The sequence below is a fragment of the Rheinheimera sp. genome (assembly GCF_036782235.1).
Classification (GTDB): domain Bacteria; phylum Pseudomonadota; class Gammaproteobacteria; order Enterobacterales; family Alteromonadaceae; genus Pararheinheimera.
The window spans coordinates 1-57,671 of record NZ_DAIPZL010000017.1 but is presented as its reverse complement, the minus strand read 5'-3'; the positions used below and the strand labels follow the sequence as shown (position 1 = coordinate 57,671).

Below are 57,671 nucleotides of genomic sequence, written 5' to 3'. Positions count from 1 at the left end.
CTCAAGCGCCGGTACCTTTACCGAAAACGGTAACGTGGCAGGTTCAGACGGCACACCGCCAGGCGCTGCCGGTGTCAGTCTGCGTGGTTTAGGCTCCAGTTCTACGCTGGTGTTAGTCAACGGCCGCCGTGTTGCGGTGGATTCTTTCTCCAACGGTTTTGACTCTTTTGTAAACGTAAATGCGATTCCGATGTCGGCCATTGAGCGGGTGGAAGTGCTGACCGACGGCGCTTCTTCAGTGTACGGTTCAGACGCTATTGCCGGCGTGATTAACTTTATCCTGCGCAAAGATTTTGAAGGTCATGAATTGTCGGCTATGTATGGCGACGACACCAAAAGTAGTGATTTTGGCCGCACTAACCTGACTTATGCCGGCGGTTTTACCACCGAAAACAGCAACACCACGCTGGTGATTGATTATTTTGACCGTGAAAAACTGATGAACAGTGACAGGCCTATCGATGTGACATTTTTATCGTCAACCCGTGTCACTATTGACGGCAAAGATTACGCCGAACCCTGGTGTGGCAAAAATACCAGCAACGGTGGCACGCGCTGTAAATACAATTACGTGATTGAACGTGCCATTCAGCCAGACAGCAAAAACATTGGCGCCACCCTGAATCACAACTACCGTTTTGGCGATAACAAAGAGTTCTTTGCTGAAGTGATGTATCAGGACAACAGCGGTGGCGCTTATGACTCAGCCGGCTCGTTTGACTACACCCTGTCGGGCGCACTGCCGACTATTCCGGTCTGGGCAAAAACCATCGACGCACAAAACGGCAGCGTGAATAACATCCGGGTCCGGTCACGTTTTCCTGAAGCCCGCTCCCAACAATATGACACCACCAGCTATCGTTTATTGGCGGGCCTGCGCGGTGAGCTGCAAGACTGGAACTGGGAAACAGCCGCTATTTTAGGCAAATCAGAAAACGAAGTGATCCACAGTACTGGTTATTTTAGTGTGGCGCGGATGCGTGCAGCAGCACTCAATGGCACTTTTAACCCCTTTAACTTAGGCCGCGACACCGACCCATCAGTGATTGCCAGCTTACGTGAAGCAGCACCACGCCTGGGTGAGTCTGAAGTGATGTCGTGGGATTTTAATATCACAGGCGATCTGTTCCAGTTGTCAAATGGTGCAGTTAAAGCAGTGTTTGGTGGTGAAGTCCGCAGTGAAGACATTTTTGACCGTCCATCAGAGCTTGCCAAAACCGGCGGCGTGACCACCTTAGGTGCCAGTGATGCGGCAGCAGATCGGAGCCAATATGCTGTTTATGGTGAATTTAATGTTCCGCTGACCGAACAGCTGGATGCTATTGCCGCCCTGCGTTACGACCACTACAGCGATTTTGGTGGTGATGTCAATCCAAAACTGTCATTGCGTTACAGAGCTACTGACGATCTGATCCTGCGCGCCAGCTGGTCCACCGGTTTTAGAGCGCCGTCTTTATCGCAGCTGGGTGCCGGTACTTCATTAGGCTCAAACTATATCGACTGTGGCGCAGGCTCGCCTTATACCCCACTTTGTGGCGCATTTGGCGTGCCAACAGGAGAGCTGGAATATGATCAGGAAACGATCGGCAATAAAGGCCTGGATGCAGAGAGCTCAGAAGCGATGAACCTGGGGCTGTCCTGGAACCTGACTGATGAGCTGAATCTGACCGTTGATTATTGGCGTTATCAGCATAGTGATATTGTCGATGTGGATGCCAACACTACATTAAAAGCCTGTATCGCCGGTACCGCGCCAAAAGTCAGCTCAGAAGCTGCACTGGGTGATGCTTTTGGTTGTGTGATGGATGCCGGCAATGATCTTGTGTTTTTACGCACCGGTTTCTTTAACGTGGGTGCCCAGGACACCGACGGTATTGATATGAAACTGGACTACAAACTGAGCACTGCGGCCGGTGATTTTAAACCTTATTTTGCTGCAACCCGCACCTTAAGTTATGAGCGTCAGCTGACCAAAGACGATGCACCGGAAGATTTACTCGGCAAATTAAGTGGCGCCAGTGAAATTGCCCGTCCGGATTTTGTTGCTGATGCCGGAGTGGACTGGACTCTGAACGACTGGAACGCAAGCCTGTCAGGCCATTACACCAGCGATCTCGGCGACGGCGACTTTAAGTTTGATAATGACACAGTCGACAGCTGGCTGGTATTAAGTGCCAGCCTGGGTTACCAGGTCACTGATGCAAGTAAGTTGCAGCTGACTGTGCGTAACCTGACCGATAAAGAACCACCTTACGCCTCGTCACCAACCAATGGTTACGCCAGTTCTGTACATGACTGGTTAGGCCGGGTCTGGACGTTACGTTACACTGTGAAATTCTAAGCTTTTATTCTGCCTGGTGTTTTTGGGGGCGCTTTGCGCCCTCTTTTTTTGCTTCTATTACCGCTTTATCGGGGCTGAAACAAAACCTTTTGTTACGGCACAACATGCCATCAAAATTGGCTTTATGACATCATTCAGTCGTTAGCAGGCAAAAGCAAGGCTGGCGCTTAAACCACCAAATCTGCAAAACACCAGCAGCACGGCGGCACAACAGCATAGAAATATTGGTGATGGTTGATCCATTTTTCAGACAGCTGAGGCATAATAAGAATTATTCTTATTACCCACCCAAACAGTGGGTGCAGTTTACAAGGGTTGTGCTATGGCAAAAGTGGTGATGTTTCTTCTGTTCAGTTTGTTTAGCAGTTATTGTTTTGCATCCGATAAATTAATTCAGCTGATTGAATATATTGGCGCCGATTATTCGGCCGCCGTACAGGATGGTAAAGTGGTGAGCGAAGGTGAATATGGTGAAATGACCGAATTTGCCGCGTTAATCGCCGAAGACGTAAAGCACAGCAATAATGCGCAATTACGCCAACAGGCCGACAAGCTGAATCAGTTGATCCTGGCAAAAGCAGATCTGAACGAAGTGAAAAGCCTGACAGCCCGCATGCGACAATCGGTGCTGTCATCAATAGCAACATTGCCACTGCCCAAAACAGCACCGGATTTGCAGCGTGGTGCCAGCCTTTACGCCCAAAACTGTGTGGCTTGTCATGGTGAAACAGGTTTAGGTGATGGCGCTGCCGGCGCTCAGATGGACCCTGCGCCTACCAACTTTTATGATCTTGAACGTCACAACGCGCGCAGCCTGTTTGGTCTTTTTACCACCATCAGCATTGGCGTTGCCGACACCGGCATGACTTCTTTTGCTGGCCTTGATGAACAAAGCCGATGGGATTTAGCATTTTATGTCGGTCATTTGGCCAGTAAAGACGTTCCAACAGAAGTTGCACCTAAAGCACTGATTGCGGCTGACCAAATTCAGTACCTGCTGACCACAACCCCTGCCGAGCTGACAGCGCAGTATCAACAAAGTGGCACAGCACTCATGGCCTTATTCCGCCAGCATCCGGAACAGTTTTTCCGGGCGGACAAACAAGATCCATGGTTAGTTGCCAGCAATAATCTGACGCTGGCCAAATCTTTGTTGTCCAGCAATCCACAGAGCAGTTATGACCTGACGGTGGCGGCTTATCTGGATGGTTTTGAACTGGTAGAAGCTCAGCTTGACGCCATCGACAAAACAAAACGCGATGCGATTGAAAAAAATATGATGCAGGTGCGCACCCTGGTGAAAAACCAGCCACAACAGCCTGCCACAGCAGCGGCCATAGATGCGGTAATACTGCAACTGAATGAAGCCAAAACTTTGGTTTCTTCGGCAAACTTAACAGGGGAAAGTGTCTGGTTATTGGCACTATTGATTCTACTGCGTGAAGGTCTGGAAGCTTTATTGGTGGTGGCTGCTATTTATGCTGTGGCGGTAAAAACCGGCCGCCATGAGCTCAAACGTACAGTGCATGCCGGCTGGTTGTCCGCATTGGCGCTTGGCGCTGTCACCTGGGTACTGTCGAGTTTTGTGATTGAAATATCCGGTGCATCCCGTGAGCTAACTGAAGGTTACACAGCGCTGATTGCCGCTGCTATTTTGTTTTATATGGGCTTTTGGATGCACAGCAAAACCAGCGCCTCAGAATGGCAGCAGTTTATTCAGACCAAGGTACAAAGTGCGCTGAGCGGGGGTGCCCACTGGACTCTGGCGCTGGTAGTGTTTCTGGCGGTTTATCGTGAAGTCTTTGAAACTATTCTGTTTTACCAATCATTATGGTTACAGGGTGGCCAGGTGCATCAGGCAGCCTTTATTGCAGGTATCGCCACCGGCCTGTTGGCACTGGCGCTTCTTGCTATTGCCGTGATGAAGTTTGCCGTGAAGTTACCGCTGAAAAGCTTTTTTGGCAGCACAGCCCTGCTGATGTTACTGCTCTCTTTTGTGATGGCCGGCAAAGGCATAGCTGCGTTACAGGAAGCAGGTCAGTTGTCTGCCGCAGCCTTAAGCTTCCCGGCCATTAGCTGGCTTGGGATTTATCCAACCTGGCAAGGTGTCAGTTTACAAGCGGCATTGTTGCTGGTGGCAACCCTGTACTTTATCCGTGCCAGCCGTAAATAACAGCGCGCTGGCGCAATGACTAGTTCCGGGATTTTTACAAACAAAAAAACGGCGACCTATGTCGCCGTTTTGTTAACTGCCTTCCCCCCTAACTCTGTGACACAAGGGCTCAGTGACACAGGAGCTCAGTGACACAAGGGTTCAGTGAGATAAGCTTTGCTTATGCAGACAACCTTATTCCGCCACCAGTACAGCTTTGTCTAATTCAGCCATTGGCAGTGGATCATTGGTGTTCACCGTTAACACCGACGTGCTGAGTGTGGTTCCGCCGCTGATAAAACGCATCCCGGCCAGATAACGTTTACGCAGGGCCAAACCGGACCAACTCAGATTCACTGTTGGTGTACCACCCACCACTGCTGTGCCTGGCATACTCAGACGGAAGCTGCCGCCTTTATCGGCAGTACTGACCGCCCATGTTGACAGGTTAAAGTCAGATGAACTGTTGTTCGCCAGCTGATAGCCTCCCAGGCAGACTTTGTACGTGCCTGCTGCTGGATTTAACAGCTGAACCTGTTCGTCCGAGCCTGCTTTTAAACTGGTGGCCACCACAGTATTTGCCGGATTTAACAGGATCATATCTATATCATCCCCGGCCGGGCTGCTGTGTCCGCTGGTTTCAACATTAAAGGTTGCAGCGCGTAGTACCACAGTATTGGCCGGCACGACCAAATCACGCATCACAGTGCCTTTGGCATTAGCACGGCAGGCCGCCGATAACTGAGTGGAACTTTCAATCGAACCCGTTGCTGCCTGGCCAATGGTCAGCGCTGTCACTGTTGCAGCTTTTAAACCACCTACGGCTGAGCTCATCGCACCGGCAAAACCAGTACCTATGGGGAACATCAGACGGCCAGTGGCCTGCTCGCTGGTCAGTTCGGCTACAGAGCCAAATAACACAGATTTTAACGAGACCGGACTTCTCACTTCATTCACGCCGTCCGACCACACCAGGCCACCAAAGGCCCAGCTACCAATAGCAGCTGAGGTGCGGGTTGTAGTGACGTTAAAAGTCGCCGACTGATTTGGCGCCAGCGTCAGACTGGACGGTGACACCGTTACCTGATAACCCGGAACCACAGCAGTTGCGGTATAAGTGGCGGTCGAATCCCCAACATGAGTGACAGTACGCTGTACTGTGGTTGAACCCAGGTTATTGGCGATAGTGATAGAGGGCAGATTCAGATTGTAATCAGCCACTCGGCCAACACTGGTGCAAAGGCTTGCACTAACTGAAGGCGCATTAATACCACAAAGGAAACGTACATAATCCACAGGCTTAATGTCATAGACCAGGCCAGGTGCCACTGCTTTATTCGGCACCACATGACCTGCGCCCTGTCCCCATGGCAAGGTGCCATTTTGCGCTCCGGCTAAGCCGTCGTTTAACGTCATACTGCCCGTTGTCATCAGCGCCGATTTGATCATCGCCGGTGACCAGTCCGGATGTTGTTGTTTTAATAAAGCGGCTAAACCGGCAACATGCGGACTTGACATCGATGTGCCCTGCAGGAAATCCCAGGCCGGCACTGCAGCTGCACCATTGGCAATATCATTACGCTCGGCTTCAGTGGTTGCCGGCACATAACCTGCCAGAATATCCACACCTGGCGCTGTTAAATCCGGCTTGAGCATATTGGCATAACCACGGTTTGGCCCGCGTGAAGAAAAGCCTGCCATTATAGGTGCGCCTGTTGGCCCTTTTACTGCGGCAAATCTGGTCATTGCTGCTGTAGCAGCGTTATTTGCCAATAGATGATTTTTTACCGCAGCAACATCAGCCTGATTTAAATGCACTGTTGGGATCACATGGGCAAAAGCCGAAATGGTGGTTGAACCGCCCGCAACGTTACCGATAATAGTGCCCGCACCACCGGCCTGACTCACCGCCAGACTTTTATTCACCAGATTGGTGGTGCCGCGATCACAGATCACCACTTTGCCGGCCACTTTGGCCGGATCAAGCACTACCGCACCATCGCTGCTGCCATAACACAAAGCGGCCTGCGACAGACTGGCACCAGGCAGCGCCGCGTCACGACCAGTAATCAGCTGAGTTGCCGGTAAAGCGGCCTGATTTAACGAGCCCCCCTGATAACTGGCACCATTATCCAGCACTACATTGGCCGCATTTAATCTGTCATGAGTCGATGCACCCACTGTGGTTAACCATGGGCCTAAATGCGCCACCGCGTTGCCAGGGCCACTGTTGCCGGCAGAAGCCGCAACAAATACACCGGCATTGGCGGCCCCTAAAAACGCCAGTTCCACCGCGTCATTCACTGTCGTCTGGCTGCCGCTGATGGAATAGTTAATCACATCAACACCATCTGCTACGGCTTTTTCGATAGCTGCGACGTTGTCACCGGTAAAACAGGAGTTTTTGGGAAGCTGTGGGTTGGCCGGATCTTTATAACTCCAGCACACTTTGTAAGCGGCAATACGCGCACGTGGTGCTATACCGGACGCATGCCCCATAGCCACACCAGCAACATTGGCGTCAACTTTTGCATTCCCCCCTGCAGTAGACGCAGTGTGGGTTCCATGACCGCCGTTATCACGTGGCGACACATAGTCACTCCAGTGTGGCGAATAAAGTCCCTGCGCTACCAGACTGCGGTAAGTGGCGTCAAAATACTGAGCACCGATCAGTTTGTTATTACAATTGCTCAGACTAAAACCTTCACCAGCCTGACAACTTCCTTTCCATTTGGCTGGTGCCGGGCCATAAACTTCACTGCCTTCACTGGCAAAGGTTGCCACACCATGTTCATCAACACGGTCAGCAAAAGCCGGGTTTTCCGGCCATACACCACTGTCAATAACACCAATGATCACATCTTCACCGGCAGCGCCCTGACCACCGGCTTTTGCCCAAATACCGTCAGGGATATCCAGTTTCAGAAATCCCGGTGTGTAGTTGGTGGTAGGTTCGTGCGGCTGATCAACACGGATAGCAGCAACTGCAGTGTTTTTCTTTAATGAGCGCACTTCGGCGTCGGTTAACATCGCCGAAAAACCGTTAAACACCAGACTGTATTGATGCGAGGGCTGAACATCTGGCAGCAGTTCCAACACTTGTTGCTGCTGTTCGGCAAGATAAGACTGATAGGTTTGAACCTGAGCTTGCTCCAGGTTCAGACGTTGTCCGGCTGCCGGTTTTGTCGCTTTTAAACCAGCAATACCACCAGTATATGAAGCCACAGGCGCGGCGGAAAGCTGCACTATATAAGGACGACGAACTTCATTGCTCTGTGCTGCAAGCGCAGCATTGCTTGCCAGCAGCGTCAGTATCGCCAGCGAAATTTGTGATAATTTCATAAAAATGCCCCTGTTATGATACTTGTTGTTGACGACGACGACTTAAAACCAAGCCCGCCAGTGCAAACCCAAAAACCGCAATACCAGCTGGTTCAGGCACATCAACACTCAAGTTATCAATGGCAAAACTGCCTTTTTTCGCTGCTTCACGGACACAGTCACCATTCAAATCATATAAACAGGCATTCAAGCTGATCGCGCTGAAACGTTCACCCCCAAGCAGCGTGTCAATATCGTCCCAGCGGGCAAATTGATGCTCACCTTGTGCATCACGCAGCGGGAAATCTTTCATCAATTGCACAAAGGAACCATCAAAACGACTGGCGGTTAACACCATTTTACCGGCAGCATAACTGCCAAGGCCGGCTAATGTTTCGACAAAACCAAAATCCATACCCAATAAGCGGATACCGTGCAAATTGGCCGGGTCACGTTGGCTGATGGTCAGCCAACCATCATTGACACCAGCGTAATAACTGCTGCCATTGTTCACAGGACATTTCATGCCATAACAGTTGTAGGGATCAGAACCATCCACGATCGACCCGACAGAACCTGTATCCAGACTGCTAAAAGAGAACAACAGGTCTTTATAAACCAGTAAATCGCCGGCTTCATACAGAGCGTCCCCATAAGAACTGCCGTATAACCACTGCAGCTCTTCAAAATCGACATTCATGACACCAGCCTGCGCCTGACCGGCACACAACATGGCGGCGCCGCATAAAGACAGGGCTAATTTTTTCAGCGACGGCTTGGCGGACCTGGAGCTGTCCAATGCGCCTGTTATGTATGAGTTATTTTTGTTCATAGTTAACCTGGATTATTTTGAGTTATAAGCGAATACAGTTTGATCATTGCCCGGGGAACAACACAGTTACCTTTGTTGCGAGGCGGTTACCAAAAGCAATATACCTGCCAACATTTTATTTACCAGAGATTCAATATTTCTCTAGCCGCCAGCCAGCGTCAGACGTTGCACAAGAGTTTTGCGTAAAAAAATCTGACAAAACCTGTTTTAATTTGTAAATACCTAAACTGGGTGCACAAAGCAAAAAATAGAAAATATATCCGTTATAATTCAATGCCATAAGAATTCAACCCTAAAAAACCCCTGGTTAACAACCCTACAAGCAACCTACAATTCAGAAGAATAATAATTACAAACTTATTACATGCCGCATATTTTGCTGACAGTAACCGTAAAGTTTTTCAAATGACAGATCTGTGACAACCAGGTACTGAAGCAGCTCAACTGTTGTATCAGGTTGTTTTCAGCGTGCAGTTGATAAAGCGCTGGTGGCGCACAAGGCTTTGGTTTAAAATACGCGCCCATTTTCCCGAAGGTAGTTTTGTTATGTCACAACCTAAAGTTGGCTTTGTTAGCCTTGGCTGTCCGAAAAATCTGGTCGATTCCGAGCGGATCCTGACACAACTGAAAGTTGAGGGTTATAACATAGTGCCATCTTACGACGACGCCGAGCTGGTGATTGTCAACACCTGTGGTTTTATCGACAGTGCGGTACAGGAATCCCTAGACACTATCGGCGAAGCTTTGGCTGAAAACGGCAAAGTCATTGTCACCGGCTGCCTCGGCGCCCGCGAAGATGAAATCCGCCAGGTGCACCCCAATGTACTGGGTATCACTGGCCCGCACGCTTATGAAAACGTGCTGGATCAGGTGCATCAATTTGTACCAAAACCAAAATATGACCCGTTTTTGCAACTGGTGCCGGATACAGGCGTGAAATTAACGCCAAAACACTACGCTTATTTAAAAATTTCGGAAGGTTGTAACCACCGTTGTACCTTCTGCATTATTCCGTCGATGCGTGGTGATTTAGTCAGCCGCCCTATTGGCGAAGTGCTGGACGAAGCGGCCCGTTTACAAAAAGCCGGCGTGAAAGAACTCTTGGTGATTTCACAAGACACCAGCGCTTATGGTGTTGATGTTAAACACCGTACCGGCTTCTGGAATGGCCAGCCGGTCAAAACCTCAATGCAGGCTTTGTGTGAAGCGCTGGCAGAACTTGGCATCTGGGTACGTTTACACTATGTCTACCCTTACCCACATGTGGATGATGTGATCCCATTAATGGCCGAAGGTAAGTTATTGCCATATCTGGATATTCCTTTCCAGCATGCCAGCCCGCGCATTCTGAAATTAATGAAACGACCAGGTCAGGCCGAGCGCACCTTAGAGCGTATTAAAAAATGGCGCTCTATTTGCCCGGATTTAACCATCCGCTCTACTTTTATTGTGGGTTTCCCGGGTGAAACCGAAGAAGAATTTCAGGAATTATTAAACTTCCTGGAAGAAGCGCAGCTGGACCGTGTTGGCTGTTTTAAATACAGCCCGGTTGAAGGTGCCAAAGCCAATGAATTACCGGATCCGGTGCCGGAAGACATCAAAGAAGAACGGTATCACCGTTTTATGGCCACTCAGCAAAAAATCAGTGCTGCACGATTACAAGGCAAAGTGGGCCGTGTGATTGATGTGCTGATTGATGAAGTGGACGATGAAGGCGCCATTGGCCGCAGTTTTGCCGACGCACCGGAAATTGACGGTGCTGTGTACCTCAATGGTCTGATGGATGTGAAACCCGGTGATGTGATTAAAGCCGTGGTGGAAGAAGCTGACGAATACGATTTATGGGCCAGCCGTGTAAACTAAAGCACCAGCTGCTGCATAAAAAACACCGCCTTGTGCGGTGTTTTTTTGCTCAGGGCCAAACACAATGGAGCAGCCCTCAGCCTTAGTCTTGCCGGTGATTGTCAGCAGCTGTGGACTGCATCTGACTTAACAACTCTGCAATATCGTTTTCATCCAGCGCAACTTTTTGAAAATGTTCGACTAATGCGTCAATGCCATAACCTTGTTGCTGATAACGACGTGCAGTTTCCAGGTGAACTTGTTTTACAAAATCTGAAGTCATCATAAGTCCCCGCTCTGTTGGCTGGTTGGTGAAAATTCAAACAGTAGCCTCTGGTAATTTTAGTTAATTTACAAGCACCATTCACCGCAAATGTTTTAAGTGAATGTTTTTACGACAGATCTATTTTTGGAACTTCATCACCCGCTAATGCGGGCAAAAAAATCTCATAGTCAGCAGCAGACTTCATATAACCCTGGACCTGATGAGCCACTAATTGCGGCTGACAAACGGCAGATTTTAGAATTAACTTATTGTATAAACTGGCGTTTTCATCCTTTAAATAAGTTTCAACATCAAACCAGCGCACTTCAGCGATTTCATTGGCGGCCGGAGTTAATGCTGTGGTTGTGGCAAATAACTGACAAACAATATAAAGGTTGGATGCCCCAAACTGCCCCTGATGGTGATGGCGCATGCCAAGCACAGAATGAAAGCTGGCGACAACACCGGTTTCTTCCAGCACTTCACGCACTACAGCACGAGCCAGATGCTCTTTTGGCTCCACCATGCCACCAGGAAGCTTAAAATAACCTGGTTTTTGCCCGGCCAAAGGAAGTTCTTTGACCATCAGTACCTGACCTGATGGCGACCAAACCAGCGCACCAACACCAATACTGTGAGTGGCCGCCAAAGGTAGATAACTGTCGTTTTTGAGTTTTTTCACCAGCATCAGGCTGTCCCCCTGACAGTGATGGTAAGAAAACCCTTGGGCTAAAGCTTCGGCAATCAAAGTGGCGCAAGCGGCGTTTAGCTCAAGCCAAATCAACTGATATTGCGACTGCCAGTTGCCAATACTGTCGGCCAGCCTGCTGCGAAATACTGCAAGCGGCAAAGGCTCGCCTGCCAGCAACAACTGCTCAGGCCCGATGGAACAACCACCGTATGGATTCACCACAGCTTTAAACATCACAAGCTCCTTGTAATTCAGTGGCAATAGTATTGTGTTGCTTGCTCTGCGCCGCACCAAACCGAAACACAATACCGGCAAACAAAGTGCGCAGCAAAAGGACGCCCTCAGATAAAAAGAAGGCCAAAACCCGCAAGTTTTGGCCATGCTTTTATCGGTACATCAGTACTGTAACGAGGTGCTTAACGAAACAGCACTTTCTCTTTTTGGAACCAGGACACACAAAAAGCGATAGCGGCCGCTGCTATCAACAAGGTTGACCCCAGCACAGCAGCTAACAACAAATAATCAATGGTGCCTTTGACCAGCTCTTTAATAGATAAAGCAACATTCAGTACAGGTACCATGGCAGTTTTCCAGTTCAGCTCCACACCGGGCAAAATTGCCACCACCAGCGGCATAAACACCACCATAGTGACAGGGCCTATGTAGTTTTGCGCTTCTTTATAACTGCGGGCATAAATTGACAGGCTGAGTAATAACGCAGCAAAAATGGCCGATAACGGCAATAACAGCGCCAGAATCAATGTTAAATCAATAAAACCTAAGGTTTCCATGGTTTTGGCAACCACATCCACACCGGCCATAGAGCCTATCAGATAACCCCAGCCGCCAAAACTAATGACGGTGAGCGCCGCCGACACTAATCCAGTGGTCAAGACTGTGAAAAACTTACCCAGCACTATAGCGCTGCGGCTGATCGGGCAAATTAACAAAGTTTCTAAAGTGCCCCGCTCTTTTTCACCGGCACCAATATCCATGGCTGGATAAGACGCGCCTGCCAGCACCAGCGGCACCAGTAAATATGCGATAAAACCACCGATCTTTTCACCGATGTTTTCCCGGCTCTCGGCGGTATTAATTCGCTCTACAGTGACAGGCTCCAGCACAGCTGCCACTTTATCAGAGCTCACCCCTAAACCCGCCAGTTTGTCCTGCTGCAGCTTTTTACTGAAGGTTTTCAGCAAATCATTAAAGTGTTTAGAAATCATATCCAACTGTGACGAACTATTGTGAATAAGCTGCCATTTGCTTTGATTTAAATTCTCTGCACTGACATCAAAATCAGCAGGGATCACAATGGCGACATCAAACTTGTCGTCGCGGATGGCCTGTTTTAAATCTTCAGCTGCTGTAAGATCGGTTTCTACTTTTTTAAAGTTTTTATGGTAAAACAACGCGTCCGCAAAAGCTGGCGCCCGCTCAGCGTTGATAATCACATATCTGTGCTCTTCAGCTTCAGCCTGACGGCTGACGTTGCTCATCACCAGCCCCATCAAACCAAACAGCAAAGGGAAAATCAGCAGCGGCAATAACACCACAAACATCAGTGTTTTTTTATCACGCATCAGCTCTAATAATTCTTTTTGATACACCTGCCACATTTACGCGACCTCCTTGTTAATCACCTGCAAAAAAGCATCCCGTAAATCACCGTCAGGTGCCAGCAGCCGGAATTCTTCCAGACTGCCGTTAAAGGCACTGATACCGGCGTTAATGACGACAACTTTGTCACAAAGCGCCGCCACTTCATCTAGATGGTGGGTAGAAAATATGACTGGGGTACCCTGTTGTTTTAACGAACGGATAAAATCCAGTACCGTCTGCACCGTCATAATATCCAGGCCAGTGGTAGGTTCATCCAGCACCACCACTTTAGGGGAATGCACGACAGCACGGGCGATGGCGGTTTTTTGTTTCATACCGGTCGACATATTGTCGGCCCTTCTGTTGGCAAACTCGTGCATTTGTAGAAGTGTAAACAGCTCATCAATGCGATGGTTCAGCTCGTTTTCGCTCATACCGTGTAAACGACCAAAATAAGCCACGTTTTCCCGCGCCGTTAACCGGCCATACAAGCCAGTGCTACTGGATAAAAAGCCAATACGTTTGCGCGCCTGAACCGGCTTTTTAATCACGTCCTGACCTTCAATCAGCACTGAACCGCTGTCTGGCTGTAATGCGGTTGATAACAAACGCAAAGTGGTGGTTTTACCGGCACCATTTGGCCCGAGCAGCGCCAGAACTTCACCAGCGGCACAGGAAAAACTGACATCCCGCACCGAATGAAACCTGTCTCCCCCATACCGCACATCATTTTTTTCACTATCCGACAACTTATTGTTTTTGCTAATCGCAAAGGCCTTGGCTAGCTGATTAATTTGTATCATTTGCATTCCCTGAACATGACTTGGATTATGTTGTTATCGTTCTTTTGGGCCGAAAATAACTGACATCCTGATAAAACTCAGGTGCCTGATTGGCCGCATACCAGTGTGGAATACCGAGCAGCGGCAGCGGTGTCAGCTGATGATGTTGTTGTAAAATATCGTTGTTAGCAATTTGTTGCTCTAGTGCAGTATCTATGAAATCAATACGTTGGCGCAACGACCATTGAAAATAATTTTCACTGACTTCAATGGCCAGCATTTTTCCGGTTAAACCAATAAAAGGCCGGGTCGCCATTTCATAATTGGCATGGCCAAATATCATCGCCGAGAGCGCAGCTTGGGTTGTCGTCGCCGGCAACGGGCTAAATGTGTTGCTCTGCCATAATGCACGTTGCTCAACAAAAGCATACTGCCATTGATGCTGGCGCAAAGCCGCTATCACATCTTCGGCGCTTTTGTGATACAACACCAGCACACCACACTCATCAAATAACGTCAGTTTATTGCGAAGCTTGCTGCGCTCTTTTAGACCATACTCGCTAATTTCTGCCATATGCAGCTGATTTAACAGGGTTTTGGTCTTAGGGAATAAACACCAGATCAAAGCACCAAAAAAATCATGCCAGTTGTGAAGCCGGGTCGGGACCTGCCGGCGTTTAAAAATAAATTCTTCGTAATAACAACCGGCCTGCTCCAAAAGCACTGTATCAACAAAAGTCACAGCAGCAGCGTCAGGCAATAGCTCAGTGAGCATTTCAGGTGACGGAAAGTCCGTCAGGTTTTGCAATTGAAAAAGCTGCGTTAAATCGGCAAAAATCGGGTTCTGCAGCCATAACAGACTGTCCCAGCAAAGTGGCGGGGAAAATCTCTGGGTTTTATCCAGCGGCAAAGCCTTAGCTCTTGGGTTTGTTGTGCTGATATCTCCACTCATCAGCAGGCTCCAGGCCGCTTTGTCATATAATTAACCACCTGCTTTTGAGTGAAAGCCTGAAAACTTCCGGCAGCTGTTACCTGGAAAATTTGACAAAAAGCGCTTGCAATTTTTCTGGTAGCTGGCACAGTCAGGTGAGTACGTCTTGACGTACATACTGCCAAATGAAATGTAATTTTTCGGATTAAATCTAACGGAGTTTTTATCATGTGTTCGATATTCGGGGTGCTTGACATCAAGACTGATGTTAAAGCCTTGCGTCAGCAGGCGCTACAGTTATCTAAGTTGTTACGTCATCGTGGTCCGGACTGGTCTGGAGTATGGAATGACAATAATGCCATCCTCGTACACGAGCGTCTGGCCATTGTAGATACTGAAAATGGCGCGCAACCTCTGATTAATCCGCATCGAAATCACATTCTGGCAGTGAATGGTGAGATTTATAATCACAAAAACTTAGAGAAAAATTTAACGGTCGACTACGAGTTTCAGACCAAATCTGACTGTGAAGTGATTTTGCCTTTATACCTGGAGCACGGTGCCGGTTTTATCGACCAGCTGCAGGGCATGTTTGCCTTTATTCTGTACGACGCTGAGCAGCAACGTTATTTAATTGCCCGTGACCATATCGGTATTATCCCGCTGTATTACGGTTATGACGAACATGGTCAGTTGTATGTCGCATCAGAATTAAAAGCTTTGGTGCCTGTGTGTAAACAAATGCAGGAATTCCCGCCAGGGCATTATTTCGACAGCAAAATTGGCAAGTTAGAAAAATATTACGCCCGCGACTGGCAAAGTTATGACGCTGTGAAAAACAACCCGGCTGATTTGGCTGAATTACGTGCCGCTTTAGAGCAGTCGGTCAAAAGCCATTTAATGTCAGACGTCCCTTATGGTGTGTTGTTATCCGGCGGTCTGGACTCTTCGTTGATTTCGGCTATTACGCAGCAGTTTGCGCGTAATCGCGTAGAAGATGACGGCAAATCTGAAGCCTGGTGGCCACGCCTGCACTCTTTTGCTGTGGGTCTTGCCGGTTCACCGGACTTAAAAGCAGCCCGCACTGTGGCCGACGCTATTGGCACAGTGCACCATGAAGTACATTTTACCGTGCAGGAAGGCATCGATGCTTTGCGTGACGTGGTGTATTTCCTGGAAACTTATGATGTGACCACCATCCGCGCCTCAACCCCCATGTACTTAATGGCCCGTAAAATTAAAGCTATGGGTATTAAAATGGTGCTGTCGGGTGAAGGTTCAGATGAGCTCTTTGGTGGTTATTTATATTTCCATAAAGCGCCTAATGCCAAAGAGTTCCACGAAGAAACCTTACGTAAACTCGACCGGCTGCACATGTTTGACTGCAACAGAGCCAACAAAGCCATGTCGGCCTGGGGTATTGAAGCCCGGGTACCATTTTTGGACAAACACTTTATGGATGTGGCTATGCGCCTGAATCCGGAAGCCAAAATGTGTGGCAAAGGCAAAATGGAAAAACACATTCTGCGTCAGGCCTTTGATGGTTTATTGCCCCACGAAATTTTATGGCGGCAAAAAGAGCAGTTCTCCGACGGTGTAGGTTACAGCTGGATTGACAGCTTAAAAGCCTTTGCCGAAAAAGAAGTGACAGATCAACAAATGGCCACAGCCAACTTCCGCTTCCCGGTCAATACACCGGACAGTAAAGAAGGTTATTTGTACCGCACTATTTTTGAAGAGCATTTCCCACACAGCGGCGCTATATCCTGTGTGCCTGGCGGTAAATCCGTGGCCTGCTCTACCCCTGAAGCCCTGGCCTGGGATGCCAAAATGGCCGAAATGACCGATCCTTCAGGCCGTGCTGTGCGTGATGTGCATGAACAAGGGTATTAATCTGCCTGCTTAACAACGCAAAGCCCGCTTACTGCGGGCTTTTTTGTCGCTGGATTTTGGTAATCTGCCGTTGTCACGCACTCAAACTTCAACAACAAAAACAGCATCAGGCCCGAGCGACAAGCCGAAAAACCTGAATCGGCAATTGATGTTATCACTTTGACTATTGCGCGCCGCGGGTATGCCGTTTACGCTTTTTCTGGTAGATTAGCGCCTTAGGTTCCGACATCATCATAATCTACGTCGAAGTAGCTAAGGCTTGCGAAAACAAGATGAAACTGAATATTTGTTGTTGGTTGCTGGCATCTTCTATGCTGGCTCCTGTGGCTGCCGTTGCAGAACAAGCATTAACCGGACAATGGATCCGCGATATGCAGCAGCAAGCATTAACAGATCCACAAACATCCGGCCTGACCTGGCGCCATGACGAACTGATTAGCTTAGGTGATCAAAGTGCCAATCCGGCTTACCGGATGAAGTTGTTCCGCATCAATCCCAAAACTGCCGCTTTTAATCACGAGCCTGTACCTATCACTATCTCAGATCAAGTGCGCAGCAGCTGTTTTGGCGATTATCTGGTGAATTCACCTGACCTAGAAGCGCTAACCTGGGACAGAATTGACGACAAAACCCTGATCACTGTGACTGAAGATGCCAGCCGCGCGCAATTAAGCCCGGCCTGCAGTCGTAAATATGCCCAGACCAATTCTACTTCTTACCCTACTTTGTTGCTGAAAATCAGCCTGAATGACGATTTCACCAAGGCGGAAGTCACCGCTGTCCGACCGGTGCAATTTCCACAGGAAGCGCAGGTCGGCAATTTACCCAATGACGGTATTGAAGGCCTGGCGGTCGATGATCATCAGAATTTATATCTGGCATTGGAAAAAAACAGCACCACTAAACCTGCCATCTTTAAAACCCGGTTAACCGCGGATTTTTGGGCCAAAGATAATTTTGTCAAAGTGATTGACGCCAATCTGACACTGCCCCCGCTGGACAACAAAGGCCATCCTATTAATGGCATCGACTTTTTACCAAGTCCGGTACCCGGCCATCCGGGTTATCTGGTGGCAGTGGCGCGTAATGATGATCAACTGTGGATCTTTGATTTAACCAACAGAGTCATGCCTTATGTGCAGCCACTGAGTTTTTATGTTGCCACCGATCACTCAGGCCTTTGCCCTGTGTATGAAAAAATGGTGCAAACGGCGCTTGAGGGTGTTGCCGTCAAAGACGGCCGGGTGTATCTGGTGAACGACCCCTGGAAACAGCATTATCCGGACAATATTCAGTGTGATGTGAATGCCGCTTATTTCCAGAATATGTCACCTTTGTTGTTCCAGCTGGAGGTAGACCCACGTTGGTTTACGCTGGCCAGGCCAAAACAACAAACCGCAGTACCAGGCATCAGCGCCATGGCACAAATTGATGCCGACCGTTATTTATTGGTGCAGGATAAAAAAATTGACCAAAGCGGCGACCGGCTGGGTGTGCTGCAATTATCCGCCACAGGCCAGCCATCATATCAGTCGGTTTTTGTCACCGGCTGGCCCAATAACCAGCCAGCCAGCGATTTGGAATCTGCCTGTGCCCTGCCCGGCCGACCCAATGAATTTTTAATAGGTGAAAGTGGCAGCTGGCACGGTGAGTTTGGCCGGTTGTTTCATATCCGTTTATATCAGGGGTATGCCAGTGTGCTGGCTTCTTTCCCCTTGCCGATAGAGCAGGACAATAATGCTGATCAGGCTGGTGATAACTTTGAAGGTCTGGTTTGTGTCAGCAAAGCGCCAAACCGTTATTTGTTATTGCTGGGTGAGCGCGGTGGAAAAGGCAAGGCCGGCAGTTTAGTCTGGGGTGAATTTGATTTGGCGGCAGGCGCCATTCACTGGCAACCAGGCCGTATTGCGGTGCAGGCGCCACAACCGGAAAAGGCCGAGCCACAACAGAGGGACATCGCCGATTTATATCTGGAGTCCAATGTACTGTGGGCCAGTGCAGTAAGGGAAGTCGGTAATGGCGGGCCTTTTAGCTCTTTTATCTACCAGGTGGCACTGATTGACCCACAAGCGGCCAACCCGGTGAAGCTGATTGGCAGCAGCAAAATTTATTGGCAGGTCGATGGTTTTAAAGTGGAAGGTCTGGCAGCACCAAGCCCGTTGTTGCCCGGTTCCAGCCTGGCTATAGGCACAGAGGATGAATGGCTGCAGGGTCAATGGCGTGCGTTATTCCCACCCGTCGGTCAGTCAGCGGCTATCCCTTCACAACCCCCTGCAGCATCAACAGCAGTGAATACTGCGCAGCCCAACCAGGCACCAGTGGCGGATAAACCAAAATGATGACTACAACAACTAACAATTCCGCACAGACGCAAGCCGCTGCAACTGCAACTGCAACTGCAGCTGCAGAAACCGCGACCACAGCAGCTAGCGCAACAAAAACTACGCAGCCAAAAAATCCGTTACATGGTTTTACCCTGGAGCAAATCTTAAATTTGTTACTGGCGCATTATGGCGGTTATCCGGGTTTGGCCCGTCACATCAAGCTGAAATGTTTCAGCGAAAACCCCAGTTTAAAATCCAGTTTGAATTTTTTACGTAAAACTCCCTGGGCTCGTACTGAAGTGGAGCAGTTATTTATCCGGTTAGGCTTGTATCAACAAAAGCCGTAACAGACTGCCCACTGTATTTCTGCTATACAAAATTCGCCCAGCTGCCAACAACAAGGACATTGCAATGCAAATGATTAAAACCCGCGCCGCCGTTGCCTGGGGACCAGGCCAGCCACTGAAAATTGAAGAAGTGGATTTAATGCCACCCCAAAAAGGGGAAGTGCTCGTCAAACTGGTCGCCACTGGGGTGTGCCATACCGACGCTTATACCCTGTCTGGCGCCGACTCTGAAGGCAAGTTCCCTTGTATTCTGGGTCACGAAGGTGCTGGTGTGGTAGAAGCAGTAGGTGAAGGTGTGACCAGCGTGCAGGTTGGCGATCATGTGATCCCACTTTATACCCCGGAGTGTGGCAAATGTAAGTTTTGTTTAAGCGGCAAAACCAATTTATGCCAGGCCATTCGTGCCACTCAGGGTCAGGGTTTAATGCCGGATGGCACCACCCGCTTCTCCAAAGACGGCCAGCCCATTTATCACTATATGGGCACCTCCACTTTTAGTGAATATACGGTGCTGCCGGAAATAGCACTGGCCAAAATTAATAAAGAAGCCCCTTTGGAAAAAGTCTGTTTATTAGGTTGTGGCGTCACTACTGGCATGGGCGCTGTGATGAATACCGCTAAAGTCAAAGCTGGTGACACAGTGGCCGTATTTGGCCTGGGTGGCATTGGTTTATCGGCTATTATCGGCGCTGTAATGGCCAAAGCCAGCCGTATTATTGCCATTGATATTAACGAAGCCAAATTTGATATCGCACTGAAACTCGGCGCCACAGATGTGATTAACCCACAAAAATTCGACAAGCCAATTCAGGATGTCATTGTGGAAATGACCGACGGTGGTGTCGACTTTAGCTTTGAATGTATTGGCAATGTCAATGTCATGCGCTCAGCTTTAGAGTGCTGTCATAAAGGCTGGGGTGAATCGGTGATTATTGGGGTAGCCCCAAGTGGCGCCGAAATCTCAACCCGCCCTTTCCAGCTGGTGACAGGCCGGGTCTGGCGCGGTACTGCTTTTGGTGGCGTGAAGGGCCGCACTGAACTGCCGGATTATGTGGAGCGTTATTTAAAAGGTGAGTTTGAACTCGATACCTTTATTACCCACACCATGCCGCTGGAGCAAATTAACGAGGCATTTGATTTAATGCACGAAGGTAAATCGATTCGTACTGTGATCCATTATTAATTATCACTGCGCGAGCTTAGCAGTATTGGTAATGGTTACAGAATAAAAATGCCAAAAGGCCAGTTTAGCTGGCCTTTTTTATCGATAAGAGCCCCAAAAGCCTGCTTTTGCAACGGCATTTACAAAGCGGATTTTTAGCAAAAACACAAAACGGAGCAAAAAATGAATTTACAACTGGTCTCCAGTCAACGTTGTTTTGGCGGTTTACAACAGCGTTATAGCCACGTCTCCAAAGTGCTTAATTGCACCATGCAATTTTCGGTATTTTTACCACCACAGGCCGCACAACATAAAGTACCGGCTTTGTATTGGTTGTCGGGTCTCACCTGCACCGATGAAAATTTTTCCAGTAAAGCCGGCGCTCAGCGTATCGCCGCCGAACTTGGTATGGCGCTGATTATTCCAGACACCAGCCCAAGAGGCGCAGATGTTGCCGATTCACCGGATGGGGCTTACGACTTAGGTTTAGGCGCAGGTTTTTATGTCAATGCAACCCAAGAGCCATGGGCCAGCCATTACCGGATGGATGATTATATTCAGCAGGAATTACCGGCGCTGATTGAAGCTAACCTGCCTGTTACCGCCAAAAAAGCTATTAGTGGCCATTCTATGGGGGGCCACGGCGCCTTGGTGCTGGCACTGCGGGCGCCGCAAAATTATCTGTCGGTATCGGCTTTTGCCCCTATCTGTAACCCAACCCGGTGTGACTGGGGCCAAAAAGCTTTTACTGCCTATTTAGGCGCTGATGAAAGCAGCTGGGCTCAATATGACGCCAGTATGCTTTTGGCCAAAACCGGCAGCCGCCTGCCGATATTGGTTAGCCAGGGTGGTGACGATCAATTTTTGACCAATCAGCTTAAACCCGAGTCACTACAACAAGCAGCTGCGGCCAGCAATACAAAGCTGATTTATGAGTTACAGCCAGGCTACGACCATAGTTATTATTTTATTGCGACTTTTATTGAACAACATGTAAGGTTTCATGCCCGGTTTTTATTGGGCTAAGCCAAAAATTTTCGCCACTGTCTGGCATGCATCAGAACCTGTGCTGATGCAGCCTTATATGTTAAACAAACGCCACTCATCCTGCTCATAACGGATAATAGGTCTGGCACTTTGCAACTTTATAAAAGTTTCTAGCTTATTAGGCACTGATAAATTTTTTTAGTTGAAGTGCACAAGCAAACGCAATGATGCCGACGCAATAAGCTGCATGTTATCCAGGTATCTGAATTTAACGGGCATAGAACCTAAATTTTCCTAAAGATGAAAAATCAGTATTTTATGTTCTAGCTGATTGCAAAACTTGTTTACTTTTGAAACACTAATTTTAGAACTCTCTGACTGAAATGGACTTTTTAGTATGCAGGATGCAACTCTATTACTAATGCTGAACACTATCGGAGCCGCTTGTACCGCACTGCTGGCTTTTAGTTTGTTTCAAATTCCACAACCTGGTTCTTCCGGCGCGAAAGGAGCTCTACGTTATTTACGTTTTGCCGTCGTGACCTGGGCTTTTGCTTTTTCGGCAGGCTCTATTCAGGTACTGACTCAAGAGTTACCTGAACTTCGCCTGCTGTCGGTTTTACTTGCCAATCTAGGTTATGCCAGTAGCTATTTTTTTATCTGTGTGGCTATAAGCAGGCGATATAGTAGCTACGTGCTTCGAATCAGATCATGGCAATTCATCCTTTTACTTACAGTAACAGCAGTAACTGCACTGCTGCTAATTGATCAGTTTATGTTGCGCAATCTTGTCATGCCCCAGCTTCATACGCTGCTTTTAGTCACCGCTTTATTGATGATGAATCGCAGCCAGAAGTCATTTCATCAGGGCGATCGCTATTTAAAAATTTGCTTGTATGTGCTGCTGGCCAACTCACTGATCACAAACACCGCACTGGTAAATCTGACAATTCCGGGCATTACGACATCATTACGAGTTTTGCTGTTTATTCTGTTAAATGGCATCGTTCTGACTACGGCTGTGTACGCCCTTTTCCTGAATGACATTATTGAGCAGACCAAAAATGATGGGCAAATCGACCCTCTGTCCGGAGCCTATAACAGGAGATTGTTTTCTGAGCTCACTGCAAAGCCCGAAGCTTTGAACTTTGGCTGTGTTGTGATGTGTGACATTGATAACTTTAAACGCATCAATGACCTTTACGGTCACGGTATTGGTGACCAAGTGATCAGAAAGTTTTGCCATTTACTGCAATCGGCTCTGCGACCTGACGATTTGGTGATACGACTGGGTGGTGAAGAGTTTTTGCTGGTGCTTCGCCAAACGGACCTGATACAAGCGAATATGGTTGCCAACCGGATTTGTCATCAAACATCAAAGCAGGTCATTGAGCTCTCCACTCAATCACTTTGCTTCACTGCCAGTTTTGGTGTCACTCAAATCGACGATGAAGGCTTAGAAAAAGCTGTTCAGCGCGCTGATGTATTACTTTACCAAGCCAAAAACAAAGGTAAAAACCAGGTCATGGCTGACCTTAGTGCACCAATCACGTTTTCTTCTCATTTTGCCTAACAAAGCGAGAGACTCAGTCAATCATGGGTTAGTGACGAGCGGGCAGCGACCTGTATCAACTAAAAAGATGTTGACGCTTACAACTGACGGCAAACAGGTTGCTGTGCTGTCATAACCCCGACCGCACCAACACTTCAAACTCAGCGGCCGGTAAGGGTTTGCTGCAATAATATCCCTGATAAAAATCACAACCATGGGCGCGCAAAAAGGCCAGCTGTTCCGCCTCTTCAACACCTTCGGCCAGGGTTTTAAGTTTGAGCACCCGCGCCATCGAAATAATAGCGCTGACAATTTCATTGCTGTCGTTATCAAGTGGCACATCATCAATAAAACTTTTATCAATTTTAAGCACGTCCAGCTGGTATTTTTTTAAATAGGAAAAGGATGAGTAACCTGTACCAAAATCGTCGATGGCAAGGGCGATGCCCAGCTGGTGTAAGGTATTTAAGGTGTCAAAAGCGCTGCTTTCATTGGCCATAATGGCGCTTTCAGTCAACTCCAGCTCCAGCAGATGCGGCGGGAAACCGGTTTCGTCGAGAATTTGTTTGACCGTTGCCGCAATATCACCGTGGGAAAACTGATGCGACGATAGATTGACCGCCAGTTTAAGCTCTGGCAGGCCGGCAGCTAACCAGGCAGCGCCCTGAGCACAGGTTTGTTTGAGCACCACTTCACCAATAGCGCCAATCAGGCCTGTGTCTTCGGCAATAGGAATAAAGACACCAGGTGGCACCAATGTTGGCCCTTGACCTGAGCCACTGTCGGGGTCTAACCAACGCACCAAAGCTTCGGCCCCCACTATAGCGCCACTTTGTACGTCGGTTTGCGGCTGGAAGTACACCACAAACTGCTGCTCAGCCAGGGCATTACGTAGTTTGGATTCCATTTCAATGCGGGTGCGGGCGTATTGGGTTAAATCGTCAGAATAATAAGCAAAACGTCCGCGGCCCTGCTCTTTAGCGCGGTACAGCGCCGCATCGGCGTTTTGCAATAACATGGCACCTTCTGCACCATGCTGAGGAAATAGCGCAATGCCAACGCTGATACCAATGCGCACTTCGGTATTATTCGATAACAACAACGGTTGATTCAGCTCATGGATAATGTCGCTGGCCAGACGACCTGCGTCTTCTTCGTGCTCCAGCACCGGCAGTAAAATCATAAATTCATCGCCGCCAAAGCGCGCCAGTGTATCTTCCGGCCTTAACTTACCGCCAAGGCGCTCAGCCACCAGTTTTAACAACTCATCTCCGGCCGGATGGCCAAAACTGTCGTTGACGTATTTAAACCTGTCTAAATCCAGCATTAACAGCGCAAAACCCTGCTGGTGCCGGGTGGCGGCGTCTATGGCGCCATCCAGCCGGCTTAACATCATCAGCCGGTTGGGCAAGCCGGTCAGTACATCGTGGTGCGCCAGATACTCCAGCTCCTGTTGTGAGGCTTTGAGCTGGGTAATGTCGGCAAATACCGCCACGTAGTTTTTAATCTGCTGCTGATGGTCGTAAATAGCGCTGATGCTCAAAAGCTCCGGATAAATTTCGCCATTTTTGCGCCTGTTCCAGATCTCGCCCTGCCAGTGACCATGCTTTTGCAGTTCCTGCCACATCTCCAGATAAAAACTGCTGTCATGACGCCCGGACGCAAACATGGCCGGGGTTTGGCCCAGCACTTCATCCTGCTCGTAACCCAGCATATCAAGCAGACTCTGGTTCACCTGCACTATTTTGTTGTTGGCGTCGGTCACCATAATGCCTTCGCGGGTGCTGTCAAATACTGCCGCAGCCTGTTGCAGCGAGTTTTCAAACTGCTGTCTCTTAATGGCGTTGCCAATGGTGTCAGACAATAACTTCAGCGTATCCAGTTCACTCTGGCTCCACTGGTAATCGGCCTGATGGCTGGTAAAACCAATAAAACCCCACCACAACTCACCGGACATCACCGGAAGAATGGCCAGCCCTTGCACACCATTCTGACTTAACAACTGTTGTACCTCCGGGCCAAATTCCCCCACGGGGCCTGCGAGGATTTCGCCTTTCGCCAGTACAGATTTGATATCAATCTGCGCCAGCATGGCTTCGTCCAGATGCACCAAATCATGTTTCACCTGATGCTGATGTGCCCGCCAAATCGCCAGCCGCCAGGCTTCGGTGCCACTTTGATGATGCTGACACTGATACAAAAATACCGTACCGACCTGCAGATGTTCAGCCAGCGCCGGTAAGTTCTGCCGAAACACCGCCAACCAGTCGCTGTGCTGTAAGAACTGTTGGCTGAGAGTGGCCAAAGTGGCCATCAGCTGCGCGCGTCGGCGTAAATGCTGTTTATACTGCGAGCGTTCGGTAATGTCTTCGATACTGAGCAATAACACAGGCTCAGCCTCGCTGTCAGGAGCCAGCGCATAAATGGATAATTCAACCAACAAAGGTGCTGTGGCGGGCCTGATTAGATTTGCCTGCCAGGTCAGATGAAAATGATCACGGGGTAAATCATGCAGGGCTTTGGCAAAAGCCTGCCAGTTATCCAGCTGCAGTATCTGTTTGAGCGGTAGTTCAGTTAGTTCCCGCTCAGTTTTCAGACTCATTTGTTGTAACCGCAAATTACTTTGCTGCAGTGTCAGATCGGCAAAACGCACTATGGCCATACCGACAAAAGGCGAGCTGAAAAAGGCCTTTTGCACACTGTCGCGTTCCTGCGCCCTGGCTTGTAAGGTCACCATATACCCCAGCATTTGCTGGCGCCAGTACAATAATAAACTGACCGACAAGATGGTAAAAAGCACCAGGCTCACCATAGAAACCCAGGTGACCAGGGTACGTACCGGCGCCAGCACTGCATCCTCATTGATCCGAGCCTGCAATACCAGCTCCTGCCATAAACGCTGTTCCAGCAACATTGGCCGAAGGTGCCCGGGCTGCCCCTGGGTTGGCTGTAGTAAAACACTGACCTGCACCGAAGGATCCGGCCAGTTTAACAATTCAGGTCGTACAAAATCGTCCAGTCGGCTTTGCAAACGCAGTTGTACATCGGGTAACTGCGGCCAGTACAACTGCCACATCAAACGACAATCACGAAAACTGACCCTGTCGGCGCACCAAAGCGCCGGCAGCTCGCTGTGTGCCCATTTAGGCATAGTGCTGTTTTGCCCCACACTCAACAGTGCTTTGCCGCCGGCATAAAACTCAATCTGGCTAAAGGCATGGTTTGCGACCAGTGGTGATAAACGGGCGCGGATCTGAGCCGAAGCAGCACTTATTGCATTGGGCTGCGTTTGCGACTCCTGGACGACCGGTTTCTGTTTTGCCAGCACAGCCAGCTGCTGCGCCAGTGCTAAATCATGGCGCAGGCTGTTGATATCAAACTGCCGTTCTTGCAGCCAGCGTTGAAAAAACTGCTGTTTTTGTGCCAGCACGCGCTGGCTGCTGTCGCGGCTCGCATTCAGGACCTGTTCGCCATATAAATTTTTGACAAGCAAAGACAACACCGGAGACGACAGTAAAATTAACAATAACAACCATAAAATGCGGGAATGATTTACTTTAGAAAATTTAAGCGCTGGCAGCTCAACCGCTTTGTCCAGGCTGCGCTGCACCAGAAAATATAACAACAGGGAACTTAGGACTATATAGACCAGCCCCTTGGCTACAGAGAACCAGAATATCTGTTGGGGCGGCAAACCGGCACTGTCCAGCAAATAATCTGACAGCAGGATCCAACACAGGGTAAAAACCACATAACTGGCAATAATGGTGAGCACCGAACGGCGTCGGTTTTGTGGTGAGGTTTGTTGCTGTGAAGCGGAACTCATCAACAAAAAGTTATCCTGTTAGCACTACGGTGAATACCCCAACTTGCAAAGGGTTAGTAAAATGTAAATCTGAGGCTAATTAACGCCGGTGTTGTGTTTTATCACCACAACAGCCGGCTAAATCATAACGCAGTTTCGAACATTTAACATCTAAGTGTATGAAATTCTTAAAATCTTAAACGTCGTGTTCGCCAACCCCAAACCTTTTTATACTTTAAACTGACCCACAGTAGTGCCAAGTTCATTGGCAAGACCCAATAAGCTACGAGTACTTTGCGCCACTTCACTGATAGCGCTGCTGTTCTCTTCAGCTGCAGCACTGAGGCAACTGATACCACGGGCCAACGTGGTGCTGACACTACTTTGTTCTTCTGCAGCAGTGGCGGTTTGTGCCATCAGCTGTTTTAACTGTAATAACCGCCGCTCTATATCATCCACCTGCTGCTGCATCTCACCGGCCTGGGTTTTGGTGTGCTCTGCTATTTGCACACAATCCACACTGTTTTGACTCAGATCCTTTGAAAGCTGGACTACCCCACCTATGACTGCGCTGATATCTTTGGTGGCAAGCTGCACCTTGGCAGCAAGCTGGCGCACTTCATCCGCCACCACGGCAAAACCCCGACCTTGTTCACCAGCTCTTGCGGCTTCTATGGCCGCATTTAGCGCCAGCAAATTGGTTTGTTCGGCAATAGCGGTGATCACACCAACAACAGCCGCAATCTGCTGACTGTCTTTATCCAGCTTGGATACACCATCACGAATGTGCGAAAAAGCCGACATGGTCTGATCCAGACTGCTGACAACCTGATAAATAGTAGCCGTTAACTGCGCACCAGACTGCTGGCAGGCATTCACTTCATCAGACGCCTGAATCGTATTAGTGCCAATTTCCGCCGCGGCATAACTCATTTCTTCAATGGCGGTGGCCAGCATTTCCGTTTCGCGCGCCTGCAGCTGCAAACTGCCATCGGCCTGCGTCATAGCCGCTGAATTTTGTGCCGCGGCCATTTCCAGCGCGCGGCCAACGCCAACCAGCTGTGCTATCAGTGCCCGTAGTTGTTGCTGCATTCTGGATAACCAACCCATCAGACTGGACTGAGTGGCGCTGCCAAGCGCCATGGTGAGATCACCTTTGGCGATCACACTGGTCATCAAAACCATATCGGCCGGCTCACCACCTAAAGGTGCCAGCACAAAACGGCTGACAACTGCTGCAGCCAAAAGTGCCAGCACCACAGCCGCCAGCACTATCGCAAGCCCGATCCACAACATACGCTGCGCCGGTGCCGCCACTTCGGCCACATCAATTTCTGCCAGCAATGCCCATTGCAGACCAAATAAAGTGACAGGCGAATAAGCCGACACCACCGGATTTTGATTGTAATCGTTGATATAAAGCAGGCCGCTTTGTCCTTGCAGCGCCGCTTGACTTGCTGCAGTCTGCACACCATTTGCAGCCACTGTGCCGGCAAAAGACGCCAGTACAGTACGATTCACCGGGTCAAGAAAAGAGTCTGAGCGCATCCGCTGATCAGGCCCAACCAGATAAGTTTCTCCACTTTGCCCCATGCCCTCCCGCACCTGCATCACTGCGTTAATACGGTCAATAGACAATTGCACTGCCACCACCCAGTTGTTGCCATTCAGTACAAAAGGCATCGCCATAAAAGCAGCTGCCTGACCGTTGGAGGGGGCATAAGGCGCAAAGTCCTGAATCTGCAGCTGAGTCGCCGAGTTTTTTACGCTGCGATAAAGCTGCGCCAGCCCGGAATCCCGATAAGGGCCATCCAATAAATTGGTCTGATAGTCGCTTTCACGAGCCACGCTGTAAACAATGGTGCCTTGGGGATCAATCAGGAAAATATCGTAAAAACCAAGTTCGCTCGCCATTTTGGCGAGCACCAGATCAAGCGCCTGCGGATTTTGGTCTGAGCTTTGTTCGGCAACAGCCCGCACCGTAGTGAGTCCTTTAGCAAAATCCTGAAATAACGTCTGCACCTGCTGTTTTTTAATTTCCCGAACGGCCATCAACTTAGCTTCGGCCTGATGAAATAACTCGGCTCTGGCTAACAAGGTGACAATAATGGTGGCCAACAACAAAGGGAATAAAGCGGTCGCTAAACTGATCAGTTTAATTTTTTGGGTAAAACGCATGACAAACTCCTTATGTCAGCTGATAGAACCTGGCATTGATGTCTCCAGACAGGAGACAAGGTGGTGCAGCTAAAGATATATCACCGGCCATCCTTTGCAATAGAAGTAAGCATCTTTTTGTTTTACTGTGAATTTTTCATCACATTTAACAAAGACATTTTATCGCCTTATTGCCACAGCTGGCGTAAAAAAGCCCGCATTAAGCGGGCTTGATGATGGCAGTAACTGTTATTTTTTCGCTGTATGTTGTTTCATCCAGGCAAACACTTCGTTGTACCAGCGCTCGGCGTTGGCCGGTTTTAGGATCCAGTGGTTTTCATCCGGGAAAATCACCAGTTTAGAGTCAATACCTTTACGCTGCAGTGTGGTAAAAGCAGCTAACCCCTGGGCATAAGGCACCCGATAATCTTTTAAACCGTGGATCACCAACATTGGCGTTTTCCAGTTGTCCACTAAAGCCGCCGGATTAAACTTGTGATAATCGGCTTCTTTATTCCAGACCGGGCCCCCCATGTCATATTCAGGGAACCACAACTCTTCGGTGCTGCCGTAAAAACTTGGCATATCAAATAAACCGGCATGATTGACCAGACACTTAAAGCCGGTCGGCCAGTTGCCGGCTATCCAGTTCATCATATAACCGCCATACGAAGCGCCAAGGGCACAGGCATTGTTGCCATCAAGCCAGCTTTCTTTTTCGGTGATATAAGTCAGGCCTTTTTTCAGGTCTTCCAGTGGTTTGCCACCCCAGTCCCGACTGATGGAATCGGTAAAGGCCTGACCATAGCCGGTAGAGCCATGGAAATCGATCATCACCACACCATAACCCTGCGCTGCCCAGAGCTGAGCGTTCCAGCGGTAGTTAAACATATTGCCAAAGCTACTTTGCGGGCCGCCGTGCACAATAAAAGCAATAGGGTATTTTTTGCCTTCCTGATAATTCCAGGGTTTCATCCAGTAGCCGTGGACCGTTTCTTCATTGGCACCAGGGAAACTAAACTGCGCAAACTCGCCAAACTGAATGTCTTTCAGATTGTCAGCATTGATGCGGGTTAAGGCTTCAGCTTGCCCCGACTCGCCTTTCACCTGATAAATATCCATTGGCGAATTCAGGCTGTGATTGACAAAAATCACTTTGCCAGCAGCCACATTCAGGCTGCCGGCGCTGCCGTCACCATACACTTTGGACACATCACCAAAGGCGCTGTTAATGGCAAAAATACTCTTTTGGCCTACATCCTGCGCTGTCACATATAAAGTGCGGTTATCCGGGCCAAACAGATATTCATCCACTGATCTATCCCAGTCCTGCGCCAGCTCTTTGCGCTCACCTGTGACTAAATCCAGCAACATCAAACCAAAACGATCGGCTTCAAAGCCTGGTTTTTTCATCGCCAGATAGGCCATATAACGGCCATCTTTAGAAAAAGCCGGTTTGGCATCCCAGGCCGGATTATCTTTGGTTAAATTAATTTTTTCGCCGCCGGCAAGAGCCACCTGAAAAATATCAAAGTTGGTGTGCCAGGCCTGATCTTTGGCCGGAATTTTGGCACTAAACACCAGGTTATTGCCATCCGGCGTAAAGGCCGCTTCGCCAGCGCCTGCCACATCGGTATTCCACTCCGGCATTAAATCGCGGGCGTCTGTTACTTTTTTACCGGTTAAATCCGCCACAAAAAAGTGTTGTTTAAATTCGTCTTCAAAAGTATCCCAATGCCGAACCATTAATTGGTCATACACCATGGCACTGTCTTTTTTCTCTGCTTTTTGTTTTTGCGCTGTGACAGTACAGGCAATATCACCACAACCTGGTTTTACATCTAAGGTCAGTACCAGTTTTTTGTTGTCGGAAGACACCAGATAACCTTGTACATCCAGCGGTAAATCAGTGACTTGCTGTGCTTCACCGCCACCAAGTGGTAGTCGCCACAGCTGAGTAGAGCCACTGCGGTCAGTTAAAAAATAAAGGCTTGCGTCATCGCTGCTGAATTTGACCGAGTGTTCTTTGCTGTCGCTTTCGGTTAGGCGTTTGACTTTATTGCCGTCGGATAAATCCATCAGGTATAAATCAGCTGTGCTGTCGGCTGGTGCTAAACCACCATTTTTCTGGCCATAGACCAGATAACGGCCGTCTGAGGACAACACCACATCATAAAGTTTATTCAGTTTATTTAAGTGTTCGACGGTTAAAGGCGATTTGGCCTGGGCTGCGCCGCTTAATAAAGCCGCGACTAAAATTCCCCATGCTTTTTTCATATGATTGTGTCTCCCTGAAAAAACGCGCCGCCTCCGGTAGCCAGGGGCAGGCGCGTTACAGTTAGTTGTGGCCACAACTGACGCGCATTGTCAGCTTGTGGCGCTTAGATACGACCTGACGGCCTGTATTTTTTCTTCTAATACTTATGCTTTTGCTGCTTGTGCATCCAGCTCGCCGATCTTCACTTTCCAGATCGCAGGTCCTTGTTTATGCACGTTATTGCCCTGACTGTCAACGGCCACTGTCACCGGCATGTCCACCACATCAAACTCATAAATAGCTTCCATGCCTAAATCGGCAAAAGCCACCACACGGGCCTGTTTAATGGCTTTAGACACCAGATAAGCTGCACCGCCCACCGCCATCAGGTAGACAGCTTTATGCTGGCGAATACTCTCAACAGTGGCATCACCACGTTCTGATTTACCAATCATGCCAAGCAGACCTGTTTGGCTTAACATCATCTCGGTAAATTTATCCATACGGGTGGCTGTTGTTGGACCTGCAGGCCCCACTACTTCGTCTCCGACTGCATCCACAGGGCCGACGTAATAGATAAATTTATTTTTAAAATCAACGCCTTCTGGCAGGCCTTGGCCAGCAGCCAGCATATCGGCAATCCGCTTGTGCGCCGCATCGCGGCCGGTCAGCATTTTGCCAGACAGCAGCACGGTTTCACCGGCTTTCCAGTCCAGCACATCAGCAGGTGTCACAGTATTCAAATTCACCCGGCGCACATTGGCACCCAGCTCCCAGGTCACTTCTGGCCAGTCTTCCAGTTTTGGCACTGGTAAATGCGCCGGGCCTGAGCCATCTAAATGAAAATGCACATGGCGGGTAGCGGCGCAGTTGGGGATCATCACCACAGGTTTTGACGCTGCATGTGTTGGTGCTGATTTAATTTTTACGTCAACCACTGTGGTTAAACCGCCTAAACCCTGAGCACCAATCCCAAGTTTGTTCACTTTTTCATAAAGCTCTAAACGCAGTTTTTCTTCACCTGTTTCTGCGCCCTTTTCAATCAGCTCCTGAATATCCACAGGCTCCATCAGCGCTTCTTTGGCAAGTACTGCGGCTTTTTCAGCAGTGCCACCAATACCAATGCCCAGCATGCCTGGCGGACACCAGCCGGCGCCCATTTTTGGTAAGGTTTCCAGCACCCACTCCACCACTGAGTCAGAGGGGTTGAGCATCACCATTTTGGTTTTGTTTTCGCTGCCACCGCCTTTGGCGGCAATCGCCACTTCCACATGATGGCCTGGCACCATATTGATATGCACCACAGCTGGTGTGTTGTCTTTGGTGTTTTTCCGTGAGCCGGCAGGGTCAGCAACAATAGAAGCACGCAGCGGGTTGATTGGATTCATATAAGCACGGCGGGTACCTTCATCAACCATTTGCTGAATGGTCATATCGGTTTTGTCCCATTTGACGTCCATACCTATATTGACAAAACAGGTGACGATACCAGTGTCCTGGCAAATAGGTCTGTGGCCTTCAGCTGACATCCGGGAGTTGATCAGAATTTGGGCAATAGCATCTTTGGCAGCCTGGTTTTGTTCTTTGTGATAGGCCTTTTCCAAAGCCTGGACAAAATCCAGCGGATGATAAAAAGAGATGTATTGCAGTGCATCTTCGATGCTGTCGATAAAATCTTGTTGGCGGATCACGGTCATGCTATGCCCTCGAGTGTCGGTTCATGCTGTAGTGCAAAAAACACCACAACTACAGCTGTTGCAGCTGGTGCCGGTTGCTTGCTCAACCGACCCTTGGCTGTTCTTTTTAAGCAGGGCTGGTATCATAACGCGCATCAAAAGCAGCGGCTAGTCACCCGAAGATCAAACCAGGCTCAAAGTCAGACAAAAATGGCATGAAACTGTAACCTTGGGCTAAACAGCGACAAAAATCGGTGAGAAGCGCCCGCTTCGCCGCTGCACAGCTTTGAATTATTGAGAATCCTGTAGATGTCTGTGTTGTTATTACCTGAAACGCCTGATTCCCTGCTTGAGCTTTTTGCTCCGCTTTCTGCCATGCCTTTTGCCATGCTGCTCGACTCCGCCGCCCAAAACCATACCAACAGCAGATACGACATTCTGGTGGCACAACCTTTAGTGACGTTAGAAGCCAAAGGCAGACGTTGTACTGTGACAACGCCGGATGGCAGTGATGAGCTAAACGCCGACCCTTTTGAACTGTTAAAAACCCTGCAACAGCAGTATCTGGGGCCTTGCCAAAACACCGAACAGCCACTGCCCTTTACCGGCGGCGCCCTGGGTTACATCGCATATGACGCGGGCCGGGTGATAGAACAACTGCCACAAAGCGCCAATGACGATATCAAGCTGCCTGATATTTGTTTTGGCTTATACCCCTGGGCTCTGGTACTGGATAAACAGCTGCGAGAGCTGTGGTATGTGGATTGCCGTGGTGATGCCGCCACACGCTGGCCGCAACAACAAGCCTGGCTACAGACACAACAACAAAATTATCTGCAGCAACAACAGCAAAAATTTTTGTTAAGCTCGGCCTGGCAAGCCAATATGGATAAACAGCAGTACCAGCAAAAATTTGAGCAAATTCAGGCTTATCTGAAAAGTGGTGATTGTTATCAAATTAATCTTGCCCAGCGTTTTAGCGCCCGTTATCAGGGGGATGAATGGCAGGCTTATCTGAAACTCAGAGCCAGCAATGCCGCACCTTTTTCCGCTTTTATCCGCTTAGCTCAGGGTGCTGTGTTGTCTATTTCGCCTGAGCGTTTTATTGCACTGAATAATGGACAGGTAGAAACCAAACCCATTAAAGGCACTAAACCCCGTTTTGCCGATGTGACACTTGATGCGCAGAGCGCCAGCGCATTGCAACAATCGGCCAAGGATCGCGCCGAAAACGTAATGATTGTAGATTTACTCAGAAATGATCTGGGCAAAGTGTGCAAACCTGGCTCAGTTAAAGTGCCGTCCCTTTTTGCCATCGAGTCTTTTCCCGCCGTGCATCATTTGGTCAGTACTGTGACAGGCCAATTAAACACCAACCTCAGTGGTGTCGATTTATTAAAAGCCGCTTTTCCGGGAGGCTCTATTACCGGTGCACCTAAAATCCGCGCTATGGAAATTATTGAAGAGCTGGAACCGTGTCGGCGCTCCGTCTATTGCGGCAGCATTGGTTATGTCAGCCAGCATGGCCGGATGGACAGCAATATTGCCATCCGCACCCTGCTTTGTGTCGACGGCCAGATTTATTGCTGGGCCGGTGGTGGCATTGTCGCTGACTCCACCTTTGAAAGTGAGTATCAGGAAACCTTTGATAAAGTAGCCAGAATTTTGCCGGTATTAACCGCGCTCTGAGGTGATATGCATTTTGCCGACTTTTATCCCAGGTTTTTGCTGACCAGACAACAAAACCCCGGAGCCAACACAGCAGACAAAGCCAATGCAGCTGTGATGCTGTTGTTATGGCCTGAGCCGGATGGGCTGAAATTATTATTAACCCGCCGTGCCCAACATTTACGCCATCACCCGGGCCAAATCAGTTTACCCGGGGGCAAAATTGAACTTGCTGAGACTGCACTGCAGGCGGCACTGCGTGAAACTGAAGAAGAAACCGGTATTCAGGCTGGTGGCATTCAGGTATTAGGCTCTTTGCCGCTGATAAACACCAGTACTGGATTTGTGGTATCACCCTGGCTGGGTTTTATCGCGCAAAAACCGCAGTGGTGTATCAACCCAAATGAAGTCGACAGCCTGATTGAGCTGCCGCTGGCGCTGGCATTGTCGCCCCGGCATCGCACCAGCCTCTGGTTTGAACGTAAACAGCAAAAACAGATGCTGCATTTTATTCCGTACCAGGGTTCACTGATCTGGGGCGCCACAGCAGCCATTTTGCAACAACTGGCCGAACAAACCTCTTGGTAACGCCACTTTGTAAAGAATGCTTTGCGTGCATTTCTGCTTTCGGTAAATCCATTAAAATAATCAATGTTATTTTCGGCCTTAGCGCCAGCCTTTATGCCTTGTTTCCCAAATAGTCTTTTTCCTTGCACACCAAAAGCTAATGCACCTGACAGGCTCTGAAGCTTAAATTTCCAAGTTTTTGATATTAGAAAAACTAAGGCAAAACAGAAGCAACACTGACCAGTTACCAGCTCACTTACAGAATCAGATAGCTTGGGCTACAATGGCGCCACAACATTAGTCACAGTAGTAGTATTTTCATGATTATCAGCGCATTTGACATGTTCAGCATCGGCATTGGCCCGTCCAGCTCTCATACCGTTGGGCCTATGCGCGCCGCCAAAATTTTTACCGACAATCTGATTAACGCCAATCTGATTGATAAAGTGACCAGCATTAAAGTGGAGCTGTTTGGCTCTTTAGGTCAAACCGGTATTGGCCACGGTACCGGCAAGGCGGTAATTTTAGGTCTGGCTGGCTTTTTACCTGAGAACTGCGATCCGGATCTGATCCCTGGTTTATTAAAACAAGTGGATGAATCCCAACAAATTTTATTAAACGGTGTCCATGCGGTCAGCTTCCCACGGGAAGGTGCCATTGTGTTTCATCGCCGTAAAACCTTAAAAGAGCACAGCAACGGCATGGAGCTGATTGCTTATGCCGGTAAAGATGTGATCTTCAGCGAAATTTATTTTTCGATTGGCGGTGGTTTTATCGTCAAGGCAGAAGATTTTGATAATGAAAAAAAGGCCGCCAGCCAGTTTGCTGCCGACAATCCGCCCCCATTTCCGTTTAATAGTGGCGCTGAGCTGTTAAAACTGTGCAAAGAGCACGGTTTATCTATTGCAGCGCTGATGATGGAAAACGAAAAAGTGCTGCGCTCTGAAGCACAAATTCAGCAAGAGCTTGGCCAGATTTGGCAAACCATGTTCAACTGCGTGCAACGGGGTATGAAAACCGAAGGTATTTTGCCTGGTGGCCTCAAAGTTAAACGCCGTGCCCCTGCTTTGCATCGCCGTTTAATGGCGGAAAAGAGCTCAGACCCTTTGCAAGCCATGGACTGGGTGAACTTATTTGCGCTCGCCGTCAATGAAGAAAATGCCGCCGGTGGCCGTGTAGTAACAGCCCCAACCAATGGTGCTGCCGGTATTATCCCGGCTGTGCTGATGTATTACGACAAATTTATTCAGCCGGTAACACCGGACATCTACACCCGGTATTTGTTAACTGCAGCAGCTATTGGCATTTTATATAAAAAGAATGCGTCTATCTCTGGTGCCGAAGTTGGTTGTCAGGGTGAAGTGGGTGTGGCTTGTTCTATGGCGGCCGGTGCTTTAACCGAAATTCTCGGTGGCTCTGTGGATAATGTGGAAAATGCCGCTGAAATTGGCATGGAGCACAACCTGGGTCTGACCTGCGACCCGGTCGGCGGTTTAGTACAGGTGCCTTGTATTGAACGTAATGCCATGGGGGCGGTAAAAGCCATTAATGCGTCGCGCCTGGCGCTGCGCGGTACTGGCGAGCACAAGGTGTCGCTGGATAAAGTGATTAAAACCATGTGGGACACAGGCCGTGATATGCAAAGTAAATACAAGGAAACGTCGCGGGGTGGCCTGGCAGTGAACATTATTGAATGTTAATGCCTTAAACAGCCAATTTTAAAAAACCGCCGTCAGGCGGTTTTTTTATTGTATCAGCCCACCGGCCGGCATTTGCCTTTACACAACTTCTCACCCGATGTTGATACTGTTGTTTGATTTCAGCGTCATACACAACAAAAACAAGCTGTTTTACCACTGAAGTTTCAGCATACGTTTGCATAGCAGCGCTGAATTATTTGTATTTTTTTTGGTCACATTTTTGTGCTAGCTTTTAAAAGTTCCGGCACAAGCCGCGAAGCATGGGCTTTAGACGTCTCACCAAAAGGAGCAGGAAATGTCGATCAGTAAACAATATCTGAAAACCAAACCAGCATGTAAAGTGACTTTCGTCGTGCCCAAAGAGCAGGCTGCCGCCGCAGCTTCGGTGTCCATTTTGGGTGAATTTAATAACTGGCAGGCAACGGCGATGAAAAAGCAAAAAAATGGCGATTTCAGCACCACTTTAACCCTGCCAACGGCGCAGGAATTCCAGTTCCGTTATCTGATAGACAGCGACAACTGGTGTAATGACAGCGAAGCCGATGCTTTTGTGCCTTCGCCGGTTTCTTATGATCAAAACTCTGTCCTGCGTCTGTGACGCAGGACTACTTTACTTGCTGTTTAGCTGAATTTTTCCAGCATTAAACAACCTACTGAATAACCAGCACCAAAAGAACACAGCACGGCTTTGTCACCCACCTGCAAACCTTGTTTATTCTGATGAAAGGCGATGACAGAACCCGCTGATGCTGTGTTGGCATAGGTATCAAGCACCAATGGCGCTTCACCAGGCTCTGGCTCACGGCCCAGAATTTTACGGGCGGCAAAAATATTCATATTAATATTGGCCTGATGTAACCATAACCTTTTTAAATCTTCAGGTTGCACATGCAGCGCCGCCATCTCGGTTAAAATCACATCCGCTACTATTGGCAATAACTCTTTAAATACTTTACGGCCTTGCTGTTTAAAAAACGGCGTGTCCGGGTCGACTTCCGGATGGCAATGATCGGTGTAACTCACATCACAACGGATATTATTGGAAAACTCGGTTTTCAGGCGCATACCAAGGATTTTCCAGGCATTTTTGGCAGTGCAAGTGTCGGTGGCTTCAATAATAGTGGCAGTACATACATCACCAAAAATAAAATGGCTGTCGCGGCTGGTGTAATTGACCTGAGGTGAGGCAAATTCCGGATTGACCACCAGCACCACTTTGGCTGTGCCACCCCGAATCGCATTGACGGCGTTGCTGATGCCAAAAGTGGCTGAAGAGCAAGCCACATTCATATCAAAAGCATAACCGCTGGCGCCCAGCTGTTGCTGTAATTCGATAGCTAACGCCGGGTAAGCACGCTGAATATTCGAGGCGGCGCAGATAATTAAATCGATATCGGCCGCTGTTTTACCGGCCTGAGCCATGGCTTCGCGGGCGGCAACAATGGCCATTTCCACCATTTCCGGCACCTGGTCTTCACCCCGTTTTGGAAATACCGGCTGCATCACATAGGGGTCAAGAATACCTTCTTTATACAGCACATGGCGTGATTTAATGCCGGATGCTTTTTCAATAAATTCACAGCTGGAATATTCCAGCGCAGCAACTTCGCCTTGGGCTATCGCCTCTGCATTTTCGGTATTAAATAAATCGACATACTGATTAAAACTGGCCACTAACTCTTCGTTACTGATGGTTAACTCTGGGGTAAAGACCCCTGAACCACTGATCACCACATCTTTCATCATTCACTCCGGGGCGCTATCTTGTCTGGGCGCGGCTCTTATGATGACCGCTGTTTTACATGTCGTACCAGTATAACCGATCCAGCTGGGCGCGGGCTGTCAATTTTTCCGGGCCTTGATTGGCTGAAAGGCACACAGCGGTGGTCCCGACCGTTAATGATGCAAAGGACGTTTGGGTTGGTTTAGCCGGATCACCACAGTCGACACCACTTTATCCTGAATAGCCTGGCGGTTTGGATCCCAGAATACCTGTAAAAAACCCATTAAACCTGTGGCAAAACCGGCACCATAACCACCTTGCCGGCTAAAAGCGGCAAAGACGTCAAGTTCCTTACCATCAAGCTTAATAACTCTGATTTGAAGTAGTTTTTTGCCAATAGTCTGACCATGGGCCCAGTGAATATACGCCGTAAAATAAAACATGGCCCAGCCAAAACCCAAACCAAAATCGGCCAGAATACCTTTGACCCACCCAATAATACTTTGGGTACCTTCCGAAGGCTGATACCAGGGTTTTTCCGCAGAGTCTGTGCTCACCACATTTGCATCTGGTGTAGGAACAGCTTCAGCGACAGCAGCCGGAACCTGATCTGCTGGCTGATAAGATTTGAGCTCCCGCTCAAGCAAGGCTTTTTTCGCTTTGGAACTTAACTCAGTCACTTCCAACAGATCAGTTAATAGCTGACGGGCATCAGCTGCAGGCACTCCTGCTTTGGCCAATTGCTGACTGCTGCTTTTGAGCTCAGCGGCAATACAATCAGTTTTACAGTCGTCGCGGCTTAACTTAAGCACTGAAAAGGCCAAAGCGGCAGAGCCAGCTGCATCCAGCCTGTCATCCACCAGATTATTCGTCCGAACGTCTTTTTGCTCGCTGATAAGTTCAGGCGCTACAGTGGCCGTAGTCGACAACAAAAAGGTGGCCAGCAACAGCAGCACCAGATGGGTATATTTTTTCAGCTGATAACGTAACCAGCATAGATACAGCATCACCGGCAAAATAAACAACAAGCTGGCACTGGCAAGGCCAGCGATAATAACACCGTCTATAGCCATGGCTGCGGCACGGCGCCAGGGGCTGGCCAATGGGGTGCCCAGCAAATCATCGGCCACCATAAAGGCATAAGGCGTCACAATTTCGCGGCATTCTTTTTTGGTCAGCGGCTGGTGTCCTTGCTCAGCCGAGGGCACATTCTGTGGTATGACTTCCATGATTCAACCTTATAATTGTTATTATATTCAGAAATTTATCATAACGATTTCAAGCATTCTTCACCACAGTGCGGCTACTAAACAATGCTGTACAGGCCATTATTTCTGCAGCAAAGTCCGGATGGCCTGAGTTAAGCCATCCTGTGACAATCCATACATCCGCTGCTGCATGAGCTGCTGGATCACTGCAATAGAGGCGTAACTGTTCCACCATGCTACTGGCTGCGGGTTTAGCCAGACATAATGGCCAAAATGCCGGGTGAGCCGCGTAAGCCAGACTGCACCGGCTTCAGCATTAAAATGTTCCACACTGCCGCCCGGATAGGTGATTTCATAAGGCCCCATAGTGGCATCACCAACAAAAATCAGTTTGTAATCGGAATGATAGGTGCGGATCAATTCCTGGACTGAAACCAGATCCTGAGGCCGCCTTTTATTGCTGCGCCAGACATGCTCATACACACAATTGTGAAAATAAAAAAATTCCAGTTGTTTAAATTCACTGTGCGCCGCACTAAATAGCTGTTGTACCTGTTCAATATGGTCGTCCATTGACCCGCCGACATCAAATAGCATCAGCACTTTCACCGCATTGTGCCGTTCCCGTTGAAACTGCAAATCCAGATAACCGGCTTGTTTGGAAGTAGCGCTGATGGTACCGGCTAAATCCAGCTCGAGCGTAGCACCGGTGCGGGCAAAACGGCGCAGCTGGCGCAGAGCCAGTTTGATATTGCGGTTATTTAATTCTGCTTTGCTGTCCAAATCGGCAAACTGCCGTTCATCCCATACTTTAACCGCACGGCGCTGCCCTGAACCTTGTTGCCCTACTCTGATCCCTTCGGGATGATAACCATAAGCGCCAAAAGGCGAACTGCCGCCAGTGCCTATCCATTTATTGCCGCCCTGATGCCGCTCCTGCTGCTCTTTGAGCCGCTCACGGAATTTATTTAATAACGCTTCCAGCCCACCGGCTTTTTGCAACGCGGCTTTATCCTGCTCCGATAATTGCCGGATCAGATTGGGCACCAGCCATTCGGGTGGGATTAAACTCGCTAAATCAAGACTCTCCACACCTTCAAAATATTCAGCACAGGCGCGGTCGAACTTATCAAAATGTACTTCGTCTTTAACCAGACAAAGCCGGGCCAGCAGATAAAACTCTGCCATATCGGCAAACACCAGCTGTTTTTCCAGCGCTTTAAGTAAGTCCAGCCATTCGGTAATGCTGACAGGCACTCCGTATTTGCGCACTGTCAGAAAAAACTCTATCAACATGGCTCAGCGCCCGGCTCTTTTAGCCATAAACAGCAGTTTTTCTACCAGCGCAACATCCTGCTCATTCTTCAGCAAAGCGCCATAAAGCGGCATTAAACCGCCTTTTTCTTTACTCTGCGTTAAAGCCTGTGCCGGAATTTGCTCAGCCAGCAATAATTTCAGCCAGTCAATCAGCTCAGAAGTTGAAGGTTTTTTCTTTAATTGCGCCATGTCACGCAAGCCAAAAAACAGCTCTAACGCTTCTGTTAATAAAGTTTTGGTCAGACCCGGCAAATGCACCTCCACTATCGCACTTAAAGTGTCGGCATCCGGAAAGCGGATATAATGGAAAAAACAACGACGTAAAAAAGCATCGGGCAGCTCTTTTTCATTGTTAGACGTGATGATCACAATAGGCCGTACTTTGGCTCTGATACTTTCGCCGGTTTCGTACACATCAAAGGCCATTTGATCCAGCTCGTGCAATAAGTCGTTTGGAAACTCAATATCGGCTTTATCAATTTCATCAATAAGCAGCACAGGGCGTTTTGGCGCAGTAAAAGCTTGCCACAACTTGCCGGGTTTAATGTAGTTCTGAATATCATGTACCCTGCTATCACCGAGCTGACTATCACGCAGACGGGACACTGCATCATATTCATACAGCCCCTGCTGCGCTTTGGTGGTGGATTTGATATGCCACTGAATCAGTTGTGTATCCAGGCTTGCTGCCAGCTGTTCGGCCAGTTTGGTTTTGCCTGTGCCGGGCTCACCTTTGATTAATAAAGGTTTTTCTAAGGAGATTGCAGCGTTGACCGCCAGTGCCAGTTCCGGACTGACGATATAATCTTTGGTGCTGTGAAAAGCCATGCCTTGCCCTGCTTATAACTAAATATTTTATAACTTATGCCAAAACGCTTCTTTCGTTTTTAACGAGAGCGGTTATGCTAAATCGCATCTTAATGTGCTGGAGCTTAGCATGGCAAAAATTTATCAGGACAATTCACTGTCAATTGGCAATACACCTTTGGTTAAACTGTCGCGTGTCACTTCGGGCAATGTGTTTGCCAAAATTGAAGCGCGTAACCCGAGTTTCTCAGTCAAGTGCCGTTTAGGCGCAGCGCTGATTTGGGACGCTGAGAAAAAAGGTTTGTTAGGCCCGGGCAAAGAACTGATTGAACCTACGTCAGGGAACACAGGTATTGCACTGGCCTTTGTCGCAGCAAGCCGCGGTTATCCGCTGACTTTAACCATGCCGGCCACCATGTCTTTAGAGAGGCGCAAACTGTTAAAAGCGCTGGGTGCAAATCTGGTGTTGACTGAAGGGCCAAAAGGCATGAAAGGCGCCATTGAAAAGGCGAAAGAAATTCAGGCATCAAACCCGGATAAATATCTGTTATTACAACAGTTTGAAAACCCGGCTAACCCACAAATCCACTTTGATACCACAGGCCCTGAAATCTGGAACGATACCGACGGCCAAATTGACATTTTTGTTGCTGGTGTTGGTACTGGTGGCACCATTACCGGCGTCAGCCGGTATATCAAAAATGAAAAGAAACATCCGCTGATTAGCGTGGCGGTAGAACCTGCCGATTCTCCTGTCATCAGCCAGGCACTGGCTGGTGAAGAATTAAAACCTGGCCCACATAAAATTCAGGGTATTGGTGCCGGTTTTATTCCGGGCAACCTGGATTTAAGCCTGATTGACCGGGTAGAAAAAGTCACTAACGATGAAGCCATTGCCATGGCACATCGCCTGATGCGTGAAGAAGGTATCCTGGCTGGTATTTCATCGGGTGCAGCTGTGGTTGCCGCCAAACGTCTGGCTGAACTGCCTGAATACGAAGGCAAAAACATTGTGGTGATTTTACCTTCTGCAGCAGAACGTTATTTAACCAGCCCACTTTTTGCGGACGTATTTACCGAGCAAGAACTACAGGCCTGATTTGTAGCAAGTTTTAACTTTGCAAAAGGCCACTTTGTGGCCTTTTTCTTTACAGCAACCAGGAAAAGCAGCACACTAAACGCTGTGTTGGTTCAAACGGCAAGGTTAAGTTATGCGTTTTTATTCCCTGTTCTTCATTCCGGCGATGTTATGCGGTGCAGCGCTGTTAACGGGCTGTTCCGACGATCCGGATACCAAAGAACCCACTTCGTCTGCGGCCACTATAGCAGAAGTCCCTGAATCCAATGCGGTAAAGTTTTTTAACGCCATTCTGATTGAAAATAATTTAGAAAAAGCCAAAAAGCTGGCTGTGCCTTCACTGGCCAGGGTGCTGGACAGCTACTCCACCGGTAAAGCCGCGGGCCGCACTTTGTTTAATATGCGTTTTGATAAACTGGAAATTACCGTTGAAGACACCAATAAAAACGTCCGTGAGTTTTATACCGATAAAGCCGAGGTCATGCTGATTTTTACCGGTGAATATGACGGCGGCAAAAGAGTGGATATGCGGATGGTGAAATTGGTTAATCAAAAAGGCAAATGGCTGATTTCTGAGATAAAAACCGATCCATTTGCCCGCACCGGCGTTTAAGTTAACCTTTATTACGCGCAAAAAACTGCGTGAGTGCTTGCTGACAGGCATCTGTGTGCAGCAAGTGCTCAAACACTGCCAGCTCCTGATGTAACACCTGCTGTACCAGCTGCTGTTGTGGCGCACGCAACAGCTTTTTCGACTGGATCACAGCTTCTGAGGGTAAAGCCGCCAGCTTCAGCGCTTTTTGCTCTGCATAAGCAAACAACTCTTCAGCTGCCACCACGTCGTTCACCAGTCCCATGCGATGGGCTTCGTTGGTGTCAAATGCTTCACCCAGTAATAAATATTGTGCTGCTTTCTGATAACCCACCAGTTTTGGCAACAATAAACTGGACGCCGCTTCGGGGCACAAACCCAGCGCAGTAAAAGGCAGCTGGAAACGACAGCCGGGTGCGGCATACACTAAATCACAATGCAACAGCGCCGTGGTGCCGATGCCAATGGCAAGGCCAGCCACAGCTGCAACCACTGGTTTTTGAAAATGACTCAGTGCATGTAAAAACATCACTGTTGGATGTTCCGCATTAAGCGCGCCTGCGGCCACAAAATCGGCCAGATCATTACCAGAGCAAAAACAGTCCGGCTGGCCTCTGAGTACCACAACCCGGACATCCGGGTCCTGCTCTGCCTGTTGTAAAGCCGCAGTCAGCGCCTGATACATCACACTTGATAAGGCGTTTTTTTTCTCTGGTCGTTGTAACGTCAGCGTCAGCACCCCGTGCTGGGTACTTTGAAGAATTGTCATGCTTATGTCCTGTTACTTCGCAATGGCCTGGCCTTCACGGCGTGGATCGGCGCCGCCCTGCCAGCCATCTGCTGATTTTTTAATTAAGTGCAAACCGCTGTTCAGTTCCACCAGTTTTGGCTCGTAGCCTAACTCACGCAGTGCCGGCAGCAGATTCTCCAGCTCAGTCCCCTGCTCCAATGCCAGAAAATCATTACGGTGGGTTACTTTGGCCAGATCTGCGGCCTGCTGTGGGTCCAGCTGCCAGTCGATCATCGCCACCAGCGCCTGAGCCACGTAATCAATAATACGGCTGCCGCCCGGTGACCCAGCCAGCATCAACAGCTCCCCCTTTGGGTTAAACACCATCATAGGTGCCATCGAAGAGCGCGGTCTTTTGCCTGCTTCCACCCGGTTTGCCACCCAAAAACCGTCTTTTTGGCCATCCAGTGAAAAATCGGTCAGTTGGTTATTGAGCAGATAACCATTCACCAGAATACCGGAACCAAAGGCATTTTCGATGCTGGTGGTCATACTGACTGCATTGCCGTCTTTATCCACCACAGATAAATGGCTGGTATTGTCAAACTCCACCGCTTTGCTGCTTTGTAACGGCTCGGCGCCCTTGGGTTCACCCGCTGTTACCACAGCGGCATCTCGTTTGACATTAATTTGTGCAGCACGCTGGCGTAAATAATCGGCTGCCAATAGACCTTGCACCGGTACTTTGCTAAAAGCCGGATCAGCCAAAAAACGCTCACGATCGGCAAAGGCCAACCGGCTGGCCTGAGCAAATAAATGCAGCGCCTGCACCGAGTTTGGCTTTAGTGACGCCATATCAAATTGTTCCAGCATGCCGAGAATTTGCAGCACGGCCAGGCTACCCGAACTTGGTGGAGCCATACCACAGACTTTGTACTGCCGGTAACTGCGGCACAAAGGATCGCGTGTAACGGCCTGATAACCGCTTAAATCATCCAGACTCAGTTTGCCAGGATTAACAGCTGCGGTGTTCACAGCTGCAACCAGTGCTTTGGCATTATCGCCCTGGTAAAACGCAGCGTCCCCTTCTTTGGCGATTTTGCGCAGAATATCGGCATATGGCTGATTTTTCAGTAAATGCCCGGCCTGCAGTGCTTTACCGTCCGGGTAAAAATAAGTTTTGCTGGCGGCAAAATGGGATAAGCCGCCGTCCTGATAAATATCCAGCAACATCGCAAGGCGTGGCGACACCACAAAACCATGTTCCGCGGTTTGAATAGCAGGTTCAAATAACCTAGCCCAGGGCAATTTTCCCCAGCGTTGGTGCGCTTGATAAAGGGCGCGGATCACACCAGGGCTGCCCACCGACTTGCCGCCAACATAAGCACGGCGCCAGTCCATCACTTTGTTGTGTTCAACAAACCAGTCCGGATGTGCCGCCTTTGGCGCAGTCTCACGACCATCAATGGTCTGCATCTGCTGTGTTTTGCCGGCATAATGCAGCATAAATAAACCACCACCTATGCCTGAGCTTTGTGGTTCAACCAGCCCCAGCATCAGCTGCATGGCAATAGCAGCGTCTGTGGCACTGCCGCCGGCCTCCAGCATTTTGGCGCCGGCAGCAGAGGCCAGTGGATTGGCGGACACCACCATAAAAGATTGACCATCAACCCGCTGCTTTTTTGCCACTCCTGTAGCTGCTTCCGGATCGACATCTGCCGCTATGGCAACTGCTTGCCAGAAAAAACAATACAAACTCAAAATTACCGGTGCAAAACGCAGCTGTGGCTTAAACTTCATGGTGTTTCCAAAATAACTTCGAATCGCGGCAACCTTAACTTATCTGCGGCAAACAGATCAATGCTGGCTAAAAATAAGATAATATAGCGCTCTTGTTGAAACACTTTGTTGTTATTCCTTTTTCATTGAATTATCACCTGAGATGCAAATTTGATGTTTTTGAGCTTTTTACGTAGCCATTTGATGGCAGTTCTGTTGTTTTTGACACTGATCCTGTTACATCTGCTACAGGACCAGCTGCAACCGCTGTTTGAATTTAACCGCACCGCTATTTATGAAGGACAATGGTGGCGTTTGGTGACAGCGCATTTATTTCATACCAATAATTGGCACCTGTTGATGAACCTGGGCGGTTTTGTGCTGATCATGTTGTTGCATGGAGCTTATTACAGTAACCGCCGTTTTGTATTGAATCTTTTTCTTGGCAACCTATTGATTGGATTAGCTTTATTATGCTGGAGTCCAGATATCAGCTTTTATGTCGGATTATCCGGTTGGTTACATGCGCTGTTGGTGTGCGGCTGTTGTATTGATATTGAACGTCACTGGAGCAGCGGTTGGCTGATTCTGCTGGCGGTATTTGGCAAAGTATTATGGGAACAATGGCAAGGGGCCAGTAACGAAGTGGTCACGCTGATAGGTGCCGACGTTGCTACAGATGCCCACTTATTTGGTGCTATCGTTGGATTATTGTTGTATGTCAGTATGTTATTTCGTCGCACCGTGGCGCTGACCTCGGCAACCATGGCCAGTGCCACCAACAAACATAGCGCTGAATAAAACGCTGTTCGTTAAAACTCCGGGGCAGCGCTAAATTGCATGCGCTTGCCCGTCACCGGATGATTAAACTCAATAAAGGCTGCATGTAAACACAACCTCGCTGCCTTTGCTGCGACCTCTGTTGAGGCATAAAGACTGTCACCCAGAATGGCATGGCCGATAGCCGACAAATGTAACCTCAGCTGATGTGAACGCCCTGTCACCGGACTTAATAACAACCTGCTCTGCTGCAGGCTTTGATCAAAGCTCAAAGTGCGGTAATGGGTTAATGACGCTTTACCACTTTGCGGGCAAATTTTATACAAAGGCCGCCGCTTAGGATCGGCAGCAATAGGTAAATTGATACTGCCTTCAGCCGGATTCACCATTCCGCTGACCAGTGCCTGATAATCTTTGTGCACAGTGCGCGCCTGAAACTGTTTGCTGATCTGCGACAGCGCCGCTTTTGTCAGGGGTAAAATCACTAAACCTGAGGTGTCGTAATCTAACCTGTGCACCACCTGCGCCTGTGGAAACTCGCGTTGAACCCGGCTTATCAGACAATCAAAATTGTCCGGATGACGGCCTGGCACTGTTAACAACATGGCCGGTTTATTCACCACCAGCAGTTGTTCGTCCTGGTATAACAACTGCCACGGCTGTTCGGTCGCTTTGAGAATAGCAAGTTCAGAGATATCATCAGCCATAACAATTACACCGGCAGTAAAAAGCAGGCGCGCATTATGCCAGAGCCACAGGCTAACGCCTAGCTTAATGCCCTCGCAGCTTCCTACCCGGTTCCAGCCAGCGGTAACAAAGAAGAAAACTACATCCGGCATGAATACACAAAGCACAGCATTTATTTATCAGCCACCGCCAGGCGCGCCCGAAGTTATCTATCAGGACAAAGATGTGTTGGTCGTAAATAAACCCAGCGGTCTTTTGACCAATCCGGGCAAAGGCGCGCATTTAGAGGACTGTTTATTAAGCCGGGTACAGGCGCTTTACCCTACCGCTTTATTAGTACACCGGCTGGATATGGCCACATCAGGTTTAGTGGTATTTGCACTGCGTAAAAAAGCAGAAGCCGCATTAAAACAACAATTTGCCAGTCGTACTGTAAAAAAAACCTATGTGGCCAGAGTATATGGCACACCAGAGTCTGCTTCTGGTCTGATTGAGCTGCCGCTAATTGCCGATTTAACAGCGCCCCCCCGTAATAAAGTGTGTTTTGACAGCGGTAAAGCGGCGCTCACCCATTATCAGCTGCTGTCTGAAATAGCAACAACCAGCGAAGCCGGAATAGAACAAAATGCACTGCTGGCACTTTTTCCTATTACAGGCCGTGCCCATCAGCTGAGAGTCCATTTGCAGCAGCTTGGACATCCCATTCTGGGGGATGCTTTATATGCACCCGCAGCTGCGCAGGCAGCAGCCAGCCGCTTATTGTTGCATGCAATCGAACTTGAAATTCACCAGCCTTATTCCGGTGAGCCGCTGAAATTTAGCTGCCAGCCGGATGCAGCTGCTTTTGGCCTGGTGGCTGATATCCAGCTGCCGCCCCGCCCGGACTGATAAAACCGACATTCTGCTTTTAAAGCCTTACGCAGTCACAAAAAAGCAAAAAAAGCGCAGTAACTACTGCGCTTTTTATCAATGGTTCTTCACACCGCTTCCTTGCTCAATAGCATTAGCAACAAATTACAACTCACGCTCAAACAGTTTATAAATACGGCGATATTCATCCAGCCAGCTGCTTGGCTGACGGAAGCCATGCGGCTCCACCGGGAAAATGGCTGTTTCAAAGGTTTGTTTTTCCTGTTCAATTAACCGTTGTACGATGCGCACTACGTCCTGGAAAAACACATTGTCATCCACCATAGGGGCGTTAATTAACAGCTGGTTTTTCAGGCCCTGGGTAAGATAAATCGGCGAACTGCGCTCATAGGCAATAGGGTCTACATCCGGTGTATTCAGAATATTGGACGTATAAGGATGATTGTAATAAGCCCAATCGGCAACAGGACGCAGCGCTGAACCTGCTTTAAACAGATCCGGCTCCTTAAACATTGCCATAAAGGTCATAAATCCACCGTAAGAGCCGCCATAGGTGCCAATACGTTTTTCATCAACATTAAAATTGGCCACCAGATATTTAACGCCATCCACTAAGTCCTGAGTTTCAGGCGTGCCCATTTGACGATAAATCGCAGTGCGCCAGTCGCGGCCATAACCTTTTGATGCCCGGTAATCCATATCCAGTACCACATAACCCTGCTCAATCAGAATGTTATGAAAGAAAAACTCGCGGAAATAGTTTGACCAGCCCAAATCGCTGTTTTGCAGATAACCGGCACCGTGGTTAAAAATGACAGCACGGCGTTTTTCACCTTGCTGATAATCTTTGGGTAAATACAGTTTGGCAAACACAGGCTGTTCACCATGGCTGGACGGTACAGCCACCACTTGCGGCGCCTGTAATTTCATCTGGCTAAATTGCGGCGACACCGTAAAGGTCAGACGTTTTAAAGTACTACCCGCATTATTGTCCATCACATACAGCTCTTCCGGCAGCACTGAGGTGGAATAACGCAGCAGAATCTTTTGCTCGTCCGGTGATAACTCAAAAGTCAGATTGCCCTGCAGCTGCGTCAGCTGGCTTTGTTTTGCGCTTTTCAGGTCAAATTTATACACGTTATAAATGCCCGGATGATTTACGTTGGCACGGAAATAAATGGCGTCACCGGCTTTATTCAGCACCGGCTGGCTGACTTCAAAGGTGCCAGCTGTCAGTTTTTTTGCTTTGCCGTTCAGGGCCTTGGTATACAGATGTGAATAACCACTTTCTTCCGACAGGAAATACAACCCCTGGTCGGCAGCTAACCAGCCAAAGTTATTAAAGTCGTAGTTGATCCAGGCGTCATCATGCAACCTGTGCTGGTTCACCAGTTTTTTCTCTTTAAAATCAACTGTTGCCAGCCAGCGGTCTTTGTTATCCCAGGCTTTGAGCATCACAGCCACCTGACTGCCATCGGCATGCCAGCGAATGGCAGATTGGTCCCAGCTCCAGTCGTTTAATAACGTAATAGCACGTGGTGACTTTTTCGACTGATAGGTTTTGCCTTCACGTTTGGCGTTTTCTGCTTTCACGCTGGCCAGCACGTCTTCATCAAAACCAGGCAGGCTTTCATAACTGAGCTCAGTTTGGCTGGCACCGGTTAAATCCAGCAACACCAGCTTTTGTGGTTCAGGTTTTTGATCATGCACCCGCGCACGCACCGGCTGGGCGGCAATATTGCCATCAGCCGTGATGTAGTTGGGCATAATGTCGCTGCTGTTGCGTTTACCGGCAGCTTCAAGTGCCAGCAAAATTTTATCGCCTTTGGGTGACATAATGGCAGAAGCTATCTGCTGATCTTTACCCAAATAAAATGGTGCCGGTGCCAATACATCACTTTGTGCCTGCAACTGCTGTTGGTACTGATGGGCGTCTTTGGCGTTTTTATGCTCAAGTGCAATAAAAGCAATCAGCTTATGTTGCTCTCGCGCCAGATAACTGTCGGGAATTTGTGGCGCCTTTGGCGCATCTTCGGTTGTGAGGCTGGCCAGTTGCTGCAGCTCACCGGTTTGCAAATTCACGGCGAGGAAATTCCAGCCCTGACGCCAGCTTAAACGACCGTCTGTTAAAAATTGCAAATCCTGCTGTTTTTCGCTGTTGCGGGTCAGCTGCGTTACTTTGCCTGAACTTAATGCTTTGACAAAAACCTGATCTTCAAAAGTCCAGGCGACAAACTGGCCATCGGCAGAAAAACGCTGATCGGCAGCGCCAATATTGTCTAAATCTTTGAGCGCCACCGGGGTGGTACTGTCAGTGCCATCCAAGCTTCTGGCGTAAAGTTCCCGCAGCTCCGAACCCGCTTGTTTACGCTCAAAATACACAGTTTTGCTGTCAGCAGACCAATAAGCGGCTTCTGGCTGGCGGCCAATCCAGTCCGGATGTGCCATCGCCTGTTCCATCGTCATCAGCGTGGTGCCCTGCTGTGATGGCAGCTGCACAGTTTTTGTCTGATAAGTATGGGGTTCTGCGGCAAACAAAGGGCCGCTGCTGAAAGTTAATAAAGAGCTGAGCGCAATAGTCAGCGCAGTTTTGGCAAATGGCTTCATGGATAAAAATGCTGCTTTTGGATGATTGTAGGGAGCTTCCGTTATACAAAGGAAAAGTACTGAATTCAACCTTCTGCGGCTAAGCGAACAGTGGACAGGACGGTTAACTGCCAAAACCCTGTTGTCAGCACAGAAACCACCATAACGGCAGCTTGAGATAAAAAAAGCGGCACTGCAAACACAGTGCCGCTGGCAGAAAGGTCGGGATCCGACCTGAAGGATTAAAAAGGGAAAATGCTTTGGTCTGTGTTTAGGCTGCCAGATTACTGCTCAGCTCAGCTATTGCAGCACGGGCCGCTTCAAGCGCAGCAGCAGCTGGTTCTGCCCCCATATTCAGGCCTTCAGCAAAAATAAAATGCAGGTTACGCAGGCCGATAAAGTTAAAGAAGTTCACCAGATAAGGCGTTTGGGTATCCTGTGGTAAATCTTTATACAGACCACCGCGTGTCAGGAAAAACACCACTGGTTTATCGTCCAGTAAACCCACAGGGCCTTTATCGGTGTATTTAAAAGTCACACCGGCGCGGGCGATACGGTCAAACCAGGCTTTTAACTGGCTTGGTACACCAAAGTTGTACATAGGCACACCAATCAAAATCACATCAGCCGCTTTAACCTGGGCAATCAGCGAGTCAGACACTGCGGCCAGCTGCTGCTGCTCAGATGAACGGTCAGTGTCTGGAGTCATCCAGGCAGCAATTTCCGGCATGGTTAAGTGGGTTAAGCCAGCCTGGTTTAAATCCAGTTCCTGCACCTGTGCTGTCGCAGGCAAGGCCGATACAAAGTTATTGATCAGCTGGCTCGACTGACCTTTTTCACCGCTGATAGAACTATTGACCACTAAGATGTTACGCATCACAAGTCTCCTTAAGTTGATGCGCCCAGTGTAAGTTCGCTTTTTGCGATTGAAAAACAGATAATTTCGCACCTATCATTCGATTTATTTCAACAATCTAAGGATAGATCTAATCAGCATCAGCACACGTATAAAGCCTTGATACAAATACTGACCCAACAACACACTCCATCTGCACAAACAGCTGCAAGATGCATAAGTTACAGTGCGGTGTTACACAGAGGCTGATTGATAATGTTGGATCCACAGCAAAGAAGCGGTCATTATGGTACTGAGATTTCTCTTCAGAGCAGGCCAATGACAACGCAAGAAATATCACCGGTGATTGCCGCCGGTCAGTGGGAAGAAGCACTTGCTTTTGTTGCTTTACACAGGGACAAAAGTGCATATGCTGAGCTGTTTCGCTATTTTGCGCCCCGTTTACGTGCCTTTGGCATCAAAATGTTTGGCAACGAGCAACAGGCGATGGAAATGGTGCAGGATACGATGCTGAACGTTTGGCAAAAAGCTGCTCTCTTTGACGCCAGCCGCGGCTGTGCCTCCACCTGGATTTTTACCATAGCGCGTAATGTGCGTTTTGATATGTTACGTAAAAAACAAAGCCGTAAGGATGATATCAGCGCCGACGATTTATGGGCAGATGGTGATTATCCCGAACAGGAAGATCAACAAAGCCAGCAGTGGGATTTGCATCTGGTGGCGGAAAAAGTAGCACCGCACTTTCATGCCTTACCGCCGGCACAACGGCTGGTGATGGAAAAAGTCTATCTGGATGAGTTGTCCCATCAGGAAGTTTCGGAGCAGCTCGGCATTCCGCTTGGCACAGTAAAATCACGGATCCGGTTGGCATTAGACAGGTTAAGAGAGGCGATAGATGGCCCACGTAGTTAAATATCATCCCAGCATCAGCTTGTTAGAGCAATACAGTGATGGCACGCTGGCGCCTGAGCTTTGTCTGATAGTTGCGGCCCATCTGGATTTTTGTCCACACTGCCAAACGCTGCACCATGATATTGAAGCAGATTTAGGCTGTGAACTGGCGATGCAACAAGCGCCGTTAGCAGAGGGCATGCAGTGGGATCAGATGCTTAATCAGATCCTCAGTGATGATGAAGCGGTTCAACAACCTGTCAGTAAAGCCAAGCAGCACAGCGCAAATCATCAATCAGGCGCTGTCGGCGAGCTGTTAGTAGGCGCACATCGTTTTATTGTGCCACGCAGCCTGCAACGTATAGTCGCCAAAAGAAACAAATGGCTGACTTTGGGTGGTATCGCTACCGCCAAACTGCCGGGCAGTGAAGAAAATCATCTGTCGTTACTTTGTATTGAAACCGGCACCGAAGTACCACTGCACACCCACAAAGGGCTGGAAATTACACTGGTGCTGGCCGGTGAAATGGTTGATGAAATGGGACACTATGCCGCAGGGGATTTAATTATTAACACCCCGGATCATACCCATACCCCAAAAAATGTCGCAGCTGAACCCTGTTTATGTTTATCGGTGCTAACGGCACCACTGGAATTTAAACAAGGCCTGACCCGGTTATTAAACCCACTGCAACGTTTTTTTTATTAGACTGAGCCACAAGCCTGACACCGCTCAGGAGTTAGCTGCAAAGATAAAAAACAGCGCCTTTAGGCGCTGTTTTTTATTTGGCTTTCAACTTCGGTAAACACAAGGTGCGCTAACTTAGCTCAACTTAGGTTAACTTTGGTTAACTGCAGTTAACTTAACATGGCAAAACCGCCCTTCAGGTTATATACCTCAGAAAAACCGGCGCGGTTTAATACCTTGGCAGCGACCAGACTGCGGTTACCGGAGCGGCATACCAACAACAGCCGCTGCTCTTTGCGCAAAGCGCCGCTTAACAGTGCGTCACAAAGTCTGGATAAAGGCCATTGCTGAACCACAGTGCCTTCTGGCAAATAAGGGCCCAGTGCACCGGCACTTTGTTCATAAGGCTCACGCACGTCAACCACCACCACATCGCTTTGTTCTTGCAAAAATGCCTGTAACTCTGGCGTATCAACTACAGCTTTGGCATCTGACCAACTGACTTCAACCACCCCACACTGATACTGACTGGCCTGACAAAGTGCTGCGCTTTGTTGTTGTAGCGTGTGCAACCAACCAGGTGGGTTGTCGTTTTCTGTCAATAATGCGCCAAGCAGCGGTTGCTCTTTTGTGGCTATGGCAAAAGTGGTAAAAAAGCGCTGGGCATAATCATGGCTGGATAACAATAAGGTATCAGGTGTGACCATGCGACTTAAGGTTTTCAGGCTTTGCTGAAAAGCGGCCGGATCAGAATCTGCTAAATCCAGCCTGCCAACACCACCTGGCAATAATAAATCACCTACAAAAGCCGCCACCCTGACCCCCTGCTGCGACAGCAGATAACTGCGGCTCTCGGCGCTGTGGCCCGGGGTGGCAATTTTACTCAGTTGATAGTCGCCGCACTCAATCACTGCCTGACTAAAAGGCCAGCCCAGCACATCTGTAGCCCCCTCCTGCTGCAGACCCAGTAATGCCGTTAAATCATCACGGGCTGAGCGGTGGTCCTGATGTAAATGTGTATCCAAAATTGCCACCAGCTGTAAACCCTGCCCCTGCACCATATTGGCCAGCCGGTTGGCAAGTGCCATTACGGGGTCGATGATCACCGCCTGCTGGCTTTTGGCACACACCAGCAGGTAACTGCACATATCTTCGTGTTTGAGTTGGGTTAAACCACTGACGGCGTTATCTGACAGCGGTTCAGCATCTGACAACACCAGACAACAACGCTGCACTATCACCGCCAACCGGCGAATGGCATGACAAGCTGTTTCACATTCAGCAGCTGTCATGGCAGGGCCAAAGGATAACCGGATAGCGCCCTGACTGCGCCAGCTTTCCAGGCCCATGGCATCGAGCACAAAACTACTGGGTACTTTTGAGCTACAGGCAGAGCCTGAGCTGATACGAATGCCGGCGGCATCAAACAAATCCATAATGTCTTTGCTGTAAAAACCGGGCACAGAAAAATTCAGCGTCGTGGGCACAATAAAAGGCGCATCACTATTAAGCACTAAAGTTGGAAATACAGCTCTTAACGCAGATAACAAAGCCTCACGGTATTGCCAGAGCACAGCTTCCGGCTGAAACACTGAGCCGTCTTTTTTATCCAGTTCGGTAAAAATGGCATGTAAGGCGGCAATACCCGGCAAGTTTTCAGTACCGGAGCGCAAACCAGCTTCCTGACCACCACCGGCAATAAAGGGCTGATAAGGCGCTTCCTGGCGGACATATAAAAAGCCAATGCCCTTGGGCGCATAAAGTTTATGGCCGCTAAAAGGTGCGTAATCGATACTGGTATTGGCAATATCCAGCTGCATTTTGCCAAGCGCCTGCACACAGTCCACCATCCAGAGCACATCCGGGTTTGCGCTTCGGATCACTTTTTCCAGCAGCGCTAAATCTTGTTTTACACCGGTTTCGTTATTGGCGGCCATAGTGCAAATCAGCGCGGTCTGAGGCAAGTGCTGCCGGATAAAATCCAGATCCAATAATCCCTGCCCGTTCACCGGAATAGCTTTGACTGTCGCCCCCAGCTGCAGCACCTGGTTCCAGTGTTTTAAACTTTCCGGTACTGCTTTATGTTCGGTCGCGCCATATAACAACAACACCTCAGGCCCGGTTTGCCCCCGGCTTTTTGCAGCCTGCAACGCCGCAACTATTGAAGTTTGAATACCTTCAGTTGCACCTGACGTAAAAACTATCTGACCACTGCTGGCCCCTATCACCTTGCGTGCCAGCGCCCGGGTGGCTTCCAGTTCCACTTTGGCTTTAATGCCGGTGCTGTGACTGCTGCTCGGGTTGCCAAAACAGGTTTGCATATGGTGCATCACGGCTGATGCCGCACAAGGAAGTACAGGTGTTGTGGCATTATTGTCCAGATACACTTCCTGCTGACGCAGTGGCTGGGACTGAGCTGATGTTATTGACATAAAGACGCCTTTATAACTATCCGTTATACCTTATTCCCGCACATGATAAGGAGCTATCCGTCTTCAGACAAGTGTAATCTGTTCAGACAACCAGCAACGCCGACCAGCTGTGAATATACAGCGGCACATGCCGGACTTTTAAGAACGCTCAGCCTGTCACACTGAACTCTTGCCGTTTTGTTGCCAATACACAAAACGCAGATAAAAAAACACTCCGGCATGCGGAGTGTTTTTATGTTTTATTCAACCAAATCTTTTGGAATATCCGGTCTTAACGCTGACCAGACTTTGCCACTTTCTTTACCATATTTACGCACCGCAAATACCACTTCGTCATGTTTACCGGCTTCAGCGTATAATTTCAGCTGATGATAATATTTGCGAGCTAATTCACGGGCTTGCGGATGAGAAAAGTAAAAACGGGCAATTTTGCGATACAAACCGCGGAAACCATTGAGGATCAGTACATAAATGCGGTTTGACGAATGCAGCGCCAGCTCGTGGTTCAGGTTGTAATCAAAATCAGCAAAAGCTTCAGCTGTGTCTTCCAGGTTTTCAGCACCGGCAAATACAGCAATCACTTCATCACGGTGAGTTTTAATAGCACCGCGGATATAAATAGCACTGATATTGGTGCGGGCCGATAACAGCTCATCCACCAGCTCAGGCATCCGGTCTTCATCCAGACGGGCTAATGTTTCCAGAATATTCAGGCCGGATGTTTCCCAGAAATTATTTACTTTAGTTGGTTTGCCATGCTGGATAGTCAACCAGCCATCACGGGCCAGACGTTGTAATACTTCACGCAATGTGGTGCGGGTGACGCCAATCAGCTCAGACAGTTCGCGTTCGGCAGGCAAAATAGAACCTGGCGCAAACTTGCCATTCCAAATGGATTCAACGATGTATTCTTCAGCAAAACCTGCCGGGCTCTGCGCTTTTATGAGGTTGGTCATCCGGATTTGTCCGTTTATTAGTTGTCTGTCTCACCACGATTGGCACTGATTGTACCAGAGCGGAATCAGTTAACAAGCCATGCTATAAAAATTGCCCTGAGTGATTGATCGCAAAGGTTGTTTTAGATAACAAATTGGCTTAGATTGTGCGTTGGATTCTTTTTACCACTCCAACAAGGGAAATCAGATGTTTGCAGCAGTGGCTCGTTGGCCAAAACAACGCTGGCCTTGGGTTCTTTTAGCCTTCAGTGCACTGGCCTTAATGTTGGTGGCCTTATTCTTTCAATACGGTATGGCGCTAGCGCCCTGCATTATGTGTGTTTACCAGCGTTTTGCCATCAGCGGTATTTTATTTGCCGGCCTGATTGGCTTGTGGGGCCGAGAGTCAGCGCTGGTGCGTTGGCTGGCCTACAGCAGCTGGACTATCTCTGCCGGCTGGGGCTTAAAAATTGCCCATGATCAGGTGCTGGTTGAAGAAGTGGTCAAAAATGGCGGTTTCTCCAGTTGTGGTCTTTTTGCCGAATTCCCGACCTGGTTACCTTTAGATCAATGGATCCCTGCCATTTTTAATCCAACCGGCGTTTGTGGTGAAATTGCCTGGCAATTTTTAGGTTATTCAATGCCGTTCTGGATGCGTATTGTATTTGCCGTTTATCTGGCCCTGGCGCTGGTAGTGATGGCAAGCCAGCTGAAAAAACATAAATACAATCCTTATGATTAGTCATCAGACACACTGATGTCGTTTTGCAAAACACCAGATATAAAAAAACCGCCGGTAGAGGCTAATGCCGATCAGATAAGAAAATTTCAGATCGGTTGACCGATCCAGTGGCTGAT

Annotated in this window: 42 protein-coding genes (1 of these 42 running past the window's edge); 20 read left to right on the top strand and 22 right to left on the bottom strand. The window is 48.8% G+C overall.

Annotated features, from left to right (window positions below):
* Both V7P87_RS15000 and V7P87_RS14995 read left to right on the top strand, forming a co-directional pair.
* Nucleotides 1-2,341: the 3' portion of a TonB-dependent receptor plug domain-containing protein gene (locus V7P87_RS15000; protein WP_333798152.1), read on the top strand. Its footprint begins 278 nt before the window's first position; the window shows 2,341 of its 2,619 coding nt (coding positions 279-2,619); its start codon lies beyond the left edge, outside the window; it ends in the stop codon at nt 2,339-2,341.
* 322 nt (nt 2,342-2,663) lie between these two features.
* Nucleotides 2,664-4,514: a cytochrome c/FTR1 family iron permease gene (locus V7P87_RS14995; protein WP_333798151.1), complete on the top strand. Its 1,851-nt coding sequence runs from the start codon at nt 2,664-2,666 to the stop codon at nt 4,512-4,514.
* A 174-nt stretch (nt 4,515-4,688) separates the two neighbouring features.
* Here V7P87_RS14995 and V7P87_RS14990 read toward each other — a convergent pair whose 3' ends face one another.
* Together V7P87_RS14990 and V7P87_RS14985 are read right to left on the bottom strand one after the other, a co-directional pair.
* On the bottom strand, nt 4,689-7,835 hold the full coding sequence (locus V7P87_RS14990) for a S8 family serine peptidase (RefSeq protein WP_333798150.1): 3,147 nt from the start codon (nt 7,833-7,835) through the stop codon (nt 4,689-4,691).
* A gap of 13 nt (nt 7,836-7,848) precedes the next feature.
* Complete coding sequence (locus V7P87_RS14985) at nt 7,849-8,646, bottom strand: NF038120 family PEP-CTERM protein (RefSeq protein ID WP_333798149.1); 798 nt, start codon at nt 8,644-8,646, stop codon at nt 7,849-7,851.
* A 546-nt stretch (nt 8,647-9,192) separates the two neighbouring features.
* Between V7P87_RS14985 and rimO the strand changes: the two genes are divergently transcribed.
* Nucleotides 9,193-10,509, top strand: coding sequence for a 30S ribosomal protein S12 methylthiotransferase RimO (gene rimO, locus V7P87_RS14980; RefSeq protein WP_333798148.1), 1,317 nt, complete (start codon nt 9,193-9,195; stop codon nt 10,507-10,509).
* Nucleotides 10,510-10,591: 82 nt separating this feature from the next.
* Here the strand turns inward: rimO and V7P87_RS14975 are convergent, their stop codons facing one another.
* The 5 genes from V7P87_RS14975 to V7P87_RS14955 form a co-directional block, all read right to left on the bottom strand.
* Complete coding sequence (locus tag V7P87_RS14975; protein WP_333798147.1) at nt 10,592-10,771, bottom strand: hypothetical protein; 180 nt, start codon at nt 10,769-10,771, stop codon at nt 10,592-10,594.
* A 109-nt stretch (nt 10,772-10,880) separates the two neighbouring features.
* The gene (locus V7P87_RS14970) at nt 10,881-11,678 is read right to left on the bottom strand and encodes an NUDIX hydrolase (RefSeq protein ID WP_333798146.1); all 798 of its coding nucleotides are present in this window, start codon (nt 11,676-11,678) and stop codon (nt 10,881-10,883) included.
* Between the two features lie 182 nt (nt 11,679-11,860).
* The gene (locus V7P87_RS14965; protein WP_333798145.1) at nt 11,861-13,063 is read right to left on the bottom strand and encodes an ABC transporter permease; all 1,203 of its coding nucleotides are present in this window, start codon (nt 13,061-13,063) and stop codon (nt 11,861-11,863) included.
* Complete coding sequence (locus V7P87_RS14960; RefSeq protein ID WP_333798144.1) at nt 13,064-13,849, bottom strand: ABC transporter ATP-binding protein; 786 nt, start codon at nt 13,847-13,849, stop codon at nt 13,064-13,066.
* A 25-nt stretch (nt 13,850-13,874) separates the two neighbouring features.
* Entirely contained in the window at nt 13,875-14,780 is a 906-nt protein-coding gene (locus tag V7P87_RS14955) for a DUF3025 domain-containing protein (protein WP_333798143.1), read from the bottom strand.
* 207 nt (nt 14,781-14,987) lie between these two features.
* Between V7P87_RS14955 and asnB the strand changes: the two genes are divergently transcribed.
* From asnB to V7P87_RS14925, 6 genes are all read left to right on the top strand, one after another.
* A complete protein-coding gene (gene asnB, locus V7P87_RS14950) occupies nt 14,988-16,652 on the top strand; it encodes an asparagine synthase B (protein ID WP_333798142.1) in 1,665 nt (554 codons plus the stop codon).
* Between the two features lie 272 nt (nt 16,653-16,924).
* Nucleotides 16,925-18,991, top strand: coding sequence for a hypothetical protein (locus V7P87_RS14945; RefSeq protein ID WP_333798141.1), 2,067 nt, complete (start codon nt 16,925-16,927; stop codon nt 18,989-18,991).
* Entirely contained in the window at nt 18,991-19,323 is a 333-nt protein-coding gene (locus V7P87_RS16750) for a VF530 family DNA-binding protein (RefSeq protein WP_442967977.1), read from the top strand. The genes V7P87_RS14945 and V7P87_RS16750 overlap by 1 nt, the downstream gene beginning before the upstream one ends.
* Nucleotides 19,324-19,396: 73 nt before the next feature.
* The gene (locus V7P87_RS14935) at nt 19,397-20,506 is read left to right on the top strand and encodes an S-(hydroxymethyl)glutathione dehydrogenase/class III alcohol dehydrogenase (RefSeq protein ID WP_442967978.1); all 1,110 of its coding nucleotides are present in this window, start codon (nt 19,397-19,399) and stop codon (nt 20,504-20,506) included.
* 162 nt (nt 20,507-20,668) lie between these two features.
* Nucleotides 20,669-21,511, top strand: coding sequence for an S-formylglutathione hydrolase (gene fghA / locus V7P87_RS14930; protein ID WP_333798140.1), 843 nt, complete (start codon nt 20,669-20,671; stop codon nt 21,509-21,511).
* A 358-nt stretch (nt 21,512-21,869) separates the two neighbouring features.
* A complete protein-coding gene (locus V7P87_RS14925) occupies nt 21,870-23,045 on the top strand; it encodes a GGDEF domain-containing protein (protein ID WP_333798139.1) in 1,176 nt (391 codons plus the stop codon).
* A 109-nt stretch (nt 23,046-23,154) separates the two neighbouring features.
* Here the strand turns inward: V7P87_RS14925 and V7P87_RS14920 are convergent, their stop codons facing one another.
* From V7P87_RS14920 to V7P87_RS14905, 4 genes are all read right to left on the bottom strand, one after another.
* Nucleotides 23,155-26,850 carry a sensor domain-containing protein gene (locus V7P87_RS14920; RefSeq protein ID WP_333798138.1) on the bottom strand — a complete coding sequence of 1,232 codons (3,696 nt, stop codon included), beginning with the start codon at nt 26,848-26,850 and terminating at the stop codon, nt 23,155-23,157.
* A gap of 207 nt (nt 26,851-27,057) precedes the next feature.
* Nucleotides 27,058-29,007 carry a methyl-accepting chemotaxis protein gene (locus tag V7P87_RS14915; protein WP_333798137.1) on the bottom strand — a complete coding sequence of 650 codons (1,950 nt, stop codon included), beginning with the start codon at nt 29,005-29,007 and terminating at the stop codon, nt 27,058-27,060.
* 228 nt (nt 29,008-29,235) lie between these two features.
* Entirely contained in the window at nt 29,236-31,263 is a 2,028-nt protein-coding gene (locus tag V7P87_RS14910) for a S9 family peptidase (RefSeq protein ID WP_333798136.1), read from the bottom strand.
* 144 nt (nt 31,264-31,407) lie between these two features.
* Complete coding sequence (locus V7P87_RS14905; protein WP_333798135.1) at nt 31,408-32,940, bottom strand: fumarate hydratase; 1,533 nt, start codon at nt 32,938-32,940, stop codon at nt 31,408-31,410.
* Nucleotides 32,941-33,228: 288 nt separating this feature from the next.
* On the opposite strand from V7P87_RS14905, the gene pabB reads away from it, so the two are divergent.
* From pabB to V7P87_RS14885, 4 genes are all read left to right on the top strand, one after another.
* On the top strand, nt 33,229-34,608 hold the full coding sequence (gene pabB / locus V7P87_RS14900) for an aminodeoxychorismate synthase component I (protein WP_333798134.1): 1,380 nt from the start codon (nt 33,229-33,231) through the stop codon (nt 34,606-34,608).
* A gap of 6 nt (nt 34,609-34,614) precedes the next feature.
* Nucleotides 34,615-35,175, top strand: a complete 561-nt coding sequence (locus tag V7P87_RS14895; RefSeq protein ID WP_333798133.1) for a CoA pyrophosphatase — start codon at nt 34,615-34,617, stop codon at nt 35,173-35,175.
* Nucleotides 35,176-35,474: 299 nt separating this feature from the next.
* On the top strand, nt 35,475-36,854 hold the full coding sequence (locus tag V7P87_RS14890; RefSeq protein WP_296295260.1) for an L-serine ammonia-lyase: 1,380 nt from the start codon (nt 35,475-35,477) through the stop codon (nt 36,852-36,854).
* A gap of 295 nt (nt 36,855-37,149) precedes the next feature.
* Nucleotides 37,150-37,452 (top strand): isoamylase early set domain-containing protein, encoded by a 303-nt coding sequence (locus tag V7P87_RS14885; protein WP_333798132.1) that lies wholly within the window; start codon nt 37,150-37,152, stop codon nt 37,450-37,452.
* Between the two features lie 23 nt (nt 37,453-37,475).
* Here the strand turns inward: V7P87_RS14885 and V7P87_RS14880 are convergent, their stop codons facing one another.
* The 4 genes from V7P87_RS14880 to V7P87_RS14865 all read right to left on the bottom strand — a co-directional run bounded on the left by V7P87_RS14880 (nt 37,476) and on the right by V7P87_RS14865 (nt 41,930).
* Nucleotides 37,476-38,597 (bottom strand): beta-ketoacyl-ACP synthase III, encoded by a 1,122-nt coding sequence (locus V7P87_RS14880; RefSeq protein WP_333798131.1) that lies wholly within the window; start codon nt 38,595-38,597, stop codon nt 37,476-37,478.
* 153 nt (nt 38,598-38,750) lie between these two features.
* Nucleotides 38,751-39,806 (bottom strand): RDD family protein, encoded by a 1,056-nt coding sequence (locus tag V7P87_RS14875; protein WP_333798130.1) that lies wholly within the window; start codon nt 39,804-39,806, stop codon nt 38,751-38,753.
* Between the two features lie 99 nt (nt 39,807-39,905).
* Nucleotides 39,906-41,081: a vWA domain-containing protein gene (locus V7P87_RS14870; protein WP_333798129.1), complete on the bottom strand. Its 1,176-nt coding sequence runs from the start codon at nt 41,079-41,081 to the stop codon at nt 39,906-39,908.
* Nucleotides 41,082-41,084: 3 nt separating this feature from the next.
* Nucleotides 41,085-41,930 carry an AAA family ATPase gene (locus tag V7P87_RS14865; RefSeq protein WP_333798128.1) on the bottom strand — a complete coding sequence of 282 codons (846 nt, stop codon included), beginning with the start codon at nt 41,928-41,930 and terminating at the stop codon, nt 41,085-41,087.
* Nucleotides 41,931-42,039: 109 nt separating this feature from the next.
* On the opposite strand from V7P87_RS14865, the gene cysK reads away from it, so the two are divergent.
* Together cysK and V7P87_RS14855 are read left to right on the top strand one after the other, a co-directional pair.
* Entirely contained in the window at nt 42,040-43,008 is a 969-nt protein-coding gene (cysK, locus tag V7P87_RS14860; protein WP_333798127.1) for a cysteine synthase A, read from the top strand.
* A 112-nt stretch (nt 43,009-43,120) separates the two neighbouring features.
* Nucleotides 43,121-43,600, top strand: coding sequence for a hypothetical protein (locus V7P87_RS14855; RefSeq protein ID WP_333798126.1), 480 nt, complete (start codon nt 43,121-43,123; stop codon nt 43,598-43,600).
* A 1-nt stretch (nt 43,601) separates the two neighbouring features.
* Here the strand turns inward: V7P87_RS14855 and V7P87_RS14850 are convergent, their stop codons facing one another.
* Together V7P87_RS14850 and ggt are read right to left on the bottom strand one after the other, a co-directional pair.
* The gene (locus V7P87_RS14850; RefSeq protein WP_333798125.1) at nt 43,602-44,348 is read right to left on the bottom strand and encodes an enoyl-CoA hydratase; all 747 of its coding nucleotides are present in this window, start codon (nt 44,346-44,348) and stop codon (nt 43,602-43,604) included.
* A 12-nt stretch (nt 44,349-44,360) separates the two neighbouring features.
* Complete coding sequence (ggt, locus tag V7P87_RS14845; protein ID WP_333798124.1) at nt 44,361-46,109, bottom strand: gamma-glutamyltransferase; 1,749 nt, start codon at nt 46,107-46,109, stop codon at nt 44,361-44,363.
* Nucleotides 46,110-46,292: 183 nt separating this feature from the next.
* Between ggt and rrtA the strand changes: the two genes are divergently transcribed.
* Complete coding sequence (gene rrtA, locus V7P87_RS14840; RefSeq protein WP_333798123.1) at nt 46,293-46,889, top strand: rhombosortase; 597 nt, start codon at nt 46,293-46,295, stop codon at nt 46,887-46,889.
* An 11-nt stretch (nt 46,890-46,900) separates the two neighbouring features.
* Here the strand turns inward: rrtA and V7P87_RS14835 are convergent, their stop codons facing one another.
* Nucleotides 46,901-47,575 carry an RluA family pseudouridine synthase gene (locus tag V7P87_RS14835; protein ID WP_333798122.1) on the bottom strand — a complete coding sequence of 225 codons (675 nt, stop codon included), beginning with the start codon at nt 47,573-47,575 and terminating at the stop codon, nt 46,901-46,903.
* Between the two features lie 130 nt (nt 47,576-47,705).
* Here V7P87_RS14835 and V7P87_RS14830 point away from each other — a divergent pair, with 130 nt between their 5' ends.
* Nucleotides 47,706-48,443, top strand: coding sequence for a pseudouridine synthase (locus V7P87_RS14830; protein WP_333798121.1), 738 nt, complete (start codon nt 47,706-47,708; stop codon nt 48,441-48,443).
* Nucleotides 48,444-48,569: 126 nt separating this feature from the next.
* On the opposite strand, the gene V7P87_RS14825 is transcribed toward V7P87_RS14830, so the two are convergent.
* Nucleotides 48,570-51,032, bottom strand: a complete 2,463-nt coding sequence (locus V7P87_RS14825) for a prolyl oligopeptidase family serine peptidase (RefSeq protein ID WP_333798120.1) — start codon at nt 51,030-51,032, stop codon at nt 48,570-48,572.
* A gap of 250 nt (nt 51,033-51,282) precedes the next feature.
* Nucleotides 51,283-51,888: an FMN-dependent NADH-azoreductase gene (locus tag V7P87_RS14820; RefSeq protein ID WP_333798119.1), complete on the bottom strand. Its 606-nt coding sequence runs from the start codon at nt 51,886-51,888 to the stop codon at nt 51,283-51,285.
* 297 nt (nt 51,889-52,185) lie between these two features.
* On the opposite strand from V7P87_RS14820, the gene V7P87_RS14815 reads away from it, so the two are divergent.
* Together V7P87_RS14815 and V7P87_RS14810 are read left to right on the top strand one after the other, a co-directional pair.
* Nucleotides 52,186-52,779 (top strand): sigma-70 family RNA polymerase sigma factor, encoded by a 594-nt coding sequence (locus V7P87_RS14815; RefSeq protein WP_333798118.1) that lies wholly within the window; start codon nt 52,186-52,188, stop codon nt 52,777-52,779.
* Nucleotides 52,763-53,467: a ChrR family anti-sigma-E factor gene (locus V7P87_RS14810; protein ID WP_333798117.1), complete on the top strand. Its 705-nt coding sequence runs from the start codon at nt 52,763-52,765 to the stop codon at nt 53,465-53,467. Before V7P87_RS14815 ends, V7P87_RS14810 begins: the two co-directional genes overlap by 17 nt.
* Before the next feature lie 149 nt (nt 53,468-53,616).
* On the opposite strand, the gene V7P87_RS14805 is transcribed toward V7P87_RS14810, so the two are convergent.
* Together V7P87_RS14805 and fadR are read right to left on the bottom strand one after the other, a co-directional pair.
* Nucleotides 53,617-55,878, bottom strand: a complete 2,262-nt coding sequence (locus tag V7P87_RS14805) for an aminotransferase class V-fold PLP-dependent enzyme (protein WP_333798116.1) — start codon at nt 55,876-55,878, stop codon at nt 53,617-53,619.
* 239 nt (nt 55,879-56,117) lie between these two features.
* A complete protein-coding gene (fadR, locus tag V7P87_RS14800; protein WP_333798115.1) occupies nt 56,118-56,834 on the bottom strand; it encodes a fatty acid metabolism transcriptional regulator FadR in 717 nt (238 codons plus the stop codon).
* Nucleotides 56,835-57,021: 187 nt separating this feature from the next.
* Here fadR and dsbB point away from each other — a divergent pair, with 187 nt between their 5' ends.
* Nucleotides 57,022-57,555 (top strand): disulfide bond formation protein DsbB, encoded by a 534-nt coding sequence (gene dsbB, locus V7P87_RS14795; RefSeq protein WP_333798114.1) that lies wholly within the window; start codon nt 57,022-57,024, stop codon nt 57,553-57,555.
* The last annotated feature ends 116 nt before the right edge of the window (nt 57,556-57,671 follow it).

Bases quoted from the DNA above. Each gene is read 5' to 3' on its own strand.
- V7P87_RS14995 (WP_333798151.1), top strand. From the start codon at position 2,664: ATGGCAAAAGTGGTGATGTTTCTTCTGTTCAGTTTGTTTAGCAGTTAT.
- V7P87_RS14990 (WP_333798150.1), bottom strand. From the start codon at position 7,835: ATGAAATTATCACAAATTTCGCTGGCGATACTGACGCTGCTGGCAAGC.
- V7P87_RS14985 (WP_333798149.1), bottom strand. From the start codon at position 8,646: ATGAACAAAAATAACTCATACATAACAGGCGCATTGGACAGCTCCAGG.
- rimO (WP_333798148.1), top strand. From the start codon at position 9,193: ATGTCACAACCTAAAGTTGGCTTTGTTAGCCTTGGCTGTCCGAAAAAT.
- V7P87_RS14975 (WP_333798147.1), bottom strand. From the start codon at position 10,771: ATGACTTCAGATTTTGTAAAACAAGTTCACCTGGAAACTGCACGTCGT.
- V7P87_RS14970 (WP_333798146.1), bottom strand. From the start codon at position 11,678: ATGTTTAAAGCTGTGGTGAATCCATACGGTGGTTGTTCCATCGGGCCT.
- V7P87_RS14965 (WP_333798145.1), bottom strand. From the start codon at position 13,063: ATGTGGCAGGTGTATCAAAAAGAATTATTAGAGCTGATGCGTGATAAA.
- V7P87_RS14960 (WP_333798144.1), bottom strand. From the start codon at position 13,849: ATGATACAAATTAATCAGCTAGCCAAGGCCTTTGCGATTAGCAAAAAC.
- V7P87_RS14955 (WP_333798143.1), bottom strand. From the start codon at position 14,780: ATGAGTGGAGATATCAGCACAACAAACCCAAGAGCTAAGGCTTTGCCG.
- asnB (WP_333798142.1), top strand. From the start codon at position 14,988: ATGTGTTCGATATTCGGGGTGCTTGACATCAAGACTGATGTTAAAGCC.
- V7P87_RS14945 (WP_333798141.1), top strand. From the start codon at position 16,925: ATGAAACTGAATATTTGTTGTTGGTTGCTGGCATCTTCTATGCTGGCT.
- V7P87_RS16750 (WP_442967977.1), top strand. From the start codon at position 18,991: ATGACTACAACAACTAACAATTCCGCACAGACGCAAGCCGCTGCAACT.
- fghA (WP_333798140.1), top strand. From the start codon at position 20,669: ATGAATTTACAACTGGTCTCCAGTCAACGTTGTTTTGGCGGTTTACAA.
- V7P87_RS14925 (WP_333798139.1), top strand. From the start codon at position 21,870: ATGCAGGATGCAACTCTATTACTAATGCTGAACACTATCGGAGCCGCT.
- V7P87_RS14920 (WP_333798138.1), bottom strand. From the start codon at position 26,850: ATGAGTTCCGCTTCACAGCAACAAACCTCACCACAAAACCGACGCCGT.
- V7P87_RS14915 (WP_333798137.1), bottom strand. From the start codon at position 29,007: ATGCGTTTTACCCAAAAAATTAAACTGATCAGTTTAGCGACCGCTTTA.
- V7P87_RS14910 (WP_333798136.1), bottom strand. From the start codon at position 31,263: ATGAAAAAAGCATGGGGAATTTTAGTCGCGGCTTTATTAAGCGGCGCA.
- V7P87_RS14905 (WP_333798135.1), bottom strand. From the start codon at position 32,940: ATGACCGTGATCCGCCAACAAGATTTTATCGACAGCATCGAAGATGCA.
- pabB (WP_333798134.1), top strand. From the start codon at position 33,229: ATGTCTGTGTTGTTATTACCTGAAACGCCTGATTCCCTGCTTGAGCTT.
- V7P87_RS14895 (WP_333798133.1), top strand. From the start codon at position 34,615: ATGCATTTTGCCGACTTTTATCCCAGGTTTTTGCTGACCAGACAACAA.
- V7P87_RS14890 (WP_296295260.1), top strand. From the start codon at position 35,475: ATGATTATCAGCGCATTTGACATGTTCAGCATCGGCATTGGCCCGTCC.
- V7P87_RS14885 (WP_333798132.1), top strand. From the start codon at position 37,150: ATGTCGATCAGTAAACAATATCTGAAAACCAAACCAGCATGTAAAGTG.
- V7P87_RS14880 (WP_333798131.1), bottom strand. From the start codon at position 38,597: ATGAAAGATGTGGTGATCAGTGGTTCAGGGGTCTTTACCCCAGAGTTA.
- V7P87_RS14875 (WP_333798130.1), bottom strand. From the start codon at position 39,806: ATGGAAGTCATACCACAGAATGTGCCCTCGGCTGAGCAAGGACACCAG.
- V7P87_RS14870 (WP_333798129.1), bottom strand. From the start codon at position 41,081: ATGTTGATAGAGTTTTTTCTGACAGTGCGCAAATACGGAGTGCCTGTC.
- V7P87_RS14865 (WP_333798128.1), bottom strand. From the start codon at position 41,930: ATGGCTTTTCACAGCACCAAAGATTATATCGTCAGTCCGGAACTGGCA.
- cysK (WP_333798127.1), top strand. From the start codon at position 42,040: ATGGCAAAAATTTATCAGGACAATTCACTGTCAATTGGCAATACACCT.
- V7P87_RS14855 (WP_333798126.1), top strand. From the start codon at position 43,121: ATGCGTTTTTATTCCCTGTTCTTCATTCCGGCGATGTTATGCGGTGCA.
- V7P87_RS14850 (WP_333798125.1), bottom strand. From the start codon at position 44,348: ATGACAATTCTTCAAAGTACCCAGCACGGGGTGCTGACGCTGACGTTA.
- ggt (WP_333798124.1), bottom strand. From the start codon at position 46,109: ATGAAGTTTAAGCCACAGCTGCGTTTTGCACCGGTAATTTTGAGTTTG.
- rrtA (WP_333798123.1), top strand. From the start codon at position 46,293: ATGGCAGTTCTGTTGTTTTTGACACTGATCCTGTTACATCTGCTACAG.
- V7P87_RS14835 (WP_333798122.1), bottom strand. From the start codon at position 47,575: ATGGCTGATGATATCTCTGAACTTGCTATTCTCAAAGCGACCGAACAG.
- V7P87_RS14830 (WP_333798121.1), top strand. From the start codon at position 47,706: ATGAATACACAAAGCACAGCATTTATTTATCAGCCACCGCCAGGCGCG.
- V7P87_RS14825 (WP_333798120.1), bottom strand. From the start codon at position 51,032: ATGAAGCCATTTGCCAAAACTGCGCTGACTATTGCGCTCAGCTCTTTA.
- V7P87_RS14820 (WP_333798119.1), bottom strand. From the start codon at position 51,888: ATGCGTAACATCTTAGTGGTCAATAGTTCTATCAGCGGTGAAAAAGGT.
- V7P87_RS14815 (WP_333798118.1), top strand. From the start codon at position 52,186: ATGACAACGCAAGAAATATCACCGGTGATTGCCGCCGGTCAGTGGGAA.
- V7P87_RS14810 (WP_333798117.1), top strand. From the start codon at position 52,763: ATGGCCCACGTAGTTAAATATCATCCCAGCATCAGCTTGTTAGAGCAA.
- V7P87_RS14805 (WP_333798116.1), bottom strand. From the start codon at position 55,878: ATGTCAATAACATCAGCTCAGTCCCAGCCACTGCGTCAGCAGGAAGTG.
- fadR (WP_333798115.1), bottom strand. From the start codon at position 56,834: ATGACCAACCTCATAAAAGCGCAGAGCCCGGCAGGTTTTGCTGAAGAA.
- dsbB (WP_333798114.1), top strand. From the start codon at position 57,022: ATGTTTGCAGCAGTGGCTCGTTGGCCAAAACAACGCTGGCCTTGGGTT.